Annotated in this window: 57 protein-coding genes, 3 tRNA genes and 2 pseudogenes (2 of these 62 cut by a window edge); 24 read left to right on the plus strand and 38 right to left on the minus strand. The window is 66.8% G+C overall.

Annotated features, from left to right (window positions below; all coding sequences use genetic code 11):
• The 7 genes from ACP696_RS13100 to ACP696_RS13130 all read right to left on the minus strand — a co-directional run.
• Positions 1-183 carry the start of a CoA-acylating methylmalonate-semialdehyde dehydrogenase gene (locus ACP696_RS13100; RefSeq protein WP_426029742.1) on the minus strand. It extends 1314 nt beyond the left edge of the window, so only the first 183 of its 1497 coding nucleotides appear in the window; its start codon is at positions 181-183; the stop codon falls past the left edge of the window.
• Between the two features lie 74 nt (positions 184-257).
• Complete coding sequence (locus ACP696_RS13105; protein WP_426043873.1) at positions 258-782, minus strand: flavin reductase family protein; 525 nt, start codon at positions 780-782, stop codon at positions 258-260.
• A 184-nt stretch (positions 783-966) separates the two neighbouring features.
• Positions 967-1998, minus strand: coding sequence for a hypothetical protein (locus ACP696_RS13110; RefSeq protein WP_426043874.1), 1032 nt, complete (start codon positions 1996-1998; stop codon positions 967-969).
• Positions 1881-2801, minus strand: coding sequence for a glycosyltransferase family 2 protein (locus ACP696_RS13115; protein ID WP_426043875.1), 921 nt, complete (start codon positions 2799-2801; stop codon positions 1881-1883). The genes ACP696_RS13110 and ACP696_RS13115 overlap by 118 nt, the downstream gene beginning before the upstream one ends.
• Before the next feature lie 25 nt (positions 2802-2826).
• Positions 2827-3957, minus strand: coding sequence for a GNAT family N-acetyltransferase (locus ACP696_RS13120; RefSeq protein ID WP_426029739.1), 1131 nt, complete (start codon positions 3955-3957; stop codon positions 2827-2829).
• Between the two features lie 85 nt (positions 3958-4042).
• On the minus strand, positions 4043-4537 hold the full coding sequence (locus ACP696_RS13125; RefSeq protein ID WP_426013679.1) for a GAF domain-containing protein: 495 nt from the start codon (positions 4535-4537) through the stop codon (positions 4043-4045).
• A 42-nt stretch (positions 4538-4579) separates the two neighbouring features.
• Positions 4580-5464, minus strand: coding sequence for a crotonase/enoyl-CoA hydratase family protein (locus ACP696_RS13130; RefSeq protein ID WP_426013680.1), 885 nt, complete (start codon positions 5462-5464; stop codon positions 4580-4582).
• 181 nt (positions 5465-5645) lie between these two features.
• Here ACP696_RS13130 and ACP696_RS13135 point away from each other — a divergent pair, with 181 nt between their 5' ends.
• Positions 5646-7313: a GMC family oxidoreductase gene (locus ACP696_RS13135; protein ID WP_426043876.1), complete on the plus strand. Its 1668-nt coding sequence runs from the start codon at positions 5646-5648 to the stop codon at positions 7311-7313.
• Positions 7314-7318: 5 nt separating this feature from the next.
• Here ACP696_RS13135 and ACP696_RS13140 read toward each other — a convergent pair whose 3' ends face one another.
• Together ACP696_RS13140 and ACP696_RS13145 are read right to left on the minus strand one after the other, a co-directional pair.
• Positions 7319-7711 carry a type II toxin-antitoxin system VapC family toxin gene (locus ACP696_RS13140; RefSeq protein WP_426013684.1) on the minus strand — a complete coding sequence of 131 codons (393 nt, stop codon included), beginning with the start codon at positions 7709-7711 and terminating at the stop codon, positions 7319-7321.
• Positions 7708-7998 carry a type II toxin-antitoxin system VapB family antitoxin gene (locus ACP696_RS13145; protein WP_426013686.1) on the minus strand — a complete coding sequence of 97 codons (291 nt, stop codon included), beginning with the start codon at positions 7996-7998 and terminating at the stop codon, positions 7708-7710. The genes ACP696_RS13140 and ACP696_RS13145 overlap by 4 nt, the downstream gene beginning before the upstream one ends.
• Before the next feature lie 65 nt (positions 7999-8063).
• Here ACP696_RS13145 and ACP696_RS13150 point away from each other — a divergent pair, with 65 nt between their 5' ends.
• The 3 genes from ACP696_RS13150 to ACP696_RS13160 all read left to right on the plus strand — a co-directional run bounded on the left by ACP696_RS13150 (position 8064) and on the right by ACP696_RS13160 (position 10520).
• Positions 8064-9602, plus strand: coding sequence for an acyl-CoA synthetase (locus ACP696_RS13150; protein WP_426013687.1), 1539 nt, complete (start codon positions 8064-8066; stop codon positions 9600-9602).
• A gap of 77 nt (positions 9603-9679) precedes the next feature.
• Positions 9680-9961, plus strand: a complete 282-nt coding sequence (locus tag ACP696_RS13155) for a hypothetical protein (protein ID WP_426043877.1) — start codon at positions 9680-9682, stop codon at positions 9959-9961.
• Positions 9962-10073: 112 nt separating this feature from the next.
• A complete protein-coding gene (locus ACP696_RS13160) occupies positions 10074-10520 on the plus strand; it encodes a MaoC family dehydratase (RefSeq protein WP_426013691.1) in 447 nt (148 codons plus the stop codon).
• Between the two features lie 61 nt (positions 10521-10581).
• On the opposite strand, the pseudogene ACP696_RS13165 reads toward ACP696_RS13160, so the two are convergent.
• Positions 10582-10769: pseudogene (locus tag ACP696_RS13165) on the minus strand (CsbD family protein).
• An 85-nt stretch (positions 10770-10854) separates the two neighbouring features.
• The gene (locus tag ACP696_RS13170) at positions 10855-11721 is read right to left on the minus strand and encodes a trypsin-like serine peptidase (RefSeq protein ID WP_426013692.1); all 867 of its coding nucleotides are present in this window, start codon (positions 11719-11721) and stop codon (positions 10855-10857) included.
• Between the two features lie 105 nt (positions 11722-11826).
• Between ACP696_RS13170 and ACP696_RS13175 the strand changes: the two genes are divergently transcribed.
• Together ACP696_RS13175 and ACP696_RS13180 are read left to right on the plus strand one after the other, a co-directional pair.
• Positions 11827-14073, plus strand: coding sequence for a S9 family peptidase (locus tag ACP696_RS13175; protein ID WP_426043878.1), 2247 nt, complete (start codon positions 11827-11829; stop codon positions 14071-14073).
• Between the two features lie 136 nt (positions 14074-14209).
• Positions 14210-14761, plus strand: coding sequence for a GNAT family N-acetyltransferase (locus ACP696_RS13180; protein ID WP_426013696.1), 552 nt, complete (start codon positions 14210-14212; stop codon positions 14759-14761).
• A 25-nt stretch (positions 14762-14786) separates the two neighbouring features.
• Here the strand turns inward: ACP696_RS13180 and ACP696_RS13185 are convergent, their stop codons facing one another.
• The gene (locus tag ACP696_RS13185) at positions 14787-15008 is read right to left on the minus strand and encodes a hypothetical protein (RefSeq protein ID WP_426043879.1); all 222 of its coding nucleotides are present in this window, start codon (positions 15006-15008) and stop codon (positions 14787-14789) included.
• Positions 15009-15169: 161 nt separating this feature from the next.
• Here ACP696_RS13185 and ACP696_RS13190 point away from each other — a divergent pair, with 161 nt between their 5' ends.
• Positions 15170-15586, plus strand: a complete 417-nt coding sequence (locus tag ACP696_RS13190) for a hypothetical protein (protein WP_426043880.1) — start codon at positions 15170-15172, stop codon at positions 15584-15586.
• A gap of 113 nt (positions 15587-15699) precedes the next feature.
• On the opposite strand, the gene ACP696_RS13195 is transcribed toward ACP696_RS13190, so the two are convergent.
• Positions 15700-16128 carry a MucR family transcriptional regulator gene (locus ACP696_RS13195; protein WP_426013699.1) on the minus strand — a complete coding sequence of 143 codons (429 nt, stop codon included), beginning with the start codon at positions 16126-16128 and terminating at the stop codon, positions 15700-15702.
• Positions 16129-16721: 593 nt separating this feature from the next.
• Positions 16722-16795 (minus strand) — tRNA-Gln (locus ACP696_RS13200).
• Between the two features lie 151 nt (positions 16796-16946).
• Here ACP696_RS13200 and ACP696_RS13205 point away from each other — a divergent pair.
• Both ACP696_RS13205 and sppA read left to right on the plus strand, forming a co-directional pair.
• Positions 16947-17023: transfer RNA gene (locus tag ACP696_RS13205), tRNA-Pro, on the plus strand.
• Positions 17024-17173: 150 nt separating this feature from the next.
• Entirely contained in the window at positions 17174-18961 is a 1788-nt protein-coding gene (sppA, locus tag ACP696_RS13210; protein WP_426029731.1) for a signal peptide peptidase SppA, read from the plus strand.
• A gap of 742 nt (positions 18962-19703) precedes the next feature.
• Here the strand turns inward: sppA and ACP696_RS13215 are convergent.
• A complete protein-coding gene (locus ACP696_RS13215; RefSeq protein ID WP_426043881.1) occupies positions 19704-22898 on the minus strand; it encodes a TonB-dependent receptor in 3195 nt (1064 codons plus the stop codon).
• A gap of 599 nt (positions 22899-23497) precedes the next feature.
• Between ACP696_RS13215 and ACP696_RS13220 the strand changes: the two genes are divergently transcribed.
• Positions 23498-23908, plus strand: a complete 411-nt coding sequence (locus tag ACP696_RS13220) for a TIGR01244 family sulfur transferase (protein ID WP_426043882.1) — start codon at positions 23498-23500, stop codon at positions 23906-23908.
• A gap of 2 nt (positions 23909-23910) precedes the next feature.
• Here ACP696_RS13220 and ACP696_RS13225 read toward each other — a convergent pair whose 3' ends face one another.
• Positions 23911-24063 carry a hypothetical protein gene (locus ACP696_RS13225; protein ID WP_426013707.1) on the minus strand — a complete coding sequence of 51 codons (153 nt, stop codon included), beginning with the start codon at positions 24061-24063 and terminating at the stop codon, positions 23911-23913.
• Between the two features lie 70 nt (positions 24064-24133).
• Between ACP696_RS13225 and ACP696_RS13230 the strand changes: the two genes are divergently transcribed.
• A complete protein-coding gene (locus ACP696_RS13230) occupies positions 24134-25027 on the plus strand; it encodes an MBL fold metallo-hydrolase (RefSeq protein WP_426043883.1) in 894 nt (297 codons plus the stop codon).
• Positions 25028-25037: 10 nt separating this feature from the next.
• Here the strand turns inward: ACP696_RS13230 and ACP696_RS13235 are convergent, their stop codons facing one another.
• A complete protein-coding gene (locus ACP696_RS13235) occupies positions 25038-28052 on the minus strand; it encodes a long-chain-fatty-acid--CoA ligase (protein ID WP_426043884.1) in 3015 nt (1004 codons plus the stop codon).
• A gap of 205 nt (positions 28053-28257) precedes the next feature.
• Between ACP696_RS13235 and ACP696_RS13240 the strand changes: the two genes are divergently transcribed.
• Complete coding sequence (locus ACP696_RS13240) at positions 28258-30024, plus strand: response regulator (protein ID WP_426043885.1); 1767 nt, start codon at positions 28258-28260, stop codon at positions 30022-30024.
• 1 nt (position 30025) lies between these two features.
• Here the strand turns inward: ACP696_RS13240 and ACP696_RS13245 are convergent, their stop codons facing one another.
• Positions 30026-31525 carry an AAA family ATPase gene (locus ACP696_RS13245; RefSeq protein WP_426043886.1) on the minus strand — a complete coding sequence of 500 codons (1500 nt, stop codon included), beginning with the start codon at positions 31523-31525 and terminating at the stop codon, positions 30026-30028.
• Between the two features lie 138 nt (positions 31526-31663).
• On the opposite strand from ACP696_RS13245, the gene ACP696_RS13250 reads away from it, so the two are divergent.
• On the plus strand, positions 31664-32317 hold the full coding sequence (locus tag ACP696_RS13250; protein ID WP_426043887.1) for a TetR/AcrR family transcriptional regulator: 654 nt from the start codon (positions 31664-31666) through the stop codon (positions 32315-32317).
• On the opposite strand, the gene pdxH is transcribed toward ACP696_RS13250, so the two are convergent.
• Entirely contained in the window at positions 32269-32934 is a 666-nt protein-coding gene (gene pdxH / locus ACP696_RS13255) for a pyridoxamine 5'-phosphate oxidase (RefSeq protein WP_426043888.1), read from the minus strand. The genes ACP696_RS13250 and pdxH overlap by 49 nt on opposite strands.
• Positions 32935-33050: 116 nt before the next feature.
• Between pdxH and ACP696_RS13260 the strand changes: the two genes are divergently transcribed.
• Positions 33051-33392: a hypothetical protein gene (locus ACP696_RS13260; RefSeq protein ID WP_426043889.1), complete on the plus strand. Its 342-nt coding sequence runs from the start codon at positions 33051-33053 to the stop codon at positions 33390-33392.
• Positions 33393-33448: 56 nt separating this feature from the next.
• A complete protein-coding gene (locus tag ACP696_RS13265) occupies positions 33449-34150 on the plus strand; it encodes a DnaJ C-terminal domain-containing protein (protein ID WP_426043890.1) in 702 nt (233 codons plus the stop codon).
• A gap of 20 nt (positions 34151-34170) precedes the next feature.
• On the opposite strand, the gene ACP696_RS13270 is transcribed toward ACP696_RS13265, so the two are convergent.
• Complete coding sequence (locus ACP696_RS13270) at positions 34171-34335, minus strand: hypothetical protein (RefSeq protein ID WP_426013725.1); 165 nt, start codon at positions 34333-34335, stop codon at positions 34171-34173.
• Positions 34336-34440: 105 nt separating this feature from the next.
• The gene (locus ACP696_RS13275) at positions 34441-36387 is read right to left on the minus strand and encodes a sialate O-acetylesterase (protein WP_426043891.1); all 1947 of its coding nucleotides are present in this window, start codon (positions 36385-36387) and stop codon (positions 34441-34443) included.
• A 128-nt stretch (positions 36388-36515) separates the two neighbouring features.
• On the opposite strand from ACP696_RS13275, the gene ACP696_RS13280 reads away from it, so the two are divergent.
• Complete coding sequence (locus ACP696_RS13280) at positions 36516-37091, plus strand: transposase (protein WP_426043892.1); 576 nt, start codon at positions 36516-36518, stop codon at positions 37089-37091.
• A gap of 33 nt (positions 37092-37124) precedes the next feature.
• Here the strand turns inward: ACP696_RS13280 and ACP696_RS13285 are convergent, their stop codons facing one another.
• The 3 genes from ACP696_RS13285 to ACP696_RS13295 are packed head-to-tail and all read right to left on the minus strand — an operon-like array spanning position 37125 to position 40020.
• Positions 37125-38048: a hypothetical protein gene (locus ACP696_RS13285; RefSeq protein WP_426029721.1), complete on the minus strand. Its 924-nt coding sequence runs from the start codon at positions 38046-38048 to the stop codon at positions 37125-37127.
• A complete protein-coding gene (locus ACP696_RS13290; RefSeq protein ID WP_426029720.1) occupies positions 38045-38962 on the minus strand; it encodes a diacylglycerol/lipid kinase family protein in 918 nt (305 codons plus the stop codon). The genes ACP696_RS13285 and ACP696_RS13290 overlap by 4 nt, the downstream gene beginning before the upstream one ends.
• Positions 38962-40020, minus strand: a complete 1059-nt coding sequence (locus ACP696_RS13295; protein WP_426043895.1) for a CDP-alcohol phosphatidyltransferase family protein — start codon at positions 40018-40020, stop codon at positions 38962-38964. The genes ACP696_RS13290 and ACP696_RS13295 overlap by 1 nt, the downstream gene beginning before the upstream one ends.
• Positions 40021-40178: 158 nt before the next feature.
• Between ACP696_RS13295 and ACP696_RS13300 the strand changes: the two genes are divergently transcribed.
• Positions 40179-41096 carry a metallophosphoesterase family protein gene (locus ACP696_RS13300; RefSeq protein WP_426043896.1) on the plus strand — a complete coding sequence of 306 codons (918 nt, stop codon included), beginning with the start codon at positions 40179-40181 and terminating at the stop codon, positions 41094-41096.
• A 7-nt stretch (positions 41097-41103) separates the two neighbouring features.
• Here ACP696_RS13300 and ACP696_RS13305 read toward each other — a convergent pair whose 3' ends face one another.
• Entirely contained in the window at positions 41104-41274 is a 171-nt protein-coding gene (locus tag ACP696_RS13305; RefSeq protein WP_426013734.1) for a hypothetical protein, read from the minus strand.
• Positions 41275-41357: 83 nt separating this feature from the next.
• On the opposite strand from ACP696_RS13305, the gene ACP696_RS13310 reads away from it, so the two are divergent.
• The 5 genes from ACP696_RS13310 to ACP696_RS13330 are packed head-to-tail and all read left to right on the plus strand — an operon-like array spanning position 41358 to position 46013.
• Positions 41358-41795, plus strand: a complete 438-nt coding sequence (locus ACP696_RS13310) for an HIT family protein (protein ID WP_426043893.1) — start codon at positions 41358-41360, stop codon at positions 41793-41795.
• A gap of 20 nt (positions 41796-41815) precedes the next feature.
• Entirely contained in the window at positions 41816-43033 is a 1218-nt protein-coding gene (locus ACP696_RS13315) for an LptF/LptG family permease (protein ID WP_426013807.1), read from the plus strand.
• Positions 43030-44094 carry an LptF/LptG family permease gene (locus tag ACP696_RS13320; RefSeq protein WP_426013738.1) on the plus strand — a complete coding sequence of 355 codons (1065 nt, stop codon included), beginning with the start codon at positions 43030-43032 and terminating at the stop codon, positions 44092-44094. Before ACP696_RS13315 ends, ACP696_RS13320 begins: the two co-directional genes overlap by 4 nt.
• Positions 44095-45246: a dATP pyrophosphohydrolase gene (locus tag ACP696_RS13325; protein WP_426013740.1), complete on the plus strand. Its 1152-nt coding sequence runs from the start codon at positions 44095-44097 to the stop codon at positions 45244-45246.
• A gap of 5 nt (positions 45247-45251) precedes the next feature.
• The gene (locus tag ACP696_RS13330) at positions 45252-46013 is read left to right on the plus strand and encodes a nucleotidyltransferase family protein (protein WP_426013809.1); all 762 of its coding nucleotides are present in this window, start codon (positions 45252-45254) and stop codon (positions 46011-46013) included.
• Between the two features lie 83 nt (positions 46014-46096).
• Here ACP696_RS13330 and ACP696_RS13335 read toward each other — a convergent pair whose 3' ends face one another.
• The 5 genes and pseudogenes from ACP696_RS13335 to ACP696_RS13355 all read right to left on the minus strand — a co-directional run bounded on the left by ACP696_RS13335 (position 46097) and on the right by ACP696_RS13355 (position 48340).
• Positions 46097-46561 (minus strand): response regulator, encoded by a 465-nt coding sequence (locus tag ACP696_RS13335; protein WP_426013810.1) that lies wholly within the window; start codon positions 46559-46561, stop codon positions 46097-46099.
• Positions 46541-46675, minus strand: a pseudogene (locus tag ACP696_RS13340) (ATP-binding protein); the annotation flags it as partial. The gene ACP696_RS13335 and the pseudogene ACP696_RS13340, both read right to left, overlap by 21 nt.
• A 62-nt stretch (positions 46676-46737) precedes the next feature.
• Positions 46738-46938 carry a hypothetical protein gene (locus ACP696_RS13345; RefSeq protein WP_426013741.1) on the minus strand — a complete coding sequence of 67 codons (201 nt, stop codon included), beginning with the start codon at positions 46936-46938 and terminating at the stop codon, positions 46738-46740.
• 326 nt (positions 46939-47264) lie between these two features.
• Positions 47265-48014 (minus strand): sugar phosphate nucleotidyltransferase, encoded by a 750-nt coding sequence (locus ACP696_RS13350; RefSeq protein ID WP_426013742.1) that lies wholly within the window; start codon positions 48012-48014, stop codon positions 47265-47267.
• Between the two features lie 251 nt (positions 48015-48265).
• Positions 48266-48340: transfer RNA gene (locus ACP696_RS13355), tRNA-Gly, on the minus strand.
• A 154-nt stretch (positions 48341-48494) separates the two neighbouring features.
• Between ACP696_RS13355 and ACP696_RS13360 the strand changes: the two genes are divergently transcribed.
• Positions 48495-49109, plus strand: a complete 615-nt coding sequence (locus tag ACP696_RS13360; protein WP_426013744.1) for an HD domain-containing protein — start codon at positions 48495-48497, stop codon at positions 49107-49109.
• 144 nt (positions 49110-49253) lie between these two features.
• Here ACP696_RS13360 and ACP696_RS13365 read toward each other — a convergent pair whose 3' ends face one another.
• The 8 genes from ACP696_RS13365 to ACP696_RS13400 form a co-directional block, all read right to left on the minus strand.
• Positions 49254-50138, minus strand: a complete 885-nt coding sequence (locus ACP696_RS13365) for a TraB/GumN family protein (protein ID WP_426013746.1) — start codon at positions 50136-50138, stop codon at positions 49254-49256.
• Positions 50139-50181: 43 nt separating this feature from the next.
• Positions 50182-51099: an alpha/beta hydrolase gene (locus ACP696_RS13370; RefSeq protein ID WP_426013748.1), complete on the minus strand. Its 918-nt coding sequence runs from the start codon at positions 51097-51099 to the stop codon at positions 50182-50184.
• Between the two features lie 54 nt (positions 51100-51153).
• Positions 51154-51348 (minus strand): helix-turn-helix transcriptional regulator, encoded by a 195-nt coding sequence (locus ACP696_RS13375; RefSeq protein ID WP_426013749.1) that lies wholly within the window; start codon positions 51346-51348, stop codon positions 51154-51156.
• On the minus strand, positions 51345-51755 hold the full coding sequence (locus ACP696_RS13380) for a hypothetical protein (protein ID WP_426013750.1): 411 nt from the start codon (positions 51753-51755) through the stop codon (positions 51345-51347). Before ACP696_RS13380 ends, ACP696_RS13375 begins: the two co-directional genes overlap by 4 nt.
• A gap of 23 nt (positions 51756-51778) precedes the next feature.
• Complete coding sequence (locus tag ACP696_RS13385) at positions 51779-52030, minus strand: hypothetical protein (RefSeq protein ID WP_426013752.1); 252 nt, start codon at positions 52028-52030, stop codon at positions 51779-51781.
• A gap of 205 nt (positions 52031-52235) precedes the next feature.
• A complete protein-coding gene (locus ACP696_RS13390) occupies positions 52236-52526 on the minus strand; it encodes a hypothetical protein (RefSeq protein WP_426013753.1) in 291 nt (96 codons plus the stop codon).
• A gap of 131 nt (positions 52527-52657) precedes the next feature.
• Positions 52658-53530, minus strand: coding sequence for a kinase (locus tag ACP696_RS13395; protein WP_426013755.1), 873 nt, complete (start codon positions 53528-53530; stop codon positions 52658-52660).
• 93 nt (positions 53531-53623) lie between these two features.
• Positions 53624-54643, minus strand: coding sequence for a 2'-deoxycytidine 5'-triphosphate deaminase (locus ACP696_RS13400; RefSeq protein WP_426013757.1), 1020 nt, complete (start codon positions 54641-54643; stop codon positions 53624-53626).
• Positions 54644-54896: 253 nt separating this feature from the next.
• Between ACP696_RS13400 and metZ the strand changes: the two genes are divergently transcribed.
• Positions 54897-54932: the start of an O-succinylhomoserine sulfhydrylase gene (gene metZ, locus ACP696_RS13405; RefSeq protein ID WP_426013758.1), read on the plus strand. It continues 1149 nt past the right edge of the window; the window shows 36 of its 1185 coding nt (coding positions 1-36); it begins with the start codon at positions 54897-54899; the stop codon falls past the right edge of the window.

Here is a 54932-nt window from a genome sequence, read left to right on the forward strand (position 1 = left end):
ATTGGTGGCAGCCCAGCCGATCTGGGCGGCGGCCGCGGCCTGCACGGCGGCGTCGAGTTCCGCGTCGGTGGCCAGCGGCACACGGGCCTGGACCTCGCCGGTGTTGGGATTGAAGACGTCGCCGAACCGGCCCGAGGCGCCCGCGAGGGCCTGTCCGTTCACGAAATGGGCGATGCTACGCATGAAGCGCTCCCTAGATCTTGTTTTGCGCGTCAATAGCATCCGGAATTCCCGCCGTATCGCGCGAAATCTGCCCGCTACGCGGCGTCGACGTGCACCCGGCGGAACCGGCCCTGCAGATAGACCAGTGGCTCGTGGTCGGGATCGTAGCGCAGCTTCACGACCCGCCCGACATAGACACGGTGGTCGCCAGCGTCGAAGACATGGTGGGTGACGCATTCGAAATTGGCCATGCAGCCCGGCAGGATCGGGGCCCCGGTGATCCAGGTTTCGGTGTCGATGCCGGCGAAGCGGTCGCCGTCCTTCTGCACGAACTGCCGGGCCATGGCCTGCTGGTCGGCGTGCAGGACATTGACGGTGAACAGGCCCCCCGCGTCGAGCGCCGACAGGCTGCGCGAGTTCAGGTCGACGCAGACCAAGGCCAGGGGCGGGTCGAGCGACACCGAGGTAAAGCTATTGGCCGTCAAGCCGACGCGGCGGCCGCCCTCCCCTGTGGTGGTGATCACCGTCACACCGGTGGTGAAGCAGCCAAAGGCGCTTCTTAACGCCCGCGCGTCATGCGCCGCGCCCTCGCCTAGTTCAATCGTGACCGCCTGACTCATCCACGAACAAGTGGGGCAAAGTCTGCGTCGGGGCAAGGGTTTGAACAGTCCTCCCCCGTGGGGGAGGTGTCGGCAAAGCCGACGGAGGTGGAGTGATCGGCAGGCGGCCGGGTCCCTCATCAACGACCAGTTCACTCCCCCACCGATCGCTGCGCGATCGCTTGCCCCACAGGGGGCGGACTTGTTAAACCCGCTCCACCAAAAACCCCGGTCGCGCTGCATCCAGCCCGAACGTCACCGGCAGGTGGCGCACGTGCGGGGTCTGCAGGTTCAGCGCCTTGGCGCCGCGCGCCACGGCCAGCTTGCCCAGGGCCATCGGACCAAAACCGTTCTGGATTCGGGGTCGCGCCCCTAGCCGCCGACGCAGCACGCCGTTGGCGTAGATGACATTGGCGCGCATCAAGGCCGGCGGAGTCATGAATTCGATCGAGATCGAGACGTTGAGCATCGGCCCGTTCTCGATCCGATGCGGCGCGTTCTGCTTCCAGGTGACCATCGTCCCAGGGACCATATCGACGCACTGGGCGCCGGCGTCCCAGGCGGGTTCGAAGGCGAACTGCTCGGCGGTTTCCTTGAGCACGATCTTCTCCAGCGCCAGCTCACCGACATAGGGGTCGGCCACCGGATAGACCCAGACCTTCTTCTGTCCCCGGATCTGCCAAAGCGACACCAGCGGCACATCCAAATGGTAGAACACCTGAGCGTTGGCGCTGCTGATCAGCATGCCCAGATCCCGCTTGAAAGTGCGCAGGCCCGGCACGCGGGCCTCCTTCTCGGCGAAGATCTCGTCGCAGAGGGCTGCGTATTCCGCCACAAAGTCGTTGGTGCGGCGCAGGTTCAGCCAGATGCGGCCGGTCTTGGCCGCCTCCAGAAGTTGGTCGCCGCTCAGATTGCCCGCCGCGCCCTTGCGCCAGGTGGTCCAGGCCTTGGGGTCCTCGCCCATGGTGAAGACGCCCAGTTGGTCGCGCGGATACTTGTCCAGCAGCCGCGCCAAACCCTCGTCGTCGAACATCGGCCGCTCGTGCAGGTCGTGCTGGAAGACCAGGTTCTTCCGGCCGAAGGCCGTCGCCTTGGCTTCGGTCCAGTCGCTTATGATGCTCACGACGCGGTCCTTCCGTAGAACTGGATCTTGAAGGGTCCCCACCACAGGGTCTTGCCTAGGCCGCGCGCGGCGCGGTCGAGCCATTCGGCGCGGTCGTGGGCCTGGGTCAGCCATTTCAAGCCCGCCATCGCGCCAAACAGCACGGCCTGGACGACGCCTACCGCCATCCAGCGGGCAACGCCGAGCCAATCGGGCGGGCTCGCGGCGGCGCAGTGCGAGGTCGGACCCTGGCCATAGGCGAAGGCGCGGGCGATCGTGTAGCCTAGGGTCAGGCGGCCGGGCACGGGGTCTTCCCAGACCCAGGCGGCCGGCTCCCAGGCGAAGATCGCGCCGCGGGCCTGCATTTGGCCAAACAGCATGTCGTCCTCGCCACCGATGTGGTTGCGTTCGATCGCGAAGGGCGCGACGGGGTCGGGTAAGGCGGCGCGGCGCAGGAGGCTGTCGCCGCAGCCGTAATAGTGGTCGATGACGCCGGCCTCGGCCGGTCCCTCGCGCGAGAAGAACCGCTCCAGATAGTCGCGATGCGACACCACGCTGAGCGGCGCGCGAGCCCGGACCGGGCCGAAGACGACATCGGCCTCATAGCGGAGCTGGGCCGCCAGCAGGGCCGACAGCCAGCCGGCTGGCGCCTCTTCGTCGTCGTCGAGGAAGGCGATCAGATCGCCGCTCGCCTTGGCCATGCCGGCGTTGCGGGCGTAGGCCACGCCGGGGCGTGCCTCATGGACATAATGAATCGGGAACGGCGCCTCGATCGCCAGCTTGACGGCCGTGGCCTGGGCCGATGGCGCCTGGTCGTTGTCGACGATCACCAGCTCCAGATCGCCGCTCACGACGCCGGCCTGGGCGAACACCGAGCGCGCCGCGACGGCGAGGCCGCCGAGGCGCCGCTGAGTAGGGATCATGACCGTAACGCGCATGCGGGCTCCAGACTTTCCCGCAGTGTTACCCGGCTTGCCTTTGCGCTTGGTTAGCGAAGGCGTGGGCCAGGCCCCGCACCCGCCCGCCAAGGGTCAGCTCGACGCTGGCGATGGCGTCCATGCGCCGACGCAGCTTGCCGACAGGGCCGGGCCCCTTCCCGCCTGCCAGGTCCCAGACACTGTCCAGCGAGCTGGCGACGCGGCCAGCCATGCTGGAGGCGGTGGCCGTGCCTTCGCCGATCTGGATCTGATTGAGCGCATAGGCGCCCTTGTAGTGGTCATGCCCAGGACCCAGGTCGTAGCGGGTCAGGCCCAGGCCCGGCATGGCGGCGATCGCTCGCATGAAGAAGATTTGGCCCGGCGACCATTCCGCATAGGCCGGATTGGTCGAGGCGATCCACGGATGATAAACGCCGCCGGCCCGCACGCCGAAATGACCGCTGACCAACTCGCCGCCAGCGTACAGGTTGATCATCAGCCCCTGCAGCGGACCGTCTTGCTTGGCGAACAGGTCCAGCATCAGGTTTCGCGTCCAGTCTGGACGCAAGAAATCGTGAACGCCGGTGCGTTCGAGCTGCTCGCGCTTCCAGGCGATCAACTGGTCGAAGGCGACGGGCGATCGATCGGCGCCGATCAGCGTGATCGTCCCCATCTCGCGCTCGAGCTTGTTGTCGAGACGGCGCCAATTCTTGATCTTCTTCGGGCTGGCCGCGCGCACGGCCTCCAGATAGGTTTCGGCGTCGGTATCGGCCAAGGCGATGACGTGCGCCGTCTTCTGCTGGGCCTTGCCGAACACGCCGTAGGGGTCGATCAGGCCGGTGTAGCGAAGCGAGGTCAGATCGGCGGCGCGCAGCACCTCGGGTCCGGTCAGGCCGGCGTCCCGTCGCGAGACGAGGCCGTGATAGTCCGATAAAGGCGAGCCGATCGGGCGAGCCACCGCGCCGGGACGGCGATGATAGGCCAGGTAACCCAAGGTCTCGCCGCGACCACGAAGCACCGCCACCCGGGCGTCGTCGCGAACGGCGCCCACGGCCAGGGCGAAGTCGGGCCCCATCAACGGGCTGCTGAACGCCGGCTCGGCCGCCGCCATGTCACGCCACATCTGCAGATCAGCCGAAGCCAACGCGCGAGGGTGAAGAGTTTCAACGTCCAGCATCGCCATATGTCCTAATCCGATCCGGTTAGGGAAAGATGCAGGTTGGATTGCAACCCCTGGGCCAGCACCCTCGGCTGGGCCACGTCTAGGCGAAGGTCGCCTTGAGAATAGCCTCGATGCCCCGCTGATCGACAAGGTCAAAAGCAGCGGGCTTATCGGAGTCGACGTCGAACACCGCCAGCAGGGTTCCATTCGCATTGAACACCGGCACGACGATCTCGCTTTCCGAGCGGCTGTCGCAGGCGATGTGACCGGGGAAGGCATGGACATTCTCGACCAACTGGGTCTGGCCGGTTTCCGCCGCCGCGCCGCAGACGCCGCGGCCATAGGCGATGCGCAGGCAGCCCAACGTGCCCTGATAGGGGCCTACCACCAACTCGCGATCCTTCAGCGGATCAATCACGTAGAAACCGGTCCAGAAATAGTGGTCGAAGCTGCCGGCCAGCATCGAGGCCACCGTGGCCATGCGCGCGGTGAGGTTGGTCTCGCCGTCCAGCACCGAGGCGATCTCGTCGGCTACCTCGGCGTAGCGGGCCGACTTGTCGCCGGCTAGGATCTTGTCATTGAAAGCTTCGGCCATGGCGGGGATATAGCGCGTTCCCCGCCCCGCGCCAAAGGCGGGCTATTTGAACGGGTGCTCGCCCCAGGCCGGCCAGATGTCGGGGAGGTCGGCGGAGATCTTGTCCGGATAAGCCGGCTGGCGCTTTTCGAGGAACGAGCTGACGCCTTCCTTGGCGTCGCCGGCCGCGCCGCGCGACTGGATGGCCCGGCTATCGGCCTTGTGGGCTTCCATCGGATGATCGGCGCCGGCCATGCGCCAGAGCAGTTGCCGCGACAGGGCGACGGAGACCGGAGCGGTGTTATCAGCGATCTCGCGGGCCAAGGCGCGGGCGGCCGAAAGCAGGTCCTCCGGTGCGTGCAGCGAGCGGACCAAACCGCGATCAAGGGCCTCTTGGGCGCTGAACACCCGACCGGTGAAGCACCATTCCAGCGCCGTCTGCATGCCGACCAGACGCGGCAAGAACCAAGATGAGCAGGCCTCCGGTGTGATGCCCCGCCGCGCGAAGACGAAGCCGAACTTGGCGTCGGTCGAGGCCAGGCGGATATCCATCGGCAGTTGCATCGTCACCCCCACGCCCACGGCGGCGCCGTTGACGGCGGCGATGATCGGCTTGAGGCTTTCGTACATCCGCAGCACCACCCGGCCGCCGCCGTCGCGATAGATGTCGCCGACCTTGCCCTCCTCGCGCTCCAGGGCCTGGGGCGAGGTGCGGTCGAAGGTGGCGCCACCGCCCGACAGGTCGGCGCCCGCGCAGAACGCCCGGCCGGCCCCGGTGACGATCACCACCCGCACCGCGTCGTCGCCGTCGGTCAGGTCGAAGACGTCGATCAGTTCTTTCATCATCCGGGCGGTGAAGGCGTTGAGCTTCTCAGGGCGGTTCAGGGTGATGGTCGCGATCCCGTCCTCGACGGCATAGAGCAGGGTTTCGAAGCTGGGCGCGGCCATGGGTATTTTTCCTCCTGATTTCAGGGCTACTCAAACACGCGTATGAACCAGCGGCAACTACCGCATGCCTGCTTCCGTGACGACACCCTTGGACTTCCCGTCAGACCTGCGCATTGTCTGGTGAACGCCGATCACGCAGAAACACGCGGGACGGATCAAGGGAAGAAACAGGGAGGATCCGATGACATCGATCATCGAGGCCGACTACATCGTGGTGGGCGCCGGCTCAGCCGGTTGCGTGGTGGCGGCGCGGCTGTCGGAGGACGGCCGGCACAAGGTGCTGTTGCTGGAAGCTGGCGGCGACGACCGGCCGACCAAGAACCTTTCGCAGTTCATGTCCAACCTGATGATCCACATCCCGGTCGGCTATGCGACGACCCTGAAGGATCCCAAGGTCAACTGGCTATATGAGACCGAGCCGGACCCCGGCACCGGCGGTCGCTCGCACGTCTGGCCGCGCGGCAAGGTGCTGGGCGGCTCGTCCTCGATCAACGCCATGCTCTATGTGCGCGGCCAGCGGGCCGACTATGACGGCTGGCGGCAGATGGGCGCGGCGGGCTGGGGGTGGGACGACGTCCTGCCCTATTTCCGCAAGTCCCAGCACCAGGAACGCGGCGACTCTGACCTGCACGCCACTGGCGGTCCGCTGAACGTCGCCGACATGCGCGACAACCACGCGGTTTCGCAACGGCTGATCGACGCCTGTCATCAGGCCGGCATCCCCAGCATCGTCGACCTGAACGGCGAGGAGCAGGAGGGCGCGACCTGGTTCCAGGTCACCCAGAAGAACGGCGCGCGCTGCTCGGCGGCGGTGGCCTATCTGCATCCGGCCATGAGCAGGCGCAACCTACGGATCGAGACCAACGCCTTGGCCAGCCGGGTGCTGTTCGAGGGCAAGCGCGCCGTCGGCGTCCAGTTCCGCCAGAACGGCGTCAATGTCACCGCCAAGGCGCGCGCCGAAGTGATCCTGGCGGGCGGGGCGGTCAATTCCCCCCAACTTCTTCAACTCTCCGGGATCGGCCCGGGCGCCTTGCTGGCCGAGCATGGGATCGCGGTGATCCGCGACCTGCCCGGCGTTGGCGAGAACCTGCAGGACCACTATGTCACCGGCGCGCGCTTTCGCCTGAAGGCCGGGACGATCTCGGTCAATGAGCAGAGCAAGGGCGCGCGGCTGGCTGGGGAAGCGCTGAAATACCTGTTCACCCGCAAGGGCCTGCTAACCCTTTCGGCGGCCCATGTGGCGGCCTTCTGCAAGTCTCGGCCGGACCTGGCCGGCCCCGACATCCAGTTCCATATCCTGCCGGCCACCATGGATCTCGAAAAGCTGTTCAACGAGCAGAAGATGGAGCTGGAGAGCGCGCCAGGCCTGACCATCGCGCCCTGTCAGCTACGCCCCGAGAGCCGGGGCCACATCCGCATCAAGTCGGCCGACCCGGCGGCCCATCCGGCGATCTTCGCCAACTACCTGTCCGACCCGCTGGATCAGGAGGTGACGGTGGCCGGCCTGCGCTGGGCCCGCAAGATCGCGGCCCAGCCGGCCATAGCTCCGCTGATTGATCATGAGATGAACCCTGGACCCGAGTTCGAGAGCGACGAGATGCTGCTGGCCTATGCGCGCGCCTCGGGTTCGACGATCTATCACCCGGTCGGCAGCTGCCAGATGGGGTCCGGACCGATGGCGGTGGTCGATGAGCGGCTGCGCGTGCGCGGCGTCACCGGCCTTCGGGTCATAGACGCCTCGATCATGCCACGCCTGGTCTCGGGCAACACCAACGCACCGACCATCATGATCGGCGAGAAGGGCGCGGCGATGATCCTGCAGGACGCCACCGCGATGGTCGCCGCCTGATGGTCCTAGGCGCGGGCGTCGATCAGATCAGTCCGCGAAAAGTCGTCGCCGACGAAAAGCAGCGGCGCGCCTCGGGTCTTGGCCAGGGCGTAGGTGAAGGTGTCGCCGAAGTTCAGTTGGGCGGGATGGCCGGAGCCCTTGCCATAGGCGATACGGGCGCGGATCGCTTCGCGGCCTTGGGTCTCGTCGACGGGGATCAGGGCGATATCGAGTTGGCCAAGCAGGTCGTCGATGCGGGCGTGGGTTACGCCACGAGGTGTGAGGACCGTCGCGGCTTCGACATAGCTGGCCATCGACAGCTCCCGCGCCGTTGTGCTCATGAGACAGGTCAGCAAAACCGTTGCGATAGGCTCGTCCAGCGCGATGGCGACAATCACCGACGTGTCGACGACGATCACGTTCGCGCCGCTCGCTCAGCCGCCAGCATGGTCAGATCCCGGTCGTCTCCACCCGCCTCAATCCACTCTTCCTCAGTGACTGGCCTTCGATCAACGTCGCTCCAACTGGACACGAGGTTCCTGATCCGCGCGACGAACGCTTCCGGCGTCTCGGTTCGTGCCGACGTCTCGCGCTCAAGCCGCTCCTTCAACGCAACCGTCACGGCCTGCGTCATGGTCTCGCCGGTGAGCTTGGCTAGGTCTCGCGCCAGTTGGTCGGCCTCTCGCGTCTTGATGCTGAGCGCCATGTTCGGCTCCGTTTCTAGAAAGCCAATCTAGACCTATTTTCCGTCAAAGTCACCGAGACGCCAAGATGCACCCTTCGATCCACGCCCAGACCCAGCCCGACAAGCCTGCCTACGTGATGGCCAGCTCTGGCGAAACGGTGACCTACGGCCAGCTAGACGCCCGATCGAACCAGGGGGCGCAGTTGTTCCGGTCGCTGGGCCTGAACCCGGGCGACGTCATCGCCCTGCTGATGGACAATACTCCGCGCTTCTTCGAAATCGCCTGGGCGGCGCAGCGCGCGGGGCTCTACTACACCTGTGTCTCCACCAAGCTGACGCCCAGCGAGGTCGAGTACATCGTCAAGGATTGCGGGGCCCGGGTGCTGATCATCAGCCCTGGCCTCGACGCCATCGCCGAAGCGGTCGCGCCATTGATCGTCGGCGTGCGGCTGTTTCGGGTTGGCGGCGCGCGCGACGCCTTCGAGGATTTCGAGGGGGCGCAGGACGCCATGCCCTCGACGCCGATCCCCGACGAAACGGCGGGGTCGGACATGCTCTACTCGTCAGGCACCACTGGACGGCCCAAGGGTGTCAAGCCGGCCTTGAGCGGCGGGCCGATCGACGCGCCCAACGCCCTGCAGATGATGGCCCAGGGCCTGTTCGGCTTCACCGCCGACAGCGTCTATCTGTCCCCCGCCCCACTCTACCACGCCGCTCCGCTACGCTGGTGCATGACCGTGCACAAGCTGGGCGGCACGGTGGTGGTGATGGAAAGGTTCGACCCCGAGGACGCGCTGGCCCTGATCGAGCGGCACCAGGTCAGTTGCGGCCAGTTCGTGCCGACCCACTTCGTGCGAATGCTGAAATTGCCCGAGGCGGTGCGGACACGGTACGATGTCTCGTCGATGCGCTCGGCGATCCACGCCGCCGCCCCCTGCCCCGTGCCGGTCAAGGAACAGATGATCGCCTGGTGGGGGCCGGTGATCTTCGAATATTACGCAGGCACCGAGGGCAACGGGTTCTGCTGGATCAATTCGCAGAACTGGCTGGCTCACAAGGGTTCGGTCGGTCAGGCTGTGCTGGGCGAACTGCGGATCTGCGACGAAGACGGCGAGGCGCTGCCGCCGCGTGTCGAGGGCGCGGTCTATTTCGCCAACGGCCCTGCGGTGAACTACCACAACGCCCCGGAGAAGACGGCCGAGAGCTACAACCAGCATGGCTGGACGACGCTGGGCGACGTGGGCTGGGTCGACGAGGAGGGCTATCTCTACCTGACCGACCGCAAGAGCTTCATGATCATCTCTGGCGGGGTGAACGTTTATCCGCAAGAGATCGAGAACCTGCTGATCACCCATCCCAAGGTCGCCGACGCCGCCGTGGTCGGCGCCCCGCACGAGGAAATGGGCGAACAGGTGGTGGCGGTGATCCAGCCGTTGGACTGGAACGTCGACCAAGCGCTTCTGGCGGAGGAGCTGATGGCCTTCGCGCGCGCCAATCTGAGCCACGTCAAGTCGCCGAGGCGGATCGACTTCATGGCCGAACTCCCCCGGCACGCCACAGGCAAGCTCTACAAGCGACTGATCCGTGACGCCTACTGGGCCAAGGAGCACGGCCGCGTCGTTTGACACGCGGCCCTCGGGCCCCTGGCTGGCGTGTGAATTGCTAACCCTTGGCCTATGCTCAAGTTTAATACACGACACTGATGCTTTTCAGAGATGATCACCCCGCGGCCCGGCAAGAGGCTTTTCGCCGCGCCGCGCCGAACCGCGGCGCCAGGTGGTTTGGCCCTGAGTTCGATCACGCGTTCGAGGTCTGGGACGCCAAACGCCGCCTCTGCAAGCGCCTGATTTCACTGCTGTTGGTGGTCGCGACGGTGACAATCGGCGGCGTGTTTTTCCTGCGTTTCTCACCGCTCACCGCGCACGACACCTGCCTGGATGCGGGAGAACAGTGGACCCAAGGACAGTGCGATAGCGCCGACTGACGCCTTCGCGTCCCCAGGTCCGGCTTCGCCGGCCAATCAGGCTGACGCTTGCCTGTCGCCGCGCCCCATGCGAGCAATCAAACAAACGTTTAGAGCGCTTGGGAGAAACGCCATGAAGGAAGTCGCTTACGCCGACATCGCCAGCCTGATCGGGCAAGAGATCGGGGTTTCCGACTGGGTCGAGATCAGCCAGGAGCGGGTCAACCAGTTTGCCCAGGCCACCGGCGACCACCAGTGGATCCACGTTGATGTCGAACGGGCCACCAAGGAAATCGGCGGTCCCATCGCCCACGGCTTCCTGACCCTGTCTCTGATCCCGATGCTGGGCGCCGGGATCCTCCGGGTCACCGGCGTGACGCGGGGCATCAACTATGGCTGCGACAAGGTGCGGTTCACCGGCATGGTCCGCGTGGGCAAGAAGGTGCGCATGCGCCAAAAACTGCTCAGCGTCGAGCCAAAGGCTGGCGGCCTTCAGATGAAGAACGAATGCACCATCGAAATCGAGGGCGAGGAGCGCCCCGCCTGCGTGGCCGAGACAATTTCGATCATCTACGGGTAGATGCAGGCCAAACAAAACGGCCGCGGATCGCTCCGCGGCCGGTAGCTTGTCTAGACGTTGATCAAGCTACTTCTTGATCGCGTCGCCGATCTTGTCCTGGGCCTGACCGACCTTGTTCTGGACGTCGCCCTTGATCTTCTGGGCCACGCCTTCGGCTTCCAGGCGTTCATTGCCGGTGGCCTTGCCGGTGGCTTCCTTCACGGCGCCCACGCCCTTGTCGATAGCGCCTTCAACACGATTGGTGCTCATGACTTGCTCCTGTTGGAATTGAACTCCCCGTAGAAACGGAGGCCTATGAGCAAGGTTCCTTTGTCGGACAGCCTAGGTTTGGAGCCTAGCGACCGACCGCCATCTCCGTGGCGGAGACGGCGGCGGCGGCCTGGGTAGCGGCGCGCGTGGCGGCCTGGCTAGGCGCGCCGGAGGGTTTGGCGGGCTTGGCCTGGATGAGCGGCGGCGCGACCAGCTTGTCGATCAAGGCCGCGGTCTCGCGGATATATTTGGCATGGGTGACGATGCCGATCTCGAGACGCTCACCCGACAACTCGACCTGCTGGGTCAGCATGCCGGCCACGAACTGCACTTCCTGGCTCTCGGCCGAACCAGGCCTGCGACGCGCGCCCTGGGCCATGAACACCGGCCCACCGGAATTGCCGGGGAACACCGAAAAGTCCATCAGGAAGGTCGGGAACACGCTCGCCGGGGCCAGGGGATAGGACGCCACGCGCCCCGAGCGCAGGATCGGGAAGCCGGCCGCATTGGCAGAGAGGCCGCGCGGGAAACCCAGCGCCATCATCTCGTCGCCAGGACCCAGGTTGTACTTGTTGAAGGTGTCATCCTGGGCCAGCCAGGCCAGGGGGATCGCGGCCTTCGCGAAGTCGGGCGGCGCTTCGACGACGATGGCGGCGATGTCGCGCATGGGATGCTTGGTCCACAGCGGGTGGTCGCCTTCTCGGATCTTCAGGGTGTGGGGATCGTAGCGCCAGACGCCGTCGGCGCTCTGGATGCGATAGCCGATCTTGGCCGACACGCCAGGCATCTTGTCGAACACGTGGGCGGCGGTGACCAGGATGGTGCGTGGACGACCGTCAGGTGTGGGGTCCTCGATCAGGAACCCCGTGCCGACCGTGCGCGACCCGTCACCGAGCGACTGTTCAAGCTGCACGGTCGCCTGGATCAGATCGACCGACAGGTCCCAAGCCATCTACGCCCTCATGCCCCCGATTCACTGTACGCGAGCGCCAGTTTGACCAGCGTCGTTAACCCGCACAAGTTGGCGTTCTGACGCATCCGTGAGGGAAATCTGCCCGTGAACCGGCGCAAAATGATGACGAGCGCGGCAGCGGTGCTTACGTCAGCATCGGCGATCCATCCTGGGGCCGCCCAAGCCGAGAGTCCCATGCCTGAGTCGAAGCCTCCGATCGCCCCCGTCGCCACCAAGATTCCGCTGCGCACCACGCAGCTGGGCCGGGTGCGCGTCGATGACTATGCCTGGATGAAGGATGACAACTGGCAGAAGGTCCTCCGCGACCCGACCCTGATCAAGCCCGAGGTCAAGGCGCACCTGACGGCCGAGAACGCCTATGTCAAGGCGATGCTCGCGCCCACCGAACCGCTTCAGAAGGCGATGTTCGAGGAGATGAAGGGCCGCATCAAGGAAGACGACACCTCGGTGCCCGCCCCCGACGGGCCGTTCGAATATTATTCGCGCTTCGCCATCGGCGGCCAGCATCCGATCTTCGCGCGCCGGCCGATCAGCATCGAAGAACGTTTGGCCGACGCTGTTCCCAGTGCGCCCATGATCGGGCTGAAGGTCGCAGGCACGGAGGAAATCCTGCTCGACTGCGACGCCTTGGCCAAGGGCAAGGCCTATAGCCAGGTCAGCGCCGCCGACCACAGCCCCGACCACAAGCTGCTGGCCTATGCCGAGGACGCGCAGGGGTCCGAGGTCCACCACATCTATGTGAAGGACCTGGCGACCGGCGAGATCCTAAAAGAGCCCGTCGAAAGCAGCACCGGCGACTTCGCTTGGTCGCCAGACTCGCAATGGCTCTTCTGGACCCACCGCGACGACAACGGCCGCTCCGACAAGATCTACCGCCGACCGGCGCGTGGCGGCTTGAAGGACGATGTGCTGATCTATGAAGAGCCCGACGACGGCTTCTTCGTCAGCGTCGGCACCACAAGCTCCGAGGCCTTCATCCTCATCAGCGCCGGCGACCACGAAACCTCCGAGACCCTGATCATCCCGGCCGGCGATCCCACCGCCACACCCACCTTGGTCGAGCCGCGCACCGTGGGCTTGCGTTACTCGGTGGAGCACTGGGACGGCCGCTTCGTCATCCTGACCAACGCCGACGACGCCATTGACTTCAAGCTGGTCGAGGCCCCCGTCGAAACGCCCGGCCGCGCCCATTGGAAAGACTTCGTGGCCCACAGGCCGGGCCATTTCATCACCGGCCTGTCGGCCTACAAGGGCCATCTGGTTCGCGTGGAACGGGTGAGCGCCAACACCCGGATCATCATCACCGAGCGAGCCGGCAGGACCGAGCGTCCGATCGTCATCGACGAAGAGGCCTATGTCCTCAGCCTCGAGGGCGGCTACGAGTTCGACACCCCCGTGATGCGCTATGTCTACCAGTCACCGACCACGCCCCGTCAGTGGTTTGACTACGACATGACCACGGGCGAGAGGACGCTGCGCAAGACCCAGGAAATCCCGTCGGGCCATGATCCCGCCGCCTATGTCACCAGGCGGCTCTTCGCCAAGGCCGCTGACGGCGCCGAGGTGCCGGTCACCGTGCTGATGAAGAAGGGCGTGTCGCTGGACGGCTCGGCGCCGCTGCTGCTGTACGGCTATGGCAGCTATGGCATGTCGATGGATCCGTCGTTCTCGATCCGCAATCTCAGCCTGGTCGACCGCGGCTGGATCTGGGCCACCGCCCACGTGCGGGGCGGTTCGGAAAAGGGCTATGGCTGGTTCCTGGACGGTCGCAAGTTCACCAAGAAGAAGACGTTCACCGACTTCATCGCCTGCGCCGAGCACCTGCACGGCGAGGGCTACGGTGCGGCGGGCCGCACGGTGGCCTATGGCGGCTCGGCCGGCGGCATGCTGATGGGGGCGGTCACCAACCTGCGCCCCGACCTGTGGGCCGGGATCATCGGGGCGGTGCCGTTCGTCGATGTGCTCAACACCATGAGCGACACCTCCCTGCCTTTGACGCCGCCGGAATGGCCCGAATGGGGCAACCCGCTGGAAGACAAGGAAGCCTACGACTACATCGCCAGCTATTCACCCTACGACAACGTCTCGGCCAAGCCCTATCCGGCCGTACTCGCCACCGGGGGATTGTCGGACCCGCGCGTCACCTATTGGGAGCCAGAGAAGTGGACCGCCAAGCTGCGAGAATATTCGACCAGCGGTGACCCCATCCTGCTGAAGATCAACATGGAGGCCGGCCACGGCGGCGCGTCGGGGCGGTTCGACTTCCTCAAGGAAATCGCCTTGGACTACGCGTTCGCGGTCTGGGCGGTGGACAAGGGATGGAAGGCTTGATGGACGGGACGCGCACGAAGGTCCTCCCCCTGTGGGGCAGGCGGCGCGCAGCGCCGGTGGGGGGATACGTCGGCCGCTGGATCACTCCCCCCACCGTCGGCTTCGCCGACACCTCCCCCATAGGGGGAGGACTTACATGACCGTCACGATCCGCCCCTCCACCGACGCCGACCTGCCGGCCATTACCGCCATCTACGGCTGGAACGTGCTCAACGGCTTGGGCACCTTCGAGGAGATCCCGCCGGACCTGACCGAGATGACTCGGCGACGCGGGGGCTTCCTCGACAAGGGCATGCCCTATCTGGTGGCCGAGCAGGACGGCGTGGTGCTGGGCTATGCCTATGCCGGCCCGTTCCGTCTGCGTGCCGCCTATCGCTACACCGTCGAGGACAGCGTCTATGTCGGACCCGATGCAGTCGGCAGGGGTGTAGGCAAGGGCTTGCTCTCTGCCCTGATCAACGCCTGCGAGGCCCAGGGCCTGCGCCAGATGTGCGCGGTGATCGGCGACAGCGGCAACGCGGCATCCATAGGTCTCCACGCCGCCCTCGGCTTCGAGCAGAAAGGCGTCTTCCCCGCCATGGGCTACAAGTTCGACCGCTGGGTGGACCTGGTCTGGATGCAGCGCGCCCTGAACGGCGGCGGCTCGCGCGAGCCGGACGCGCCCGGTATGGCGCTGAGCGGGGTGTGATGCCTTCCGCGCGGCGGCCCTGATGCTACTGGCCGCTGGCGAGACGGGGGATGGCGTAAACCGCTTGATCGATCGCCAGCATCCGCACGATCTCTTCATGGAGCTGTCGGCCAGCTACAGCCATCCGCTGGGCGGCGGTTTCGACGGATCTCTGTATGCTGGTCTGCCCGGCGAGCCGGCGTTCGGACCGCCGGCCTTCATGCACCGCCAGGCGGCGATGGACAGTCCCGAGGCCCCGATCAGCCATCACTGGTTCGACTCGACCCACATCACCTTCGGTGTTGTAACGGCCGGTGTATCGCGCGACCGCTGGAAGCTGGAAACCAGCGCCTTCCGCGGCCGCGAGCCCGATCAGAACCGCTACGATATCGAGACCGGCCGATTGGACAGCGTCTCGGCCCGCGCCTCGTGGAACCCGCCCCCAACTGGGCGCTGCAGGCCAGCTGGGCGCGGATCAACAGTCCCGAGGCCCTTGAGCCTGACGACGACGAGGCCCGCACCTCGCTCAGCGCACTCTACGCCCGCCCCCTCGGCGACGAGGGTTCCCTGAGCGCCACCCTGGCCTGGGCTCGCAAGGACCGCATCCCCGGCGACGCTCTGCAGGCCTGGCTGGCCGAGGGCGCGATCCGGCCCAATCCGCACTGGACGATTTTCCCCCGCGCCGAGCAGGTGGAACAGGACGAGCTGGCCGGCCATCACGGCGGGGCCTCAACCGTGCGCAAGCTGTCGGTGGGAGCGATCTACGAGATACCGTTGTCAGCTACCGTCAAGCTCGGCTTTGGCGGCCTGGTCAGCGCCTTCGACGCGCCGGCGTCGCTCGGCTAAGACGAGCCGACCAGTACGATGGCGTTCGTGCGACTCAAGATCGGCTGAGGCCAAGAAAAACCCCCGCTGTGGCCAGCGGGGGTTTTGATTTTACGACCCGTGAAGAGGTCGATTTAGCCCTTGCGACCGCGCGGAGCCTTGGCCTTGCGGCCGCCTTGACCCAGGCCGAGCGCCTTGGCCATGGCCGAGCGGGCTTCGCTGTAGGCCGGGGCGGTGGTCGGATAGTCGTTGGGCAGGCCCCACTTGGCCTTGTACTCCGCGACGGTCATGCCGTGCGTGGTCAGGTGACGCTTCAGGGTCTTGTACGGCTTGCCGTCTTCGAAGCTGATCAGCGCGTCCGGCGTAATGCTGCGGCGGATTTGAGCTGCGGTAGCCTTCGTAACCGTCTCGACGGGAGCGGCTTCAGGAGAACCAATACCGGCAAGTGCATCATGAGTCGCGCGAATCAGCGCCGGCAGGTCGGAAATCGACGTGCTGTTATTGGCGACGTAATTGGCGACGATCTCGGCGGTAAGCTCGATCAGGGTTGCCTTGTCTTCCACGAGTGTCTCTCCGATGTGTCTTTGACTTGCAATTACACCCACCTCGCCGAAATACAAGTACTCAATCTCGGTAATCGCCTTGGCCAATATCGCCAGCCAAGCGAATCTTGAGAACAGCAACCAGACAGCCCGCTGCGAACTAAACCAGAGGCGGCGTGCGAAGCGTGGCTTTTCCCATCGGGGTAACCGATCTTGGGCCGGTGTTGTTCGAACGAAAGTTACACCGCTGCAATGATTCGCCGCCGGATCAGATCAGGCAAAGATCAACGTTCGGCGCGGGCGACCGTCATGGTCAATCGCGCTTGGCCTTGAATCATAAAGACTTGTCGATGTGTTGTGGTTTTCGATCAGCTTGATCATGGTCGCTTGAGCGCCTGTTCGCGACCCTTGGCTTGAGGGTTCTGACCTCAGGACGCCTTTACCGCGCGATGAATTCGGCGCTCCCGGCCAAGGCCTCCCGCCCGTTCATCGGGGACGAGCCGCGGGGATGCGAGACGCTCAAGCAAAAGCTGTGGAAAATTCCAGGACGCCGCGTGAACGACCTCCTGCGGGAGGCCGCCAAAGGCGGAAGCTTATCTTGGAGGAAAGAGAAGTGGCTGGGGAACTAGGACTCGAACCTAGAACGACGGTACCAAAAACCGCTGTGTTACCATTACACCATTCCCCAGCAGGAACGGCGAAACCCCGTAGGGCCCGGCGAGGCGGTGGAGATAGCGCAGGAGTCGGATGGATGCAACGTTGCTTTGAACTTCTTTTTCCGGGGCGTTTTTTGTCGCTTGCGAGAGCGTCGGGCCGCCTCTATAAGCCGCGCTCCAAGTCGGAGTGTGGCTCAGTCTGGTAGAGCACTGCGTTCGGGACGCAGGGGTCGCAGGTTCAAATCCTGCCACTCCGACCATCATTTTCCCGAAAATTCGCCAAAACTGCATCCTTATCCCCTCCGGAGCGAACGTCTTTGGGCGCACCGGGGCCAGGTTGCGCGCTGTTCATTTGACCGCGCCGCAACTGTCGCTACTAGCTTGCGCGACAATAGGCAGCAGGACGTCCAATGAAGCAGTTTCTCATGACCGTGGCCGGCGTCTTCGTCGGCCTGGTGTTGTTTCTGGTCGGCGTCCCCTTCCTCCTGATTGTCATGGCCGCCTCGGCGACCCGCCCCGCCCCGGTTCCCGCCCACACGGTGCTGCAGCTCGACCTGCGCGGGGGCCTTTCGGACCAGGACTCCCAGAGCCCCTTCGCGGCTTTCAGCGGCGGCGGCGGGCGGTCGGTGATGTCGATCATCGAGACCCTGCGCCGCGCCGAAACCGACGACAAGGTCAAGGGCGTGCTGGTGCGCCTGCCCGAGGGCGGTATCGCCCCGGCCTCGGCCGACGAGCTGCGCCGGGCCTTCAAGCACTTCGAGACGGTCGGCAAGAAGCCGGTCTTCGCCCACAGCCAAGGGATCTATCCTTCGGGCCTGGTCACCTCGACCTACATGCTGGGCGCGGCGGCCAACGAGTTCTGGATGCAGCCTGACAGCTCTCTGCAGGCGGTCGGCGCGGCCAGCGAGGAAATGTTCTTCAAGCGCTTTTTCGACAAGTACGGCGTCAAGGCCGACTACGAGCAGCGCTACGAATACAAGAACGCGGTCAATCCTTATCTCTACAGCGACTATACGCCCGCCCACCAGGAATCGACGCTGTCGTGGATGGGGTCGGTCTATAACACCGCCCTGATCACCGCCGCCCAGGATCGCAAGATGGACCCCGCGATGCTGATCAAGACCATCGAGGCGGGCCCTTACAGCGCCCAGGAGGCCCAGGCCAAGGGCCTGATCGACAAGGTCGGCCAGGTGAAGGACATCCAGGACGCCATGCTGGCCAAGGCCGGCAAGGGCGCAAAGCTGATGGACTTCGACGACTATGTCTCGCGCGGCAAGCGACCGCCGGCCAAGACCGGTCCGACCATCGCGGTGGTCGGCGCCGAAGGCGCGATCATGACCGGCACGGGCTCGGGCGGCTCGCCGTTCGGCGGGGAGAGCACCATCTATTCCGACGACGTGGCCAAGGACCTCTACGACGCGATCGAGGACAAGGACGTCAAGGCGATCGTCTTCCGCGTTTCCTCGCCCGGCGGATCGGATACGGCGTCGGAGCAGATCCTGGCCGCCGTCAAGGCCGCCAGGAAGGCGGGCAAACCCGTGGTGGTCAGCATGGGCACCTATGCGGCCTCCGGCGGCTACTGGATCAGTTCGGGCGCCTCGGCGATCGTCGCCGAGCCGACCACCCTGACTGGCTCGATCGGCGTGTTCGGCGGCAAGTTCGCTTTGGGCGAGGCCCTGTCGCGGTTCGGCGTCGATACCCGCGAGGTCCATGTCGGCGGCGACTATGCCGGGGCGTTCGGCACGGGCCAGGGCTTCACGCCCGACCAGCGCGCCAAGTTCGCCGGCTGGATGGACCGGATCTATGCGGGCTTCGTGGCCCGGGTCGCCGAGGGCCGCAAGCTGCCGCCGGAACGGGTGCGCGAGATCGCCAAGGGCCGGGTGTGGACGGGCGCCCAGGCCCAGCAGCTGGGCCTGGTCGATGAGCTTGGCGGCTTCTATGAGGCGGTCGACAAGGCCAAGAGCCTGGCCAATATCAAGGGCGACGTGAAGCTGAAGAAGATCGGCGGCTCGGACTCGCCGTTCGAGGCCATCGAGAAGGTGCTGGGCGTCAGTTCGACCTCGATGCGCACCGTGGCCGCCTCCGCCTGGCTGCTGGGCGACCCCCGCTCGCAGTCGATCCTGGACGAAATGGCCAAGGCCCGGCTGCGCGCCTCGCCCAGCGGGGCCTCGGTGCTGGCCGATACGCCGGTGCGCTAACCGAGGTCTTCCCCCCGTGGGGGAGGTGGTCGCCTAGCGACCGGTGGGGGGAGGTTTGGGATTGTTGGTCGCAGGTCTGGCCGGTCATCCGATCACTCCCCCCACCGTCGGCTGCGCCGACACATCCCCCATGGGAACCCCATGGGGGGAGGACTTCACGCGGGGGGCCGCTGAAGCGTTTGGGGAGGGTGCGAAGCGCCCGGGCTCCGCCCGGAGGTTTTGCAGTAGATGTACCGTTTCGACGAAGACGAGCGCTTCGCGTGGCCTTCAGACGAGAGCCATCGGAGCGCGGGGTCTTAACCCGCTTCCGAAGTGGGCCCCCGGCGGGCGGAAGGGCGGCTAACCCTTCCGGACCGTGCGGGCGATTTCAGCCCGCACCTGTCGGCCTGCCCGCCTACCCCGGGCGCCAGAGTTTTGTCACCAAGGGTGAACCTGCTCCGAACCGACCTGGGGCGCTCCTTGTGAGAGCACGGCGGCCAAGCCTTCCCGCTCGTCCACCCCTGAAAGCCGCCTCGGTCGCCGTACGTGCGCCCTCCCCGTGCTCTCAGGTGCAAGGAGTATGAGGCCATTGGGAAGCCCAAGGATCGGAAACCTGCGTTTTCCCGCAAACTATCGAAATCATTGAGCTTCTTTTCGGCGGCAGTGGGGATGGACGGCCCCTCCGTATGCTGGAGGCCGCCCAAAGAAAAACGGCGGGCTCCGAGGAGCCCGCCGCCATTCCGTCAAAGGTCCGTCGCGACGATCAGAATTCCCAATCGAAGCCCAGCCGAACGGCGCGAGCCGGCACGTACTGGATCGGGTTTCTGTAGTGCGAGTCAGTGTTGCCCGAGTCGTCTTCACCCAGTTCCCAGGCCTCGGTGATGGTCCGAGTGTTCAGGAGGTTGGTGATGTCGGCCCGGAGGGTCAGACCGCCCGGGACGAACTTGGTGGTCGGGACAAGGTAGCGCACCGACATGTCCAGACGCGCCGACCAAGGCGTTTCGAAGGACGAGCCCCGCGGAACGATCTTGCCGCCGCAGGCGAACGACGAAGCGCCGTAGCCCGAGTTGACGATGTCGTCGGTCGGGTGCAGGCCAATACAGCCGTAGTGCTTAGGCGACAACACCAGAGCGTTGGCGCCGATCAGCAGGCTGTCGGTGATCGCGTAGGAACCGAAGGCCTTGAAGACGTGGCCGTGGTGGTTCGGCAACAGGCCGTAAGCGCCGTCGGTCAGGCTGACCTGGTCGAAGTCCTGGGTGATGCCTGAGTCGGTTTGTCCGTTGCCGGCGTCAGACTTCACGAAGCCTTCGTAATTGCCCTTCGATTCGGACAGGACGTACGAACCTTGGAAGCCCCACTTGCCGTCGAAGGCGCGTTCGACCTGCAGTTCCAGGCCGAGATATTCACGCTTCACGGCCGGATAGCCCAGATCAGCCCTGGAGAAGCTGATGGTGCGAGCCGTGGATTCACCAGGCAGCGGTTGGCGCAGGGTGATGGTCGAGGCTTCGCCCGGGTTGATGATGGTGTACTGACGGAAACCGCTGAAGCCGCGGCACCGCGTCTGGCCAGCGCGAGGGCCCGCCGTGAAGGTGGTGCAACCCGGGGTCGGAACGGCGACATTGTAGGTCGCGCCGCAGCCAACGATGCCGTTCTTGGTGCAGTAGTTACGCACGGAGGAGTCGATCGCCACGTCTTCCGAAACCCGGTTCAGGTTGCGGTAGGTCAGGGTGGCACTCGCCTTCCACAGGGAGTCGAACTGGTGTTCGTACCCGATGATATATTCGTCTTCCTGAGTCGACTTCAGGTTGTGGCTGGTGTTGGCCGCGAACGGCTGCAGCGAACCGTCGCCACGAACGGCGCAGCCGACCGCGTCCGTGATACCGGGAGGCGTCACGCCATTGACCGGCGCCGGGCAGGCGGCGGCCGAGGTGAAGCCCGGATTGGTCGTGACGGTGATCTGGGTGCCCCGGATCGGCGTACCGTCAGCGCCCAACTTCGCGCCTTGAGGCGCGGTGAAGAAGGTGTCGATGTCGTAGCTGGCGGTCGCCTGGCGAAAGGCCGTGTTCGACGCGACCGGCAGATAGTAGCGGCCGAAGTTACCAAACACCTTGTCGTTGCCGGTGCTGAACGGATCGTAGGTGAACCCGATACGCGGACCAATCTCGTTTTTGAACTCGACGAAGGTTTCGCTGCCCTTCGAGGTCCGAGCGCCGCTGTTTTGGAACTTGTCCTTACGGACGCCCAGGTTCAGCGTCAGGTTCGAGGTCACGTCCCACGAATCCTGGATGTAATAGGCTTCGTTCTGGCCCTCGAAAACGCCGCCGGTGTTGAACGTCCGGCCCTTGACGTAGATCTGCCCTGCGGGAACGCCACGCGAGTCAGTCGCGCCGCCCGCGAGGAAGTCCCAGTCCGTGCCCAGGCCGGGATACTTGTTCACGTGATCCAGCGTCAGGTCTTCGTGGTCCATGCCTACGCGAATGTGGTGCTTGCCGAACAGGCTGAAATAGAAGTCAGCGTCTACGCGGTAAAATTCGCGCTTGGTACCGTAGCTTGAATCGTAAGAGCTGGTCTTTTGACGGCTGATGACCGTGGTTTCACCGGGGTGAGCCGGATCAGCGGTGTTCGTCACATAGTTGCCCGACAGGTTTTGCGGGGTGATGCGGTAGTCATCCTTGGTCACGCCATAGGCGGCCGACAGGGTGAACCAATCGGTGAAGGTGCCCGTGTACTTGCCGACATAGTTGGCGCCGCCTAGCGAGAACAGCGTGCCGTCGAGGCGATCACCGATGGTGTCGGTGGTGCCGTCTAAGTTGTAGTCGCGGGTCTTGCGCTTGAGCGAGCCCTTGGTGTCGAAATAGGTGAATTCAAGGTGCTGACGGTCGGTGATGTAGCCGTCCAGCTTGACGCCGTAGAAGGGGTCGCGCTGGGTGTCAACGTTGTACGACCCGCCGGTGATGTTGCCGAAGCGGTTTTCTTGGTCGCGCAGCTGAGCCAGGGCGAAGAAGAACAGCCGGTCCTTGATGATCGGACCGCCAGCTTCCAGGGTCAGCGACTTGTTGTCGGTCTTGGCTAGCTTGCCGCGACGCAGAAAGGTGTCTTTTTGGTCTTCCTGAAGGCCGTCGGGCTCATATTGGCCACGAATGGCGAACTTGAACTCGTTGGTGCCGGCCTTGGTGACGGCGCTGATGATGCCGCCGGTGGAGCGACCGAATTCGGCTGGATAGCCGCCGGTCTTCACGTCAACCGACTTGTAGAAGTCGAACGGAACCGTCGAACCACCGAGATAGTTGTCGAAGTTGGTGATGTTCAGGCCGTTAACGTAAAATGCGTTTTCAGCGACCGACGAACCGCCGATGGCCGGCTGGCCGCGGAAGTTGGCGTTGCTGCCCTGAACCGCGCCCGGCGCCAGCAGAACGACGCTGGTGATGTTGCGGGTGATCGGGACCTGCTTAGTCAGGGTTTCCAGATCGACCGATAGGCCGGTGGTGGTGCCGGCGAAGTCGAGCTGCGGGTTGGCGGTGGCGGTCACCACCACTTCCGAAACCGAAGCGTCAGCCGAGGTCAGCGTGAAGCTGTAGGCGCTGTCGCCACCCGCACGCACGGCGACCGCGCCGTCACTCGTCGATTGGAAACCGTCTTTCGCGATCGCGACCGAGTAGCCACCTTGCGGCACCAACGGGACGCGGAACTGGCCGCTGTCGTCGGTGGTCATGGCGCGAGTGAAGCCTTGGCCGAGCGACTTGACGGTGACGGCGGCGCCAGCAACTGGCGCGCCCCCTGCGTCGCGGACGGTGCCGACGAGCGTACCGCTGGTGTAGTCCTGCGCCGAGGCCAGGGTCGGGACGGCCGTGGCGATCGCCGTGACGGCGAGCGGCGCGGCAATCGTGGCCAGGCCGGCCAGCAGCGTCGACGCCAAGAGACGCGCGCGAGCGCTGCCTTGGGTGGAAATCATCTTCATATTATCCCCTCTAGCGCGGCGGAGCATCCTGCCGCCCGCACGAACCCCCGAAAGGGGACGTTACGTTCGGTCAATCTGGATTTTCGCCCCAACTCCACCACGAGAACTTAGGTGTCCCGGAAAACATTTCCCCGGTTGGTCTGACGTTAGGAGCCGCGCCGCCGATGGGTCAATTGCCATTACTATTCCGTAATAACATCGCCTCAGGCTGTCGCATTATCGCAACACGAACGCCGCATTTCTGACGAACACCGCTCAGATTTTCCGCAAAGCGATCCAAAACATGGCCCCTACCCCCCATAGACCCTTGGTTGGACAGGCAAATTCGACCCACACGCCGTCGCGCGAACCTCCGCCGCGAGGTCGAGCGTTCAATCGGGTAAAACACCCCGCGATTGATTGACTTTCGCAAAAGTCATCCGGCATTCATTGGTAACGTTAGTTTATAATTGTCGTATGTCAGTGTGAATCAGAATTTTTTCTCGCAGATCGTCTAAAGTTCGGACAGGTTTTGCCGCCAACGGTCGTTGCGCAGGGGCCCGCGAGCCGGGATGATGCGCCCTTCAAAGACGCCTCGGCGCAGTTGCAAAGTGACACCTATGACCAGCTTTCGACGCGTAACCGACTCGCTTTCGGTCAGCCCGCAGATCGGCCTGGAGGATTTGAGCCGCGTGGCGGACGAGGGATTCGTTCTGGTGATCAATAATCGGCCCGACGGCGAGGAGCCGGACCAGCCGTCCAGCGCCGAAGTCGAGGCGGCCGCCCAGGCCGTTGGCTTGGCCTATGTCCACATTCCCGTGCACGGCGGACCCACGCCGGACCAGGTCGAGGCGGTGCGGCGGGCGGTGGCCTCGGTCGAGGGGCGGGTGCTGGCCTTCTGCCGCTCGGGCACGCGCTCGATCATCACCTGGTCGATCGGCCAGGCCACATCCGGCGCTGCGGATCGCGACGTGCTGGTGCGGCAAGGCGCTGAAGCCGGGTACGACCTGTCGGGCGTGCTCGGCCGCTAGGCTCAGTTGTTGTGGGTCAGGGCCACCCGGGCGGCCATCGCCGAAGGCTCGGGTTCGCAACTGGCCAGCACGAACTGGGCCGTGATGAGACACAGGATGGCGAAGGCCGCGCGCTGGAGCCGTTTTGAGACAAAAATCGCTGTGTCGGCGGCCATGATCCGTGCTCCGTTTGGTTTACGTCTCGTTAATCGCAAGACCGGCGCCGTGACAGGCCCAGAGGTGCAGATGATCCCCTTCGTTCGCGAGATCGAGTTCGAATACGGCCGCTGCGACCAGGTTTCGCCGCTGATTCGGCGGGTGATCGCCGACAATCCGGGGCCGTTCACCTATACCGGCACGGGCACCTATATCGTCGGGCGCGGGACCGTGGCGGTGATCGATCCCGGGCCAGACCAGGACGGGCATTTGCAGGCTCTGCTGGCGGCGCTTGATGGCGAGATCGTCAGCCACATCCTGGTCACCCACCATCACAGCGACCACTCTCCCCTCGCCCGCCCGCTGGCCAAGGTCACCGGTGCGACCATCCACGGCCGCCGCGCCCCTCACCTGGCCGAGGTCTCGCCGGACGTGATGGTCGAGGCTGGCGACGACGAGGGCTTCCGGCCCGATATCGAAATCGCCGACGGCGCCGTGTTGGAAGGCCCGGGCTGGACGCTGCGGGCCGTGACCACCCCGGGTCACACCTCCAACCACGTCTGTTTTGCCCTGGCGGAGGAGAACGCTCTGTTCAGCGGCGACCACGTGATGGGCTGGTCGACCACGGTAATCACCCCGCCCGACGGCGACATGGGCGACTATTTCGCCAGCCTGGAGAAGGTGAAGGCGATGGGGTTCGACACTCTGTGGCCGACCCACGGCTCACCGGTTCGCGAGGTCGAGCCCTTCATCCGGGCCTATGCCGACCATCGGCGCGCGCGCGAGGCCCAGGTGCTGGCGGCCCTGTCGCAGGGGCCGACCACGATCAAGGCCATGGTCCCCACTCTCTACGCCGCCGTAGATCCGCGCCTGCACGCGGCAGCGGCCATGTCGGTGCTGGCCCACATGCTGCTGCTGGTGAAGCAGGGGCGCGTGGCCTGCGCGGGCGTGGCGGGGCTGGACAGCGTGTATCGGCTGGCCTGAGGCCTTTCCCCTACCCCTTCACCGCCGCCAGCAACCCGCCCAGCCGGCGGCAGTTGCGGCCCATGTCGCCGCCGGCCGTGCGGCCGATCGAGCGCATGTCCACGCGGGCGCCGGCCGCGTCGGGGCGCACGCGCACCACCAGGTCGTCCTTCAGCCCGTACCAGAAGCTCTGGCCCGTGGCCTCCAGTCGGCCGTCCATCGGATCGTCAGTGACGATGGACAGGCCGGCGGACTGCACGGCGGCCTTGGCCGCCTCGTAGGCGTCGGCGGGCGAGCGTTCCAGGATCAAGGGCTTGGCCGCGGCGCAGGTCTCGGCGTTGACGTCGGCCACGCGGCGGCCAGCGAAGGCCAGCGAACCGACCGGCAGGCTGGGGTCCGCCTCAATCGTCTGGGCGTCGCCGCCTCGCGCTGCCAAGCCGGCGTCGGACGGCATCAACGGGGTCTTCCAGTCGGTGGAGACGTCGTGGACGGGAGGGGCGCGGCCGCCGATGGCGTTGGCGGCGACCATCACGCCCAGGGTGGCGATGGTGATCGCCAGGGCCAGCAGCGCCTTCTTCCACAGCTTCGAGAAGCCGCCGAACAGGGCCACGATCAGACCCAGGACGCCGGTGGCGACGCCCAGCATCGCGACCTTCGACGCCCAGTCGCGGGTCATCAGGTCGTAGCCGATCGCCTGGTCGAACAGGCCAAGCTTCACACCCACCGCGCCAGCGGCGACCAGCAGGGCCGGCGCCAGGGCGACCAGCACCGCCAGGTCGAGCAGCACGCCGCCTCCGCCGCCGCCGGATTTGGCCTTGGCATTGACCTTGGCCGCCGCCTTCTTGCGCGCCTTCTTGGTCGGCGGGATCAGCGGCATGGCGAGAGGCGGCTCATCGGTCACGAAGGTCGGCTCGGCGTGGAACGCCGCCTCGGGCACCATGGCCAACACGGGCTCCGCGACCGGCGGCAAGGGGCCGACCGGGAAGGGCTCGGTCTCGCCCCGGGCCTCGAAGGCCGGCGCCACCACAGGGTCGACCACCATCGGCGCGACAGCGGCCTCAGCGACCTGGGTCGGCGCGATGGTCTCGGGTTCGACGACGACTTCCGCGACGGGGGATTCGACCGTCTCGGGCGTGTCGAGCACGGCTGGCTGGACCTCGGCGAGGTGGACGGCGACGAAGATGGGTTCGGGCGGCGCCACCGATTCGGCCGGCGCTTGAGCTAGCGCCTCGGTGACCAGGGGCTCAAGCAGGGGCGGCGGTTCCGAGATCGGATCTTCGGCTTCAGGGGCGTAGATCCGCGCAGCCAGGGCGCCGTCGGCGGCGGCCAGGGTGGGCCCGCCGGCCGGCGGGCCGGCCTGCGGCCCAGGCGCGACCTCCGCCACGGTCTCGGCGACCAGGCTCGGCAGGACATAGTCCTTCATCCGCTGGCGGATCAGCTTCTTGTCGATCTTGCCCGTCGCGCCCAGCGGGATGTCATCGACGAAGACCACGTCGTCGGGCGTCCACCACTTGGCGATCTTGCCCTGCAGGAAGTCGAGGAACTCCTGCTTGGTGGCGGTCTCGCCCTCCTTCAGCTTGACCAGCAGGATCGGCCGCTCGTCCCACTTGGGATGGGCCACGCCGATCACCGCCGTCATCGCCGCCTTGGGATGGCCCAAGGCGATGTTCTCGATGTCGATGGTGCTGATCCACTCGCCGCCCGACTTGACCACGTCCTTGGCCCGGTCGGTGATCTGCATAAAGCCGTGGTCATCGATGGTGGCCACGTCGCCGGTGTCGAAGAAGCCTTCCTCGTCGAGGATCTTGCCGCCGGCGCCCCGGAAATATTCGGCGGCGATGATCGGGCCGCGGATCTTGAGATTGCCGAAGCTCTTGCCGTCGTGCGGCAGGCGGTTCCCCGCGTCGTCCGTCAGCTTCAGCTCGACGCCCAGCGGCGGCCGGCCCTGCTTCAGGCGGTAGGGCATCTGCTGGTCGTAGGGCAGCTTTTCCAGGTCCTCGGTCATCACCGACAGGGTGCCGAGCGGCGAGGTCTCGGTCATGCCCCAGGCATGGACCACCTCGACGTCGTAGTCCTCGTGGAAAGCGCGGATGATGTGCTCGGGACAGGCCGCCCCGCCGACGACCACCTTCTTTAGAACCGGCAGCTTCAGCCCGGTCTCGCGCAGGTGCTGCAGCAGCATCTGCCAGACGGTGGGCACGGCGGCCGAGAAGGTGACGCCCTCGCTGTCGAGCAGTTCGTAGATCGAGGCCCCGTCCATCTTGGCGCCGGGCATGACCATCTTGGCCCCAGTCCCGGGCGCCGAGAAGGCCACGCCCCAGGCGTTGGCGTGGAACATCGGCACCACCGGCAGGATCACGTCCTTCTGCGACAGGCCCATCACGTCCGGTTGAAGGGTGATCAGGGTGTGCAGGACGTTGGAGCGGTGCGAATACATCACCCCCTTGGGGTCGCCCGTCGTGCCGGAAGTGTAGCAAAGACCAGCAGCCGTGCCCTCGTCGAAGCCGCCCCAGGCGCAGTCGGCATGGTGCTCGGCGACCAAGTCTTCGAAGCAAAGAAGGCCCTTGAAGTGTGGGGCGTCGCCGGCGACCTGGAAGTTGGCCGGCATGTGCCCGCGATCGGTGAACACCACCACATGCTCGACACTGGGCAGGTGCTGGACGATGCCGGCGATGATCGGCAGGAAGGTCAGGTCGGTGAAGATCACCCTGTCGCCGCCGTGATTGGCGATCCACGCGATCTGCTCGGGAAACAGGCGCGGGTTCAGCGTGTGGCACACAGCCCCGATGCCCATGATGCCGTACCAGGCCTCCATATGGCGGGCGGTGTTCCAGGCCAGGGTGCCGACCCGATCGCCTGGCTTGATCCCCATGCCGAGCAGAGCGTTGGAGACGCGCTTGGCGCGGTTGTGAATGGCCGCGTAGGTCGTGCGGACGATGGGACCTTCGACGGAGCGGGTGACGACCTCGCGCGCGCCGTGCCACTGGGCGGCGTGGTCGATGATCTTGTCGACCGTCAAGGCCCCGTGTTGCATCAAGCCTTGCATCGGCCCCGCACTCCCGCTTCGTTAACGTTGTTCAGCCAAGGCTAGCGGCCTCGCGACGCCCACGCAACGCGGCGCGCGCTTTGAGCGAACCTTAAGTCTAAAAGCCAACCGCGCTGATCCGTCGCAGATTGCGTTCAGCCGCTGGTAGTCGCGATCCGCTAGGTTTGTCCGCACAGACGCTGATCGACGGGCAAGGCGAATTTACGTGCGATGGTTCCAAGCGCCATGGGCCGATAACCGGCTGGACGAGGTAGCGCTGGACACCCACCGCCTGCTGCCCTCTCGCCTGATCCCGGCCATCGCGGCGACGGCGATCACGTCAATGGTGCTGGGCGCCATGACGGCCTTGACCTGGCTGGCGGGCTTCATCCTGAGCGAGGGCTTGGCGCGACTGGCGACCCGTCGGTTCAAGTTGGGCGTCGACGCCTCTCCGGCCGAGCGCGCGGCCTTCGTGCTGATGACGCTGCCAATCAACCTGACCTGGGCCTGGCTAGCGGCGATGATTTGGCTATCGCCAATCCCGGAACTCAAGCTGGCGGCCGTTTCCATCTGGGTCGGGCAGATCGTCTACACCCAGAACTTCCGCCATCAACCGGCCGCCCTGCTGATCGTCAGCGCCTTCGCGCCGATGCTCAGCCTCGTGGTCTTTCCCCTGTTCTTCTTCCAGGCCCACGGCGTCGGCCCCAATATCGCCCGCTGGGGCCTGTTGATGGTCGTGCTGACCACGGTCAACGTCATGCGCGGCAACCGCGCCGCCGCCCGACGCATGGACGACCTGACCCGCAGCCTGCGCGAGGAACGCGAGCGGGCCCTGGAGGCCAACCGCGCCAAGTCCACCTTCGTGGCCGTCACCAGCCATGAGCTGCGCACCCCAATGAACGGCCTGCTGGGCATGGCCTACGCCCTGGACCGCAGCAACCTCAACGAAAGTCAGCGCCGTCACGTGCGCTTGATGATCAAGTCGGGCGACAGCCTGATGCAGGTGCTAAACGACGTGCTCGATCTATCGAAGATCGAAGCTGGCAAGGTCGACCTCGACCACACCGCCACCAACCTGCACGAACTGGTGTTGGCGGCGGGCGACGCTTGGCGCGACGCCGCCACCGAAAAGGGTCTGTGGCTCAAGACCGAGATCGATCCGTCCGCGCCGGTCTGGGTCCTGGCCGACCCCCAGCGCATTCGCCAGGTGGTGATGAACCTGATTTCCAACGGGCTGAAGTTCACCCAGCAAGGCGGCGTCACCCTCCAGCTCGCCGCCGCTACACCCCGCCCCGACAGCGCGCTGCTGGTGCGGATACGCGTGATCGACAGCGGCATCGGCGTGGCCAAGCATTTCCAAGAACGCATCTTCGACAGCTTCACCCAGGCCGACGACGCCGTCTCCCGAAGCCACGGCGGCACGGGCCTGGGCCTGACGATCGCGCGCGCCCTGGCGCGCCAGATGGACGGCGACCTGGCGCTGGAAAGCGGCCTGGACGGCGCGACCTTCGCCTTCACCCTGGTGGCCACGCCGATCGCGTCGCCCTCTTCGCCGTGCGAGACCGAGCGCGACGACGACATGCCGAACCTGGACTCGTTGCGGATACTGATGGCCGAGGACAACGCGATCAACCAGGTGGTGGTGCGCACGATGCTTGAGGCGACCGGCGTGGCCCTGACCATCGTCGAGGATGGCCAGGCGGCGCTGGCCGCGCTGCGGGTCGGGACCTTCGACGCCGTGCTGATGGACATCAACATGCCGGTCATGGACGGCATCACCGCCCTGGCCGCCATCCGGGCCGGCGCGACCGGCGACCCGGCCATCCCGGTCATCGCCCTTACCGCCTCGGCGATGTCAGGCGATCGCGAGCGCTTCCTGGCGATGGGCTTCGACGATCATCTGGGCAAGCCCGTCCGCCCGATTCAACTGCTGACGGCGATCCTCGCGGCGGTGCGCCCCAGGGCCAGACCGGCCGAAGCGGCGCGTTCCTGACTCACCCCATCGTCTCCGCCAGGGCGCGGGCCTCATCCTCGAAGGCGCTGACCGTATCGACCCGGCGCCATCTGATTTCTCCTGTGTCGCGGGCCAGTTGGCTCTCCAGCACGGCGACGTCGGCGTCCGAGGCGTCGTTGACGCGGGCGGCGACGCGACCGCGCAGCACCTCGGGCGGGGCATCGAGCCACACACCCTGGAAGGCGACGTCGGCTGACTTGGCCAAGGCCTCGGCGCGCGCGCGCTGCTCGGGCTTGAGGAACACCGCATCGACCACCACCGAGCGGCCGGCCGCCAGGGTCAGGCCCGCGTCACGGAACAGCTCGTCATAGACCCGCTCGCTCATCTGCGGCGTGTAGGCCTCCTTGGGCAGGCGCTGCAGAGACGGCACGCCCAGCAGGCGCTTGCGGATCTCGTCGGTGCGCAGCACCACCGCGCCGGGCGCGCTGCCCAGGCCAGGCGCGCAGACCCGCGCGAAGGTCGACTTGCCCGAGCCCGATAGCCCGCCCGTCGCCACCAGGCTGACAGGCCGCGGGGCCAGGTGCTCCAGCGCCGTGGCCAGATAGGCCCGCGCGGCCTCGTCGTCATTGCTGTAGGCCCAGACGTGGGTGCGAACGGCGGCGCGGACGCTGAGCATTAGCGGCAAGGCGGCCAGCCCGGTCCACAGGCCGGTGTCGAAGGTGCGAGCGGCCTCGTCCAGATAGGCGTTCAGCACTCGGCCGGCCGCGTCGCGGCGACGGCGGAAATCCAGGTCCATCAGCAGGAAGGCCAAGTCGTACTGGATATCGATGTCCGACAGGGCGTCGTTGAACTCGATGCAGTCGAACAGGATCGGCTTGCTGTCCTCGATCAGGATGTTGCCGAGATGCAGGTCGCCGTGACAGTGGCGCGCGAAGCCTTGCCCCGCCCGACCGTTGAGCAACGGACCCAGCCTTTCCAGCGCCTGGTCGGTCTCGGCGATCAAGCGCTCGACGGCCAGCGAGCCAAGGCGCGGGGCCAGCCCGCGCAGCAGCTTGGCGTTGGACGCGATGGTGTAACCCAGGGCCCCCACCCCGCCGCCTTGCGGACGCAGCGGCGCCACGGCGTGGAACTGGGCGATGGTCCGGCCCAGGGCCTCTTCAAGCGCGTCGTCGATCGCCCAGGGCTGCGAAGCCAGCACGCCCTCCTCGTCGAAGCGGCGCATCTCCAGCGCATACTCGATCGTCTCGCCCGCGCCGTCGATCTCGACCCCGCCGGCTTCGGTGCGGGTCAGGCGACGCACGGCCCGGTAGATGTCCGGCGCGGCCGAACGGTTGAAGCTGAGCTCGCGCTCCAGCGACCAGCGGCGCAGTTCCAGCGTCGAATAATCCAGAAAGCCGAAATTGACCGGCCGCTTGACCTTGAAGGCCGCTTCGCCGACCAGGAAGACCCGGGCGCAGGAGGTCTCGATCACCCGATCGGCCCGCTCGCCCATCCAGGCGGCCACTTCCTGCTCGCGAACCGTTTCCGCGTCCTTGATCACGCCGTACCCCGTCTCTCGCGCCACGACGCCGGCGCCGGCGTCCCATAGCGGAAACTTCCGCCGACGTCGCCGCCCGACGCTTGCTTGCGCGTGAGTTGAGCGTCTAAGGTGAAGTTAACCCTGGATCGAGCGCAACGCATGCTGATGGGCGCTGGACTAAATAGGCCGGAACGCCGGAAAACGGAAATCCTGGCGGCGGCGCGTGGCGTCTTCCTGCGCCAGGGTTATCCTGACACCGGCATGGAGGTCGTCGCGCGGATGGCGGGCGTCTCGACCGCCACGCTCTATACCTACTTCCCCAGCAAGGCGAAGCTGTTCGAGGTCGTGATCCACGAGACCGTGCGGGACATGGCTGGCCCCGTCAGGGCGAGCACGCGGGTCAAGGGCGACGCCCGCGCGCGGCTCATGGCCCTGACCTGCGCCTATGCCACCTTCTTTTCTCGCCCCATGACCCGGGCGACGTTCCGCTTGATCACGTCGGAGCGGCGGCGCTTCCAGGTCCTGGCCGACTTCTTCCTCCGGAACGCCCGCGAGGAACTGGGCCGCGCCGCGATCCGCGTCATCGACGATCTTGTCGAAACAGGCGAGCTCAAGGTCGAAAAGCCCTCCTGGGCCGCCGGCCAACTTCTGGGCATGATCGACCACCCGACCCTGTTGCTTGGCCTGTCGGCCGGCGACAACGTTCAACCGAACAGGCCGCTCGAGGAGCTGTCACGCGACGCGGTCGAGACGTTCCTGGCGCGCTACGGAAACAACCGCGTGGTGCCCCAGCCTTCGCCCGCCCGCTCGTAGACCAGCCGCTCGTGCAGGCGGAACGGTCGGTCGCGCCAGAACTCGATGACCTGCGGCACGACGCGGTAGCCTGACCAGTACGGGGGGCGCGCCACCTTGCCGAGGCCAAATTTCAGGGCCATCTCGGCCACCCGGCGTTCCAGGGCCAGGCGGTCGGGCAGCGGCCGCGACTGGTCGCTGGCCCAGGCGCCCAGCTGACTGTGCCGGGCCCGGCTGGCGAAATAGGCGTCGGCCTCGGCCTCGCTCACGGGCTCGGCAACGCCGCGCACCCGCACCTGGCGGCGCAACGACTTCCAATGAAACAGCAGCGCCGCCTTGGGCTGGGCGTCCAGCTCCACGCCCTTGGCGCTCTGGGTGTTGGTGTAGAAGACAAAGCCCCGCGCATCGACGCTCTTGAGCAGCACCATGCGCGAGTCCGGTAGGCCGTCGGCGTCGACCGTCGACACCGCCACGGCGTTGGGATCGTTCGGCTCGCCCTTCCCGGCCTCGGCCAGCCATTCCTCGAACAGCCGGATGGGATCGCCTTCCGGCAGCAGCGGGGGAGGCGTAGCGTCGGTCACCTGGCGGACATAGTCGTCCTCGGAGGGCGAGGCGGGGATCAGGGGCGCGTTGGTCATGGTAGTCCTATAGGACAGGCGGCGGCGGCGGGCCACGCTTGACGTGCACGACCCGTCGCGCGCATCTGCCGCCAAACCGCGCGCGGACGGCGCCGCGACCTAGGACACGACACCTCATGAAGCTCGGCACGCGCGCGCGACTAGCCTGGATCCCGCTGGCGCTCTGGAGCGCGGCCGCGCTGTGGATCGGCACGATCGAGGCGGTGAAGTGGAAGGGCGACGACGTTCAGGACTGGATCGTGCTGGCCTTGGGCGGGGTCTTCCTGTTCGCGGCGGGGGCCTGGAACCTGGTGAAGGTGCGCAATCGCGCCGCCGATCGGGCCCGGGTCGAGGGTCCCGATGTCGATGAGCCCGTGACCTGGTATCGCAAGAGCGGCTCGTGGGCGGTGATCCTCTTCGCCGCGGGGGTGTTTGGCACCTTCGGCCTGGTCTGGCTGATCAGCGGCCAGATCCGCTAGCGCTCGAAAGTCTTAACTTAACCCGCCGTTGACCAAGTGGCGGCAGGGTCGGCGGCATGACCGCCCGCGCCTCCACAGTCCCCAGTCTCCAGGCCGCGCGCGCCATCCTCGGCGTCGCCGCGAGGGCCGACGAGCGCGAGCTGCGCGCCGCCTATCGCGAGGCCGCCAAGCGCGCCCACCCCGATCGCCCCGGCGGCGACGCGGCCCTGTTCCGCGACGTGCTGGCCGCCTACCGCCTGCTGCAGGACAACCCGGTCCAGCCGATCCATTTCCCGCCCGCCGTCACCGAGCCCGCGCGTGTCGAGCAGGCGACCCTGACCCTCGAAACGGCCATGGCCTTCGCCGGCGGCGCGCTCGACCTGATGGTCGACGCTCGCAAGCTGCGCCTGACCCTGCCCGCCGGCCTGCGCGACGGCGACAAGGTGCGGGTCGAGGACGTGGTCTTCCGCGTCGCTCTGAAGCCTGATCCCGAGGCCTTGGTGCGCGGCGACGACCTGTGGCTGACCGCGCGGCTGGACTCCCGGGTGCTGGCCGAGGGCGGCCGCCTTGAGGTGGCCACCGCTATCGGTCCGCGCCTGGTGTGGATCTCGACCAAGGCCGCCGCCCGCGGCTTGGTTCGCCTGCCCGGCCAGGGCCTGCCAGCTCGTGGGCCGCATCGCCAAGGCGATCTCTTCCTGCGGCTCGAAGCCGTCAACGGCGGAGCCGAAAGCGCCGCGCGATCGCAACTGAAGCGTTTCGCGGCGGCGTGGGCGGCCTAAGGCCAAGGGCGCCCCGAGCCTTAGTCGTCCTCGTCTGGATCCGCGCCGAAGCTGTGCGGTTCGGTCGGCGGCAGGCAGGTCACCAGGATGCGGGCCATCAACTCGGAATCAGCGACGACGGACGGTTGTTCGCCAAACACCGCCTCCCAGAGGCTCGCCAGTTCCTGATAGGCCAAATCGGTCACGTAACGCTCTCTCGAACCACACACTCGGGAAAGACAATGCCGTTCGACACCAAGGGGTTGCTGATTAACAACGCGCGCCGCGAGACGCGCGCCCGAGTCCCTTGACTAACGCGCTGCGATCGCCAGTTCGAACGGCGTGGCCGGCAGGCCGGTCAGGCCGTAGAGATTGACGATCGGGCTGTCGGCCCAGCCGTAGCGAGCCTTCACGGGCGCGAGGCCTGCGGGGATCGGCAGGCTGACCTGGTCGCCGCTCAAGGTCGCGTCGACGAACCGGCAGGCGCTAGCATCGCACAATTCAAAGCCGTTGGGATGCGCGCCGGCCTGGACCACCGCGCGCTGGTCCAGCCGCACCGTCACCGCGCCGCCCTGGATCAACACCGACAGCGGGGCCGGGCCGGCGGCGACCAAGCTCGTGTCCCCATAGGCTAGCCTGCGGGCTTGGAGCGCCAATCGACGGCCGACCTCCTGCTTATTAGCCGGATGGATGTCGTGGATGTCGCCGATATCGACGGCCGAGGCGAGGCCGACCTGGGGATCGGCGGCGGCCACCCGGCGCTGTACGTCCCGCACCCCAGCCCAGCCAGACTCGCGCGGCTGGGCGTAGCGCGGGCCGAAATCGGCCAGTTGAACGATCAGGAACGGAAGGTCCGGTCCGCCGAACGCTCGGCGCCAGTCGGCGATCAGGGCCGGCAGGGTGCGGGCATATTCGGCCGGTTCGGAGACATTGGCCTCGCCTTGATACCAGACGAAGCCCTTCAGGCCATACGGCGCCAGCGGCGCGATCATGCCGTTGCGCAGGGTGGACAGGCCGCTGGCCCCCAACCAGGGCGCGTGCGGCGGCGGGCCGCTTTGGGCCATGGAGGTCGAGATCTTGTAGCGCCAGGTCCCGCCGAGCGGCGCGAACGACCCGTCGTCGAACTTCAGACCCTTCTGCGCCGCCGGGCCCCAGGCCCCGCCGCCGCCGCTGGTGTCGATGGCCCGCACCGCGATCAGGTTGGCGCCCGCCTTCAGCATGCCCGGCGCGATGTGATACTCGCGCGGGGCGTTCCAGCCTTCCTGAGAGCCGATTTGGCGGCCATTGATGAAGGTGGTGTCGATGTCATCGACCGGGCCGAGCGCCAAGGTCGCGCCCCCCTTGGCGGCTTGGGCCGCCTGCTTGGCCGTCAGGGTGAGGGTGGCGCGCAGCCAGATCGTGCCGTCGAAGGTTTCCAGGCCAGGATTGACCTCCCAGAAGTTCTCGGCCGGCATCGTGGCCCAGGCGCTGTCGTCGAGGTTCGGGCTGGCCCAACCCGCCGCCTGCGGCTCGACCTTGGCGGCCCAGCGATCCAGCATCGCGCCCCAACGGGCCATGCCGGCCTCCTTGGATCGCGCGTAGTCAGCCAACACGGCCAGGCCCTCGTCATAGTTGCCCAGGGCGTGGAGGCCCTCGCCGCTGATCCAGTCCTGGATGATCGACCCGCCCCAACTGGCGTCGATCAGGCCGATCGGCGCATGGGTCGTCTTCCTCAACTCGCGGCCCATGAAGAAACACGCCGCGCTGAAGTTCGCGGCGGCTTCAGGGCTGGCCACGCGCCACACCGCTTCCTTGGGCAGGGTCGTGGTCGGAGCCGGCAGGCTGGTGCGGCCGGTTTGGAGCAGGCGGATGTCGGGATCGGTTGCGTGCGACAGCTCGGTGTCGCTGTCGAGCGACCGGCGCAGTGGATATTCCATGTTCGACTGGCCCGAGCACAGCCAGACATCGCCGACCAGCAGGTCGGAGATCGTCTGGCTGTCGCCAACGGTTTTGGCGGTCAGGGACAGGGCGGCGCCCGGCTGGCGGGCCGGGAAGGTCGCTGACCAGCGGCCTTGGGCGTCGGTGGTGGCCGTGGTTTCGGCCTCGCCCAGCATGACAGACACCGACGCCCCGGGCATGGCGCCGCCCCAGACCCGGATCGGCTGGCCGCGCTGGAGGACCGCGTGATCGGTGAAGACCGGGGCGAGGATGGGCGCGGCCGAAGCAAGGCTTGGCAAGAACAACGCGGAGGCTAACAGGCAAAGGACTTTCGAACGCATCGGCATACCCCAAAACCCGCTCATCCCGGCGAATGCCGGACCCAGATTCACCCAGAGCCTCAGCGGGATTCACCTGGGTCCCCTGAGTTCACAAACGAAGTGCAACACTCTCTGACCGAGGTGTTGCGATGGGACAAGCCTATGATCACCTCACGCTTGAGGCGCGGTGTGAGCTTGCCCGCTGTCGTGAAGCGGGTGAGACGATCCGACAAATCGCTGCGGCTCTGGGTCGCTCGCCATCGAGCATCTGCCGTGAGCTGAAGCGTAATGGCGCGCCCAAGGCCGCCTACAAGCCCGTGCTGGCCGGCGATCTCAGCAAGGCCCGGCGCTGGCGAGGCAGCCGCCTGGAACGCGACGAGGTCCTCCAGGGCCAGGTGCTCGAGCACCTGGCCCTGGGCTGGTCGCCCGAGCAGGTGGCCGGACGGCTGAAGCGCGAGCGCGGCCAGGCGGTGATCAGCCACGAGAGCATCTACCGGTTCATCTACGCCCAGATGCGCCGGACCAACGATGGAAGCTGGCGCAAGTATCTGCCGCGCAAGACCAACCTCGACACCCTCGACCTGGACGACATTCTTTGGCTCAACAGGCTCCACAACCACAGGCCTCGAAAGTGCCTGGTCTTCCAGACACCCGCCGAGGTCTACGCCCCGTTGCATTTCAAGTGTGAATCCACATCCCGACTTTCGTCGGGGAGACGGTGTTGAGGGCGTGCCACACGAGCTGCTGACCGCGCCCGACTAAGCCTTCTGCTCCAGCCGCGCCCGCCACAGCCGCCAAAGCACGCCCGGCGCGGCCAGCACCGGGTGTCGCTCGCGCCAGGGCGTCAGCGGCACCGACAGGCCCGTATGGCGCTCGATCTTCCAGACCGCATAGCGCGCCGCGCCCTCGAACGTGAAGGCGGCCTTGATCAGCCGCGCCAGGTTCAACGGCTTGCCCAGGCTGCGCCGCACCCGCCAGGCAGCGTTGAGCCGCTTGTGATCCTCCGCCGACAGATTGGGCTGCACCGCGCCGCGCGAGACGATGTCGAGCATCCCCTCCTCTCGCCAACAGGCAATCAACAGGCAATCGTAGCGCTCGGGCTCGAAGGCCAGGATCGAGCGCTCGCGCCCACCCTTCTCGACCCGGAATTCGGCGGCGTAGGTCTGCTGGAACAGGGCCGACCAATAGGCGTCCGGCGGGCCCTCGTGCGGTCCAAGCGCGGCGGCGAAGCGGGTGGCGGTTCGGGCGGCCTCCGCGACGGCCTCGATCACGGCGTCGCCGATCGCCGGATCGACCGTCCAGACCAAGGCCGAGGGCTGGACGAAGCGCGTCCAGATCGTGGTGTCGATCCCCTGCCCCAGCACGGCGTTCTGGAACTGGGCCAAGGTCATGGCGGCGACCTTGGCGCGCAGGGTCCGGCCTTGGTGCTCGACCTCGTGATAGCTGACGTCCGGCCACAGCACCCGCCCGGCCAGACCGCGCCAGCCGCTCCGGGGGCCGGCGGTGAGGACGTAGAAGTCCATCACCCCCTCCAGGTCGCCCGTTCGCAGGATCGAGCCGTAGAACAGCACCGCCACCGGAGCCTCGAAGGCCTCCACCAGGCGTTGGGCGAACATCACGGCGTGGGGCGGGGCCGGGGCGCGGAGCTCCTCGCTGACCAGGCTGACCACCGAAGCGGTCATGCCGCCAGGAACCGCAGCGCCGGCGCCAGGACCACGGTCACGCCGCCGGCCCCGTCATAGACCTCGCCGTCCACCACCAGCGGCTGGTCGGTGGTGATCCGGATGGTCTGGGCGTCGCCGCGCCGATAGCCCAGACCGGGCAGCCAGGCGGCGTCGCGGCCGCTCAGCAGGGCAGGCAAGGCGCCGGGCAGGTGCTTGGGCGGGGCGTCGACGTCGAGGAACTTCAGCCCCTCGCGCGGCGGTCCGAACGGCTTGAGACCCAGGGGCAGGCGCTTGAGGGTGGTGGCCATGACCACGAAACGGTCGGCGGTGCGGGTTTCCTCGCCGTCGATGGCCATGCACAGCGGCACGCCGGCCCGCCAGCGGTCGCGCGCGCCGCCCATCAGGGTGCCAATCACGCCGCCGGCCAGGGTCAGGGCTACCGACAGGCTGTGGAAGGCGCCCAGGGCGTTGACCTTCTTGGACATGCTGGTCACCCGCACGAAGGCGCCCAGGCCGAACACGAAGCCATGCAACGACGGCCGACCGTCGTCCCAACGCACCACCAGGGGCGCGCGGGTCTTGATCACCGGGTGGCCAGAGCGGGCGGCGGCGATGGCCTGGTCCAGGGTCCACCCGTGCGGCACGCCCAGGTCGATGGCCAGGACGTTGGTCTTCCCGGACGGCAGCAGGGCCAACAGTGGCGGCGTGTCGCCGAAGGTGTCGGGCAGCAGGCTGATGACGTCGCGGATGGTGCCGTCGCCGCCGTCTATGACCAGCAGTTCGACCCCGCACTGGGCGAAGGCCTTCAGGTCCTGCACCAGGGCCTCGCGGGTGGCGGGCTCGACCAGCAGCACCGCGTCGGGCGTCGAGGCGCTCTCGGTCCGCCCGATATTGGCGTGGCTGCGCGGATTGCGGATGACCCCGATGCGCATCAGCACGACAGCCAGGAGACGACGCCGCCCTTGGGCGTCGCCAGGCCCTGCAAGATCTGGACGGCGTGGACCAAGAGGCAGATCGCGGTCCACACCGCCACGGCCATGAATCCGATGTCAGGCCGGCCGGCGAGCCAGGCCAGAGTCAGCATGATGAGGTTGGGGTTGCGACGCGCGGTGATCAGCCGAAAGAAGCTGTCGAACGGTCGCCAGGCGTGCATCTCGACCTTGAACAGGGCCAGGAAGATGCCCTCCTCCACCCGCTGCAGCACATAGCCCGCGACGATCACCGCCAGGGCCAGGACGCCGTACGGCGTGGCGAAGGCCATTGCGCCCAGACCCACATACCAAGCCCACCACCAGAACGGCGGGTGCACCAGGTCAATGCCGTGGTCAAAGACATTGCCCCACTTCGATGAGGTCAGGGTCACGCGGGCCAGCTTGCCGTCGACGGTGTCGAGGAAGGTCATGATCCAGGCGCAGACCAGGCCCCAGCCGAACTGGCCCGTCCAGAACAGCCAGAAGGCCGCCAGGGTCAGGATGAAACCGATCAGGGTCACCTGGTTGGGCGTCATCTTGGCCAGGGCGCACCAGCGGGTGACGACCCGGGCCGGCGTGGGCCAGACATATTTCGTCACCAGGTCGGTGACGCCCTTGTAGGAGCCCTGGAACAATCGCTTCTCGACCGCGACGCGGGTCTCCGGCGTCAGGCGCTCCAGCACCGGCGGCTCGCGCTTGCGCAGGGCGCTGTTATAGGCCGAGCCAAGCTCCAGGGCGGTCAGGCGGGTGTCGGCCAAGGCGGTGACGTCCTCGCCAGTGTCGAGGCGGGCTATGGAGTCACGCGCGCGCAGGGCCGAGACGTTGACGGCGACCACGCGACCGGCCTCGTCCACCAGGGCCACGCCTGGACGCTCGGCCAGAGCCTTGATCAGCGACTCGTCGAACACCCAGCCGGCATCCACCACGATGACGTTCCCGCTGACGAAGACGGTCTCCGGCGTCGCCTCGACCAGGCCAAGGCGGCGGTAGATTCGCGACAGCCGTTCAGACGACGTCATCCCCCAGAGGCGCGTTTTCGTCAGGCCCACCGTGACGGCGGACAGACCACCGGCCTCTTTCGGATCAATTTCGACCTTCACGTTACGACAGCCCCTTGAAACTCGCGGCGATTGATAAGCAGCTTCGACCCCTTCCGCCAGAAAGCGTGACCGAAGTCTTGTCGATATTCCGCCTCGCCCACCTGTCCGACCCCCACCTGCCGCCGCCCAAGGGCGCGTTAGGCTGGCGCGACCTGCTGTCCAAGCGGCTGCTGAGCCGCATCGCCTGGCGCCGCAAGCGCGACGAGCATCGCCCGGAGATTCTGGCGACGCTGGTCGCCGATCTCAAGGCCTACGCCCCCGATCATGTGGCGATCACCGGTGACCTGACCAACTTCGCCTCGCCCGTCGAGCTGGAGGCCGCCCGGCTCTGGTTGGAAGCCCTGGGCCCAGCCCGCGACATCACTGTCAGCCCCGGCAACCACGACGCCTTGGTCGATGCCGGCGGCCCGCCGTTCGTCCCATGGACGCCGTGGCTCGGGGATCACGGCGAGGCCAGCTTCCCCCAGGTCCGGATCCGCGACGGCGTAGCGATCTTCAATCTTTGCTCAGCCACCCCCACCGCCCTGCATCTGGCCACCGGCCGCCTGGGCGCCGACCAGCTGTCGCGGCTGGACGCCCGGCTGGCCGATCCGGCTTGGTGCGACCTTTTCCGCGTCGTGCTGATCCATCATCCGCCGGTCGCCGGCGCGGTGTCGGCGCGCAAGGCCCTGGAGGACCAGGACGACCTGCGGGCGGTGCTCGCCCGGCGCGGCGCCGATCTGGTGCTGCACGGCCATGCGCATGAGGCGCTGGTGGCCACCGCGCCCGGACCCGACGGCCGGATGATCCCGGTGCTGGGCGTGCCTTCGGCCTCGGCCCAGGGCCATGGCCGCCACCCCGCCGCGCGCTGGCATGGCATCGAGATCGATCGCCGGGCGGATGGCGAGATCGTGGTCAAGGTGGTGGCGCGAGGCCTGGACCCGACGAGCGGCCAGGCGATGGAGCTGGGCCGCTACGTCCTGTCCCAGGCGGGCCGACCGGCTCAGCGCCCGTAGCGCATCTTCAGCGCAGTGTGGTGTCGCCCGGCCCGGCCTGGAAAGTCAGCCGGGTGGCGGGCTGACGGCCCTCGCAGTCGCCAGCATCGCGCGTGGCGCCCTCGCCCGGCGCCGCGCCAGACTCGCCCGCCAGCGACGGACCGGCCAGCAGCGCAAATCCGGCGATGAGCCCAACCAAGAATGCGGATCGGACTTCCATCAAAAAGGCCGCATCCCTATTGTAGGATGGACGGCGGCTAGCGCCCCGAGGCGAGGCCGAGCATGACCAATCCCACCGCTATCAGCTTTGGCTTTCCGCGCACGCGGGTGGCCGAGACCGCCAGCTGGCTGGTTCTCGTCCGTCCCAAGCAGCCGACATTTGGGTCCCTGCTCCTGATATGCAAGGAAGACGCCCAGGCTTTCTCGCAAGTGAGTCCCGCCGCCTTCGCGGATCTCAAGACGGCCACGGACGGTATCGAGCGAATGTTGGCCAAGGTCGTGGCGTACGAGAAGATCAATTACCTGATGCTGATGATGGTCGACAAGGACGTGCATTTCCACGTGATCCCGCGCTACGCCGGCACGCGTGAGCACGAGGGTCAGGTCTTCGCCGACGCCGGCTGGCCGGCCGTTCCGGCCCTCGGCGATGCGGTCGATATGGGCCTGGACCGAGCCGAACGCCTGGCCAGGACCCTGGCCCAGGCCTGGTCGGCCGCGTGACCCGCTCCCGCCGCATCCGCATTCCGGTTCCCCAGGGCACGGCGCGCTTTCGCCTGATCGACGGTTATCTGTTGCGCCTGCTGCTGTGGCCGATCATCGGCTGCCTGGGCGTCACGGTGATCGCCCTGCTGCTGGAGCGCGTGCTGCGGCTGCTGGACGTGCTGTCTCAGAGCAGCGCCCGGTTCGGCTATGTCACCTCGCTGGCCGCCAACCTGGTGCCGCACTATCTGGGCTTGGCCCTGCCCGTGGCCTTCTTCGTGGCGCTGTTCATCGTCATCACCAAGCTGTCCGACGGCTCGGAGATCGACGCCCTGTTGGCCAGCGGCCAGTCCCTGACCCGTATCGCCGCGCCCTTCGTCTTCGTCGGCCTGTTCCTGGCGGTCTTCAGCCTGGGGGTGTTCGGCTACATGCAGCCCTACAGCCGCTACGCCTATCGCGCCGTGATGCACGAGGCGGTCAATGCCGGCTGGAATGGCAAGCTGGATGGCGGAGCGTTCATCGACGAGCCCAAGCTGCTGATGACCGCAGACGACGCCGACGCGGCCGGCCATCGCCTTACACGAGTTTTCATCCGCCGCCTCGACGCCAACGGCCGGGAGGAGGTCATCACCGCCGCCACCGCCGACCTGCGCGCCGACGAGGCCGCCAAGACCGTCACCATGCTGTTGCGGAGGGGCCAGCGGGTGGGCGTCGACGCTCAGGGCCAGTACCGGACCCTGGTGTTTGACCAGTTCACCACCAACATCCCCTTGGCCGGCGCGGCCGCCCTGCTGCGAACCCGCGGCGGCGACGAGCGCGAGCTGACCCTGGGCGAGCTCGACCGCCAGTCGAAGCTGCCCAACCCGATCGTGCCCAAGCGCACCCTGTTGGCCGAGCTGTACGGCCGGCTGGCCCGCGCCGCCTTCCTGCCGTTCCTGCCGCTGCTGGCCTTCCCGCTGGGCCTGGCCGCCAAGCGCGGCAACCGCACGCCTGGCCTGATCATCGCCGGCGTGCTGCTGCTGGCGTTCCAGCATAGCCTGCAGCTGGGGCAGGGCCTGGCGGAGTCCGGCAAGGCCATGCCCCTGGCGGCGATCGGCATGCCATTCGCGATCTTCACCGGCCTGAGCCTCTGGCTGTTCATCGGCAGCCGCAAGCGTCCGGGCCAAACCCCGGTCACCGAGATGATCCGGCGGATGGGCGTCGGCATCGCCCGTTTCCGCCGGATGGTCCAGTCCAAGACCGACCGGGCCACCGCATGAAGATCCAGCTCTATATCTTGCGAATGGTCGGCACGCGCGTGCTCGGTGCGGCTCTGATCCTGTTCTCGATCCTGCAGATCCTCGACTTGCTGGAAGTCACCACCGACATCCTCGGCCGGGGCCTGGGTACGGCCGGGGTGCTGTATTACGCCGCCCTGCGCTCGCCGCGCCTGATCGAGCAAGTGGCGCCGATCGCCACCCTGGCCGGCGGACTTTTCGCCTTCTCGCAGTTGGCCCGCGAGAGCGCGATCATCGCCATGCGCGCCACCGGCATCTCGGCCTATCGCATCGTCGCCATGGCGGCGCCGATCGCCTTTCTCGTCATGGCGCTGGATTTCAGCTGCGCCCAAGTCATCGCCCCGCGCACCGATCCGGTGCTGGCCGCCTGGTGGCAGGCCACGACCCCCGTCGCCGATCGCAAGGTCGCCGGCCCGCGCAGCTTCCGCTCCAGCGACGACCTGGTGATCGCCGCCGGGGCGTCGGCCGACGGCCGTCAGTTGAACGCGGTGAAGGTCTATCGCCGCGACACTTCCGGCCGCTTGATCGAGCGCGTCGAGGCGCCGACCGCCACCTATGTCCATGGCGGCGGCTGGACCCTCAACAGGCCGGTCATCGCCCGCTTCAGCGGCGAGCGCGTCGATGTCGTGCCCGCCGGCAAGCTGGCCTGGCCCTCGCCCCTGCACCCCCAGGACATCCAGGCCCTGTTCGCTGACAGCCCCGTGCCGACCGCCGCCACGGCCCGCCGGGCCCTTTTGAGCGGTGGCGGCGACCGGCCCGCCAGCTACTACGAGACCCGCCTGCTGGCCGCCTTCGCCGGTCCGTTCGCGGCCCTGGTCATGCTGCTGATCAGCGCGCCCGTCGCCCTGGCCAATTTCCGCAGCGGACAAGGGGCTATGCTGCTGACCGGCGGCCTGGCTGCGGGCCTGCTGTTCCTGGTCATCAACGGCCTGCTCTCGGCCCTTGGCGAAGGCGGGTCGCTGTCGCCCCTCCTGGCCGTCTGGGGCGGTCCGGTAATCTTCGCCTCCCTCGCGCTTTACGCGCTCGTTGCTCTGGAGGGCTGAATGCCGTTCGACACCGCCCCGTCCGACCTGACGATCGTTCCGGTCTCCACCAAGGCCGAGCTGAAGCGCTTCATCAACCTGGCCAACCGCCTGAACGCCAGGGACCGAAGTTGGGTGGTCCCCTTGATGTACGAGCGGATGGCGGCCCTGACGCCGAAGACCAATCCGTTCTTCGAGCATGCCGAGGTCCAGATGTGGCTGATGCTGCGCGGCGGCCGCGACGTCGGCCGGATCAGCGCCCAGATCGACGCCCTGGCGGTCCAGGAAGCCGGCCAGAAGACCGGCAATTTCGGGATGATCGCCGCCGAGGACGACCCCGCTATCTTCGAGCTGCTGTTTCGCACGGCCGAGGACTGGCTGCGCGAACGCGGCTGCACCAACGCCCTGGGCCCGTTCAACCTGTCGATCAACGAAGAGGTCGGCCTGCTGGTCGACGGCTTCGACACCAAGCCGATGGTGATGATGGGCCACGATCCGGCCTATACGGCCCGGCGAGTCGAGGCCCAGGGCTACGCCAAGGCCAAGGACGTCTATGCCTATGTCTGCGACCCCACCGCCGCCCTGCCGGCCGCGGTGGTGCGCAGGGTCAAGCGCGGCCTGCCGCAGGGCGTGACCCTGCGCGAACTGGACATGAGCCGCTATGACGAGGAGGTGCGGTCGCTGACCAGCATCCTCAACGACGCCTGGGCCGGCAATTGGGGCTTCGTGCCGACCACCGAGGCCGAGACCGCCCAACTGGGCAAGGCCCTGAAGGACGTCATTGACAAGCGCCTGACCCTGTTCGCCGAGATCGACGGCGAGCCGGCCGGCTTCATCGTGCTGCTGCCCAATGTCAACGAGGCCATCGAGGGCCTGAACGGCAAGCTGCTGCCGTTCGGCTGGGCCAAGCTGCTGTGGCGGCTGAAGGTCAAGCGGGTGAAATCGATCCGCATTCCGCTGATGGGCCTGAAGCGAAAGTTCGCCGACACCCTGCGCGGCCAGGTCGTGCCCTTCCACCTGATGAACGCCGGGCGCGATGCGGGCCTGGCCCTGGGCTACGACAAGTTCGAGTTCTCGTGGGTGCTGGAGACCAATGCGCCGATGCGACGGATCTCCGAGGCCATGGGCGCCACGATCTACAAGACCTATCGGATCTACGAGAAGGCGCTTTGACCACCATGGGCTTCCAGGCCCTGGTTCTGGCCGGCTCGCGCGGCGGGGTCGATCCGGTGGCCGACTATGCCGGCGTCAGCCAGAAGGGCCTGATCGTCCTAGGCGGTCAGACCCTGCTGACCCGAGTGCTCGGCGCGCTTGACGCGGCGGGCGCCACGCGGATCGCGGTCTCGACCAACGACAAGGCGCTGGAAGCGGCCCTGGCGACGCAGGCGATTCGGGCGACGCTCACCGCCCTGCCCTCCGCCGCCGGACCCAGCCAGAGCGTCCACCAGGCCGCCGAGGTCCTGGGCACGCCGCTGCTGGTCACCACGGTCGATCACGCCCTGCTGCGGCCCGAATGGGTGACCGATTTCATGGCCGACACGCCCGAAAACGCCGACATCGCCATCCTGCTGGGTGAGGAAGCCCTGGTCTTGGCCGCCGCCCCAACCACCAAGCGCACCTATCTGGCGTTTCGCGACGGGCGCTATTCGGGCTGCAACCTGTTCTACCTGAAGACCCCCGCGTCGCTGCGGGCGATCGACCTGTGGCGCAAGGTCGAGCAGCACCGCAAGCAGCCCTGGAAGATCGCCGCCATGCTCGGCCCGATGATTCTGGTGCGCTACCTGCTGGGCCTGATGACCTTGGACGAGACCGTCGGCCGCATCGGCGCCTTGGCCGGTGTCAAGGCGGTGGCGGTGCGGGCGCGGGACGGCTTGGCGGCGGTGGATGTCGACAAGCCGGGGGATCTGGACCTGGTACGGGGGATCGTGGAGGGCGCCTGAAACACCGCCCACCCCGACGAGAACGCCAAATTTCCTTCTTCCTCAAGGGGGAGAAGGTGGCCGGTGGCGCGGACATGACACCCCTACCGCGCCTCCAGCACCAGCCGCAACTTCGCCGCCAGCGCCTCCAGCGTGAACGGCTTGCCAATCAGCTCGACGCCCGGATCCAGCACGCCGTCATGGAACACGGCGTTTCGCGTGTAGCCCGTCGTGAATAGAATTTTGATGTCCGGACGCCGGCGGCGGACCTCCTCGGCCAGCTTGGCGCCGTTGACGTCGGGCATGACCACATCGGTGAACAGCAACACGATCTCGGGATGGGCGTCGATCAAGCGCAGGGCCGCAGCCGCGCCGTCGGCTTCCAGCACCAGATAGCCCAGCTCGCCCAGCGCATCGACGCTGAACTGGCGGACGGACGGCTCGTTCTCGGCGACCAGAACCACTTCGCGGCTGTCACCCACAGCCAACGGCGCGGGCGCCGTTTCGGCCTCGCTCGCGGCCAAGGCGCCGATCAGGCGCGGCAGATAGATCTTGATGGTCGTGCCCACCGACGGCTCGGAATAGATCTTCACATGGCCGCCCGACTGCTTGACGAAGCCATAGACCTGGCTGAGCCCCAGGCCCGTGCCCTTGCCCTTGCCCACTTCCTTGGTTGTGAAGAACGGATCGAAGGCCTTTTAGATGACCTCGGGGGGCATTCCGCCTCCGGTATCGGTCACCGCGATCAGCACATATTGGCCTGGCGTGAGGCCCAGTTGGGGGGCAGCGTAGCGCTCGTCCAGATGAGCGTTCTGGCCCAGTTGTTGGGGTTGCGGGCGGCGGTGGTGAGGAAACAAGCCCGCTGGAAGAAGTCGGTAGTGTCGCGCGAGTCGAAGTACATGCCGCTGACGTGCCACTTCAGGCGGTCGTCGCCATTGCTGGCCAAGTGGATTTCCTGGGTCAGCTGATCCAGATCGCGGATTTGCCCCTGGAATTGGCCAAAGCCGCTTAATAAGAGCCCGCTTACTTGCGTGCGAGCCTGCGGCCTTTAGGCAAATTGCATGACGGCCCCGTGGCAGGCGGGTTGGCCGCGGGTGGTCAGATTGTCGACAGCCGGCGCCCGTCCTTCTCCCCTCGCGAAGGCAGGCGATCCGCACGACCCGCCGCACAGATAGCCTTGTCGTCCCGGATCTTCGCGCTTCGCGCTCGTCCGGGATGACAACCGTTTTTGACGACCTGAAAGAGTGCCCTCCCAAAAAGGGAGAAGGCAAACTACTCCCCCGCCGCCACCCAGGCCGCCGCCAGGGCCCGGTTGCCGGGCAGGTCTTCGGGGAAGTCCATCTCGGCCCACCGCAGGCCCTCGATCGACTGGGTGGCGACCACGTCGTGGTCCTGGGCGATCTGATTGATGACGCTGAGATACCAGCGCTTGAGGCCCTCGGGCGTGCGCAGGGCCTGCTCGACGATACGGGTGAACAGCGCTGCGCCCTCGGGGTCGAAGCGCAGGAAGCCGATCGACTCGGCGTCGTATTGCTCGATGGTCTTGCCGATGGCCCGCAACTTCAGGCCCTCGGTCAGCACCTTCATGTCGTCGGCGTCATAGCCGGGCTTGCGGTCGATGGTGACGGTGATCGGGGCCGGCGGAGCGGCGATCAGCCGGCGGCCGATGTCGGTCGCGAACAGGGTGTCGCCGTTCAGCAGCAGGAAGTCGCCCCGCATCTCCCCGCGCGCCAGCCAGCAGGTGGCCAGATTGTCGGTCAGGGCATAGAACGGGTTGAACAGGGTGCGGACCGTCAGGCCCGGAAGGTCCAGGCCGGCGACCTCCTGCTCGACCGTATCGGCCGCGAATCCGGTGACCACCACCGCCTCGGCGACGCCGGCTTCCGCCAGGTGCTTGAGCTGCCAGTGCAGCACGGTGCGGCCCGACAGTTCGACCATGCATTTGGGACGCGTGTCGGTCAGGGGCGACAGGCGTTTGCCCTGGCCGGCGCTGAGGATGATCGCTTTGGCCGGTGTCGCCACAGGGTGGTCTCGTCTGTCAGAAAATGGAGGTCGCCAGATAGCGACGATGGGCGCGCCGAACAAGCCGCTCGTCGTGGAGCGCGAGGTAACAAGCGGCGGGGTCCCTAGGCAAGCCATAGCGACGCCCGGGGGCCATTCCGCCACCACGCGGGCCGCGCCTGGCGCGCGTTTCCGACATTGCAGAACGGGCTTTCTAACCTAGCCGAGGAAGCTGTGGGTACGGCTTCCGGCGCTTTCGTTGATTTCTGAATTGGAGCGGGCGATGGGAATCGAACCCACGACATTCTGCTTGGGAAGCAGACGCTCTACCTCTGAGCTACGCCCGCACTGGACGGAATGAACATGCGCCGTCCGAGCGCTGCGGCTCGTCTAGCGGGTCTCGTCCCCCGACTCAAGACAGGCCGCATCCAAGGCATCCGTTGACGGCGTGCAACGCGCGGCGCACGATCGGTCAAACAGATGTTCGGGAGGAGGACGCCCATGGCCGATGGTCATCAACACCCAGAGGAGCATGAGCGAGCCCAGTTCCACGCCATGACCGGCGGCACGCCTCAGGACTGGGCGATCATCGCCAACGCCTCGACGGAATTTGGCCGCGAGCTCCCGACCCGGCTGGTCTCGCACCTGAAGCTGCTGCAGGGCGATTGCGGGGGCTTCGCGATCGACCGGCTGGACCACAGCCTGCAGACCGCCACCCGGGCCTTCCAGGACGGCCGCGATGAGGAATATGTGGTCTGCGCCCTGCTGCACGACATCGGCGACATCCTGGGCCCGCGCAATCACGCCGACATCGCCGCGGCGATCATTCAGCCCTTCGTGTCGGAGGCAAACCACTGGATGGTGGCCCACCACGCGATCTTCCAAGGCTATTATTTCTTCCAGCACCTGGGCCTGGATCGCGACATGCGCGACCAGTTTCGCGGCCATCCCAGCTTCGAACACACCGCCCAGTTCTGCCACATCTACGACCAGGAGGCCTTCGACCCGGCCTATAGCTCGATGCCGCTCGAGGCGTTCGAGCCGATGCTGCACCGGGTGATGTCGACGCCGAAGCGGTCGATCTACCTGCGGGCGAAGGACGAGGCGGCGGCTTGATTTAAGTCTTCCCCCTGTGGGGGAGGCGATAGCGCAGCGATCGGTGGGGGGGAGTTTTAGGGACTTCGATCTTGGGTCACGCCGCCGGCCGATCACTCCCCCCACCGTCGGCTTCGCCGACACCTCCCCCACAGGGGGAGGACTTTATTCCAACACCTCGGCCACGATCCCCAGCGCCCCAAGCTGGGCCTGCAGACTGTCGGGGCCCACCAGGTGCCCCGCTCCCACCGCCACGAAGCTGACGCCCGAGCCGGCCAGCTTGGCCTTCAACTGCCGCGCCCAGTCCTTGTTGCGGTTGACCAGCAGCAAGGCGTAGACGCCTGGATAGTCGGCCCGCATCTCGTCGATCATCTCGTGTTTGATCGCCGCTTGGTCGCCGCGGGCCCAGGCGTCGACCAGCAGGTCGATCTTGGCCGGCCCCTCGTCGACATCCGCCAGGGTGGATTCCAGCAGGCCGCGCTCCTGGTCGGGGGTCATGTCGGCGAAGAAGCGAATCTGCTGCTCCATCGTCTCGAAGGCATGGATCGGCTTGCCGGCCGCCTTGGCCTGGGCGGTCAGCACCTTCTCGACGCCGCTTTCCGGGTCATAGCCGGCCCGGAGGATCGGGGTCAGCGACACCGTCAGGGCCGCCAGCCAAGGCCGCATCGGGTCCAGGCTGCCCGGCGCCATGCCCATGCCCTGGGCCGCGGCCTGCAGCTTGGCGTAGGTTTCGGGGCTGAGCTTGGCCGACAACGGCGTGGCGCGATCGACGCCGTATTTCAGCATCAGGGGCTGCACGGCCATCGGGTTTTCGGGCTGCTCGACTTCCATCACCACGTCGTCAGCCGCCTCGAAGGCCTGCGTGATCCTGGCCGAGCGCCAGACGGTCTGTGGCTTCAGCACATGGACCGTGCCGAACAGGTAGATCGTCGAGTCGTGGTCCCTGATCACCCAAAGCGCCGGATCGGCGAAGGCGGGGCTGGCCCCCATCGCCAGCAGGGCGATGAGGGCCAAGGCGCAGCGGCGGACGAGATTGGTCAGAATCATCATGGTCCCAATCTCCGGGCGCCGCGGCGCGTAGGCAAGGCGCGTCTCAGCGCAGGAAGGCCTCGACCTCGGCGGCGAAGGCGGCCGGTTGATCCAGCATGATGAAGTGCAGCGAACCGTCGATGCGCTTGACCCTGGCCGAGGTCATGGGGGCGTAGGCCGAGGTGTAGAGCGCGTCATAGGCCGCCTGGGGCGCCCCGGTGGCCTCGTCCCAGGGGTAGAGCATCACGGTCGGGGTCTTGATGAACGCGATATCGCCGCGCAGGTCGGTGGTCAGGTCGTCATAGAGGGCGCGGCCGGTCACCGACGGATCCGAGGCGATGGCGGCCGCGGTGGCGGCCTTCAGGCCCTCGGGCGACTTGACCAGGCGAGCCATGGTGCGGGTCTCGCCGGCCGCCCACGCCTCGGGCGTCGATTTGGCGGCCATGTCGCGCATCGCGGCGGCCTGCGGCCTGACCGTCTCGACGGTGGCCGTCGGGGCGAAGACCACGGGATAGAAGGGCAGGCTATCGACGACCATCAGCTTGCCGAGGTCCTCCGGGTGCTGGCGGGCCAGCATCAGGCCGGCCAGTCCGCCCATCGAGTGGCCGATCACGGATGGAGACTTCAGGTGGGCCGACTTGATGTAGCCGTCGAGCGCGTCGACGGTGGGCTGCAAGACGGGGCCCTCGGCATTGGCCCCGACCGGCGCGCCGGCGAAGCCCGCCACCTGGACGATGTGCAGGCGATAACGGCCTTCAAGCTGCTTGACCGTGGCGTCCCAAACCAAGGCCGAGGAAGCCAGACCGGGGATCAGGATCACGTCCCGACCCTTGCCCCGGACCTCGACGGTGAGGCGCGGCGCGACGGCCGAGGGGACGGCGATGGGGGTGGCCGCGTCGGCGGGGTGGAAGACGCCAAGGGCGGCGGCGAGGGCGGCGACGCAGGCGAAGGCGGCGCGCGTCGAGAGATGACGGACGGACATGGGCGATCTCCAGGTTGGGGGTTATGGGCTCTGTGGCGGACGCCTGACCGGAGGTCAGGCTTCGTCTTGAAAAATAGTTTCGATCGGCAGCGCGAACAGGCGGGCCAGCTTGAAGGCCAGCGGAAGGCTGGGGTCGTACTTGCCGGTCTCGAGCGCATTGATGGTCTGGCGCGACACTTCGAGCCGGTCGGCCAGGTCGGCCTGGCTCCAGTCGCGCTCGGCCCGCAGGACTTTGAGGCGGTTCTTCACCGGTACCTCAGGCTCACCAGCGGCCGGGCCAAGCCCATGGCCGCGCAAAAAATCGGGAACACCATGTAGAGCGGCAGGTGCGCCACCAACTCGACATTCTCAAGAAAGCCCCAGGCCGTGCAGCCCGCCAGGGTGATCCCGATGCCCCAGAGCATGGATTGGACCAGAATGGAGCGTTGGAACTCATCGGTCTCCTCGACCACATAGAGCCCCATGATGGCGATCACCGCGATGATCGGCAGGGCCGGGGCGATGGCCAGCAGCCACAGCAACGGGCCGTGCGGATCTTGGTGCCTGATCCACCAGATCGAGGCGAACAGCACTCCGACATAGGCGGCCATGGCCGGTGCGAACCGAGCGATGTAGCGTTTCGCCGCCGGGCTGGCCTTCTTCATATCGCAGATCATCGTCTTGCTCCCTCGATGGCCGTTCAGACCCGACCGTTCAGCCAGCGGCCGATCGGGGGCGCCACGCGGTGGGCGGCCTTCATGACGCCGGCGACCAGCAGGGCGCTCAACACCACGCCTTGCGACGACGGCGGGAAGGCCAGGCTGACGGTCGATGTCTGGGCGTTGAGGATCACGCCGCCGGTCGCCAGGAAGGCGGCGATCGCGAGCGCGCCGGCGATGATAGCTCCGGCCAAGGCGGCCTTGGCGATCCGGTCTTCAATTTCATTTTGCATGACAAGCCTCCTCGTCTTTATGACAAGTACGCTTGTCTTATATCACTGCGACTATGTCAAGCTCGCTTGTCATAATATCAAGGAGAGGCCACACCGGCCGGCTAGAGCATTTCCCGACCTGACTGCGTCAGGCCGTGAGCTCTAATCTTTTGTTTTGACGCATTTTTCTTCACGCCAACCGGAACCACTTCGCTCGAAAAATGCTCTAGGCGGCTCGGCGCGAGGGTGTGGCGTGCAGTTCATCAGCCGAATTCAGATGCACCGGCTTGGACAGCGAGCGGCCCAACACCTGGGCCAGACGGCCCTCGCCCCGCTCGCGGGCGATCGTCCAGCCATAGCGCGAGAAAGCGTCCCCATAGTCATCCCAGCGGATCACCCGGCCATGGTCGTCGCAGCGCCAGATGGCCTTGTCGCAACCGGGGATGGGCGCGGCCTTGATCCAGATCGCGACCCGCCGGACGTGGGTGGGATAGGTCCCGCCGAAGAGTGCGTTCATGGTTGCAAGCTCCACTGGATCGACGCTCGCAGTGAGTCGCGTCGTCGACAAGGGCAAACTAGCACTGGTGGCATCGGGTTGGAGGGCCACTACATCTAGTGCGACGCCGTGACGCGCGACCGAATGACCAATTAGATGTTCGACGAACGGCGCTGCGAATCCAGACGAATGACGACATCGGCGCGGGCCGGCATTTCGCGGCTGATGTGACGGGTCAGGCGCTCGTAGTGCTGCACGAAGACCGCGACCTGCGCGTCGTCCATGGTCCGCGCCGCGCCCGCCTCAGCTGCGGCCAGCCGGTCGCGCAGCTTGCGCTCCTGCTCCTGGCGCCAGGCCAGGACAGCCTCGAAATCGGGCGCGATGAACTGGATCAACAGGTCGATTCGGGCGAACAGCGCGCGATAGGGCCCGGCCAGTGCGGCGTTGACCTGGGCGCGCCAGGCGCCGTCCGGATCTTTCTCGCGTTCCAGCGCGTTGACCGCGACCTTCAGGGCGTGGGGAAGTTCGGGCCTCGCCCCGACGCACCAGCCTTCGAACAGCACGATATCGACCGGACCACTGACCGTGGACCAGGTCGCGGCGGGCGCGCGGGTGTCGGTCGCCTTGTCGAAGCGTGGGAGAGCCGTCGTCCCCGCCCCGGACAAACCGTCGAGCACCGCCAGGCCCAGGCCCACGTCGTGCGTGCCTGGAACGCCGCGCGTGCGCAGCAACGGATGAATGTCGCGGGCCAGAACCTCACGGTCCGCCAGGGACAGGTAGAGATCGTCCAGCGACAGGATCGCCACCGTTCGGCCCCGCTCTGCCAGCAGCCGGCCAAGCACCAGAGCGGCGGTCGATTTGCCCGATCCCTGTGGCCCGCAGATCCCCACCACGAAGGCCGGCCCCATCGCCACCGCCGCGATCCGCGCCGCCAGAGGCGCGTGCAGGCGCTCGATCTGGGCGCCGAAGGTCTCGGGAAGGTCTTCGTCGCGCAGAAGGGCTGCCAGCCAGTCAGGATCGATCATGAAAGCGCTCCTTCCTTGTTCCCCTGCGGGAAAAGGTGTCGGCGCGGCCGACGGATGAAGCGTTCCACGGCGCGGCCACTCCGGCCCTTCAACCTATCGCCAGGCCTTGAAATGCTTGGACAGCTTCAGCCCTTGGCGCTGGTAGTGCGAGCCACCCTCGCCATACAGCCGCTCGGGTCGGGCGGTCAGGGGTTCATAGACCAGCCGGGCGACGATCTGGCCGTCCTCCAGCAGGAACGGCGTCTCGTGGCTGCGCACTTCGAGCACGCCCTTGGAGCCGACGGCCAACGCCTCCTCGGTGCCAAAGCCAGGGTCGAAGAACCCGGCATAGTGGACGCGAAACTCGCCGACCGACGGATCGATGGGGGTCATTTCGGCCGCCTCCATCACCGGGATCTGGATGTCGTCCTTGGAGGCCAGGATGTAGAACTCGCCCGGGTCGAGCAACAGTTCGCCATGGCGGGTTTCCAGCGCTTCCCAGAAGTCGCGCGGATCGTGGCCGTCCTCGTGGTCCAGGTCGACGACCCCGGCGTGGCGGCGGCCTCGGAAACCGACTATGCCGGTGGTCAGATCGACGCCGACGCTGCGGGTCGCCAGCTTGACCGGCTCGCCGCGCTTGAGACGCAGCTGGTTTAGCCGGGTGCCGGCCCGCACCAGCACCGAGAAGGTATGCGGCGCGATCTCGATGTAGAGCGGGCCTTCATAACCGGCCTCGACATCGTCGAAGGCCTTGCTGTGATCGGTCAGCAGGCGAACAAAGACGTCGACCCGGCCGGTCGAGCTCTTGGGATTGCCCCGCGCCGCGATATTGCCCGGCAGGGCCAGGCTCTCCTGGATCTCGGCGATATAGACGCAGCCCTTCTCCAGGACCGCGCCCTTCGTCAGGTCCAGCTCGTGCATCGCCACGTCCTTCAGACGCTCGGGCACGCGGCGGGCCACGCCCGGCAGGAACGAGGCGCGCACCCGCCAGCACCGCGCGCCCAAGCGCAGGTCCAGGCTGGCCGGTTGCACCTGGTCGGCGTCGAACGGAGTCTGGGAGGTGATCGCCTCTTGAGCAATCAGGTCCTCGATGGATTGGCAGGGCAGAATCCCCGCTGCGTGGGCGTCGGTCATTGGGGCGACACTCGCTAAACCGCGCCGGGAAGGCAAGGCTCGCGGTGATCCGCGCGCGCCTTACTCGCCTGTGACAATTCTAATGTTGAAATCAGACTTGTCCGCCTTGACCCTTGGGCCGGCAAAACCCCTTATGCCGGCCGTTTCTAGAGCGTGGCAGCCGAAAGTGGCCACCGGTTTCGGCTGCCACGCTCAAGTGTTTGAAGAGGAGCCTGCCTAGCAGGCTCCTGAGACGAGAAAAAAAGGAACCGCCATGGCCGAGGACCCGAAGGACTGGGATATCGCCACC

The organism is Caulobacter sp. DWR3-1-2, assembly GCF_049896225.1.
Classification (GTDB): domain Bacteria; phylum Pseudomonadota; class Alphaproteobacteria; order Caulobacterales; family Caulobacteraceae; genus Caulobacter.

Excerpts from the sequence above, each read along its gene's own strand:
- ACP696_RS13110 (WP_426043874.1), bottom strand. The coding sequence starts at position 1,998 with ATGGCTGACCCAGGCCCACGACCGCGCCGAATGGCTCGACCGCGCCGC.
- ACP696_RS13220 (WP_426043882.1), top strand. The coding sequence starts at position 23,498 with ATGACCAGCTTTCGACGCGTAACCGACTCGCTTTCGGTCAGCCCGCAG.
- ACP696_RS13225 (WP_426013707.1), bottom strand. The coding sequence starts at position 24,063 with ATGGCCGCCGACACAGCGATTTTTGTCTCAAAACGGCTCCAGCGCGCG.
- ACP696_RS13390 (WP_426013753.1), bottom strand. The coding sequence starts at position 52,526 with ATGAACGCACTCTTCGGCGGGACCTATCCCACCCACGTCCGGCGGGTC.
- ACP696_RS13120 (WP_426029739.1), bottom strand. The coding sequence starts at position 3,957 with ATGCTGGACGTTGAAACTCTTCACCCTCGCGCGTTGGCTTCGGCTGAT.
- ACP696_RS13105 (WP_426043873.1), bottom strand. The coding sequence starts at position 782 with ATGAGTCAGGCGGTCACGATTGAACTAGGCGAGGGCGCGGCGCATGAC.
- ACP696_RS13330 (WP_426013809.1), top strand. The coding sequence starts at position 45,252 with ATGGGCTTCCAGGCCCTGGTTCTGGCCGGCTCGCGCGGCGGGGTCGAT.
- pdxH (WP_426043888.1), bottom strand. The coding sequence starts at position 32,934 with ATGACCAACGCGCCCCTGATCCCCGCCTCGCCCTCCGAGGACGACTAT.
- ACP696_RS13185 (WP_426043879.1), bottom strand. The coding sequence starts at position 15,008 with ATGGCTGATCGGGGCCTCGGGACTGTCCATCGCCGCCTGGCGGTGCAT.
- ACP696_RS13230 (WP_426043883.1), top strand. The coding sequence starts at position 24,134 with ATGATCCCCTTCGTTCGCGAGATCGAGTTCGAATACGGCCGCTGCGAC.
- ACP696_RS13365 (WP_426013746.1), bottom strand. The coding sequence starts at position 50,138 with ATGATGATTCTGACCAATCTCGTCCGCCGCTGCGCCTTGGCCCTCATC.
- ACP696_RS13380 (WP_426013750.1), bottom strand. The coding sequence starts at position 51,755 with ATGATCTGCGATATGAAGAAGGCCAGCCCGGCGGCGAAACGCTACATC.
- sppA (WP_426029731.1), top strand. The coding sequence starts at position 17,174 with ATGAAGCAGTTTCTCATGACCGTGGCCGGCGTCTTCGTCGGCCTGGTG.
- ACP696_RS13320 (WP_426013738.1), top strand. The coding sequence starts at position 43,030 with ATGAAGATCCAGCTCTATATCTTGCGAATGGTCGGCACGCGCGTGCTC.
- ACP696_RS13265 (WP_426043890.1), top strand. The coding sequence starts at position 33,449 with ATGACCGCCCGCGCCTCCACAGTCCCCAGTCTCCAGGCCGCGCGCGCC.
- ACP696_RS13295 (WP_426043895.1), bottom strand. The coding sequence starts at position 40,020 with ATGACGTCGTCTGAACGGCTGTCGCGAATCTACCGCCGCCTTGGCCTG.
- ACP696_RS13180 (WP_426013696.1), top strand. The coding sequence starts at position 14,210 with ATGACCGTCACGATCCGCCCCTCCACCGACGCCGACCTGCCGGCCATT.
- ACP696_RS13150 (WP_426013687.1), top strand. The coding sequence starts at position 8,064 with ATGCACCCTTCGATCCACGCCCAGACCCAGCCCGACAAGCCTGCCTAC.
- ACP696_RS13135 (WP_426043876.1), top strand. The coding sequence starts at position 5,646 with ATGACATCGATCATCGAGGCCGACTACATCGTGGTGGGCGCCGGCTCA.
- ACP696_RS13385 (WP_426013752.1), bottom strand. The coding sequence starts at position 52,030 with ATGCAAAATGAAATTGAAGACCGGATCGCCAAGGCCGCCTTGGCCGGA.
- ACP696_RS13395 (WP_426013755.1), bottom strand. The coding sequence starts at position 53,530 with ATGATCGATCCTGACTGGCTGGCAGCCCTTCTGCGCGACGAAGACCTT.
- ACP696_RS13260 (WP_426043889.1), top strand. The coding sequence starts at position 33,051 with ATGAAGCTCGGCACGCGCGCGCGACTAGCCTGGATCCCGCTGGCGCTC.
- ACP696_RS13145 (WP_426013686.1), bottom strand. The coding sequence starts at position 7,998 with ATGGCGCTCAGCATCAAGACGCGAGAGGCCGACCAACTGGCGCGAGAC.
- ACP696_RS13360 (WP_426013744.1), top strand. The coding sequence starts at position 48,495 with ATGGCCGATGGTCATCAACACCCAGAGGAGCATGAGCGAGCCCAGTTC.
- ACP696_RS13275 (WP_426043891.1), bottom strand. The coding sequence starts at position 36,387 with ATGCGTTCGAAAGTCCTTTGCCTGTTAGCCTCCGCGTTGTTCTTGCCA.
- ACP696_RS13370 (WP_426013748.1), bottom strand. The coding sequence starts at position 51,099 with ATGTCCGTCCGTCATCTCTCGACGCGCGCCGCCTTCGCCTGCGTCGCC.
- ACP696_RS13280 (WP_426043892.1), top strand. The coding sequence starts at position 36,516 with ATGGGACAAGCCTATGATCACCTCACGCTTGAGGCGCGGTGTGAGCTT.
- ACP696_RS13115 (WP_426043875.1), bottom strand. The coding sequence starts at position 2,801 with ATGCGCGTTACGGTCATGATCCCTACTCAGCGGCGCCTCGGCGGCCTC.
- ACP696_RS13130 (WP_426013680.1), bottom strand. The coding sequence starts at position 5,464 with ATGGCCGCGCCCAGCTTCGAAACCCTGCTCTATGCCGTCGAGGACGGG.
- ACP696_RS13155 (WP_426043877.1), top strand. The coding sequence starts at position 9,680 with ATGCTTTTCAGAGATGATCACCCCGCGGCCCGGCAAGAGGCTTTTCGC.
- ACP696_RS13215 (WP_426043881.1), bottom strand. The coding sequence starts at position 22,898 with ATGAAGATGATTTCCACCCAAGGCAGCGCTCGCGCGCGTCTCTTGGCG.
- ACP696_RS13290 (WP_426029720.1), bottom strand. The coding sequence starts at position 38,962 with ATGCGCATCGGGGTCATCCGCAATCCGCGCAGCCACGCCAATATCGGG.
- ACP696_RS13125 (WP_426013679.1), bottom strand. The coding sequence starts at position 4,537 with ATGGCCGAAGCTTTCAATGACAAGATCCTAGCCGGCGACAAGTCGGCC.
- ACP696_RS13310 (WP_426043893.1), top strand. The coding sequence starts at position 41,358 with ATGACCAATCCCACCGCTATCAGCTTTGGCTTTCCGCGCACGCGGGTG.
- ACP696_RS13170 (WP_426013692.1), bottom strand. The coding sequence starts at position 11,721 with ATGGCTTGGGACCTGTCGGTCGATCTGATCCAGGCGACCGTGCAGCTT.
- ACP696_RS13235 (WP_426043884.1), bottom strand. The coding sequence starts at position 28,052 with ATGCAAGGCTTGATGCAACACGGGGCCTTGACGGTCGACAAGATCATC.
- ACP696_RS13285 (WP_426029721.1), bottom strand. The coding sequence starts at position 38,048 with ATGACCGCTTCGGTGGTCAGCCTGGTCAGCGAGGAGCTCCGCGCCCCG.
- ACP696_RS13325 (WP_426013740.1), top strand. The coding sequence starts at position 44,095 with ATGCCGTTCGACACCGCCCCGTCCGACCTGACGATCGTTCCGGTCTCC.
- ACP696_RS13250 (WP_426043887.1), top strand. The coding sequence starts at position 31,664 with ATGCTGATGGGCGCTGGACTAAATAGGCCGGAACGCCGGAAAACGGAA.
- ACP696_RS13400 (WP_426013757.1), bottom strand. The coding sequence starts at position 54,643 with ATGACCGACGCCCACGCAGCGGGGATTCTGCCCTGCCAATCCATCGAG.
- ACP696_RS13160 (WP_426013691.1), top strand. The coding sequence starts at position 10,074 with ATGAAGGAAGTCGCTTACGCCGACATCGCCAGCCTGATCGGGCAAGAG.